Annotated in this window: 57 protein-coding genes and 1 tRNA gene (2 of these 58 only partly in view); 28 read left to right on the forward strand and 30 right to left on the reverse strand. The window is 59.9% G+C overall.

Features of this window, described 5'->3' with window-relative positions; genetic code table 11:
- Together POI8812_RS07570 and POI8812_RS07575 are read right to left on the reverse strand one after the other, a co-directional pair.
- Positions 1-360, reverse strand: the start of a protein-coding gene (locus POI8812_RS07570; RefSeq protein WP_108781949.1) for a nuclear transport factor 2 family protein. It extends 639 nt beyond the left edge of the window; the window shows 360 of its 999 coding nt (coding positions 1-360); the start codon lies at positions 358-360; its stop codon lies off the left edge, out of view.
- Positions 357-1,346 (reverse strand): nuclear transport factor 2 family protein, encoded by a 990-nt coding sequence (locus POI8812_RS07575; RefSeq protein ID WP_108781950.1) that lies wholly within the window; start codon positions 1,344-1,346, stop codon positions 357-359. The genes POI8812_RS07570 and POI8812_RS07575 overlap by 4 nt, the downstream gene beginning before the upstream one ends.
- A 96-nt stretch (positions 1,347-1,442) precedes the next feature.
- On the opposite strand from POI8812_RS07575, the gene POI8812_RS07580 reads away from it, so the two are divergent.
- The 12 genes from POI8812_RS07580 (at position 1,443) to POI8812_RS07635 (ending at position 12,886) form a co-directional block, all read left to right on the forward strand.
- A complete protein-coding gene (locus POI8812_RS07580; protein WP_108781951.1) occupies positions 1,443-2,492 on the forward strand; it encodes an ABC transporter ATP-binding protein in 1,050 nt (349 codons plus the stop codon).
- 112 nt (positions 2,493-2,604) lie between these two features.
- A complete protein-coding gene (locus POI8812_RS07585) occupies positions 2,605-3,816 on the forward strand; it encodes an ABC transporter substrate-binding protein (protein ID WP_108781952.1) in 1,212 nt (403 codons plus the stop codon).
- Between the two features lie 134 nt (positions 3,817-3,950).
- Positions 3,951-4,970, forward strand: a complete 1,020-nt coding sequence (locus POI8812_RS07590; protein ID WP_108781953.1) for a carbohydrate ABC transporter permease — start codon at positions 3,951-3,953, stop codon at positions 4,968-4,970.
- Positions 4,971-4,974: 4 nt separating this feature from the next.
- The gene (locus tag POI8812_RS07595; protein WP_108781954.1) at positions 4,975-6,135 is read left to right on the forward strand and encodes a carbohydrate ABC transporter permease; all 1,161 of its coding nucleotides are present in this window, start codon (positions 4,975-4,977) and stop codon (positions 6,133-6,135) included.
- A gap of 74 nt (positions 6,136-6,209) precedes the next feature.
- Entirely contained in the window at positions 6,210-6,734 is a 525-nt protein-coding gene (locus POI8812_RS07600; protein ID WP_108781955.1) for an ester cyclase, read from the forward strand.
- On the forward strand, positions 6,731-7,189 hold the full coding sequence (locus tag POI8812_RS07605; RefSeq protein ID WP_108781956.1) for a DUF6194 family protein: 459 nt from the start codon (positions 6,731-6,733) through the stop codon (positions 7,187-7,189). The genes POI8812_RS07600 and POI8812_RS07605 overlap by 4 nt, the downstream gene beginning before the upstream one ends.
- 27 nt (positions 7,190-7,216) lie before the next feature.
- On the forward strand, positions 7,217-8,527 hold the full coding sequence (gene hisD, locus POI8812_RS07610; RefSeq protein ID WP_108781957.1) for a histidinol dehydrogenase: 1,311 nt from the start codon (positions 7,217-7,219) through the stop codon (positions 8,525-8,527).
- A gap of 33 nt (positions 8,528-8,560) precedes the next feature.
- Positions 8,561-8,986 carry a VOC family protein gene (locus tag POI8812_RS07615; RefSeq protein ID WP_108781958.1) on the forward strand — a complete coding sequence of 142 codons (426 nt, stop codon included), beginning with the start codon at positions 8,561-8,563 and terminating at the stop codon, positions 8,984-8,986.
- Positions 8,979-10,028: an ester cyclase gene (locus tag POI8812_RS07620; protein WP_108781959.1), complete on the forward strand. Its 1,050-nt coding sequence runs from the start codon at positions 8,979-8,981 to the stop codon at positions 10,026-10,028. The genes POI8812_RS07615 and POI8812_RS07620 overlap by 8 nt, the downstream gene beginning before the upstream one ends.
- Positions 10,029-10,075: 47 nt before the next feature.
- On the forward strand, positions 10,076-10,840 hold the full coding sequence (locus POI8812_RS07625; RefSeq protein WP_108781960.1) for an SDR family NAD(P)-dependent oxidoreductase: 765 nt from the start codon (positions 10,076-10,078) through the stop codon (positions 10,838-10,840).
- A 67-nt stretch (positions 10,841-10,907) separates the two neighbouring features.
- Complete coding sequence (locus POI8812_RS07630; protein WP_108781961.1) at positions 10,908-11,918, forward strand: LacI family DNA-binding transcriptional regulator; 1,011 nt, start codon at positions 10,908-10,910, stop codon at positions 11,916-11,918.
- A gap of 2 nt (positions 11,919-11,920) precedes the next feature.
- Positions 11,921-12,886: a nuclear transport factor 2 family protein gene (locus tag POI8812_RS07635; RefSeq protein ID WP_108781962.1), complete on the forward strand. Its 966-nt coding sequence runs from the start codon at positions 11,921-11,923 to the stop codon at positions 12,884-12,886.
- A 61-nt stretch (positions 12,887-12,947) separates the two neighbouring features.
- Here the strand turns inward: POI8812_RS07635 and POI8812_RS07640 are convergent, their stop codons facing one another.
- From POI8812_RS07640 to POI8812_RS07650, 3 genes are read right to left on the reverse strand one after another with little or no spacing between them, the layout of a single operon-like run.
- Positions 12,948-13,583: a response regulator transcription factor gene (locus POI8812_RS07640; RefSeq protein ID WP_108781963.1), complete on the reverse strand. Its 636-nt coding sequence runs from the start codon at positions 13,581-13,583 to the stop codon at positions 12,948-12,950.
- Positions 13,580-14,983 (reverse strand): cache domain-containing protein, encoded by a 1,404-nt coding sequence (locus POI8812_RS07645; protein WP_245895308.1) that lies wholly within the window; start codon positions 14,981-14,983, stop codon positions 13,580-13,582. The genes POI8812_RS07640 and POI8812_RS07645 overlap by 4 nt, the downstream gene beginning before the upstream one ends.
- Before the next feature lie 52 nt (positions 14,984-15,035).
- On the reverse strand, positions 15,036-15,635 hold the full coding sequence (locus POI8812_RS07650) for a TetR/AcrR family transcriptional regulator (protein WP_108781964.1): 600 nt from the start codon (positions 15,633-15,635) through the stop codon (positions 15,036-15,038).
- Between the two features lie 59 nt (positions 15,636-15,694).
- Between POI8812_RS07650 and POI8812_RS07655 the strand changes: the two genes are divergently transcribed.
- Positions 15,695-16,279, forward strand: a complete 585-nt coding sequence (locus POI8812_RS07655; protein ID WP_108781965.1) for an NAD(P)H-dependent oxidoreductase — start codon at positions 15,695-15,697, stop codon at positions 16,277-16,279.
- Between the two features lie 39 nt (positions 16,280-16,318).
- Here POI8812_RS07655 and POI8812_RS07660 read toward each other — a convergent pair whose 3' ends face one another.
- On the reverse strand, positions 16,319-16,852 hold the full coding sequence (locus POI8812_RS07660; protein WP_108781966.1) for a dihydrofolate reductase family protein: 534 nt from the start codon (positions 16,850-16,852) through the stop codon (positions 16,319-16,321).
- Positions 16,853-17,164: 312 nt separating this feature from the next.
- Between POI8812_RS07660 and POI8812_RS07665 the strand changes: the two genes are divergently transcribed.
- The 3 genes from POI8812_RS07665 to POI8812_RS07675 all read left to right on the forward strand — a co-directional run bounded on the left by POI8812_RS07665 (position 17,165) and on the right by POI8812_RS07675 (position 21,649).
- Positions 17,165-18,247, forward strand: a complete 1,083-nt coding sequence (locus POI8812_RS07665) for a TRAP transporter substrate-binding protein (protein ID WP_108781967.1) — start codon at positions 17,165-17,167, stop codon at positions 18,245-18,247.
- Positions 18,248-18,379: 132 nt separating this feature from the next.
- Entirely contained in the window at positions 18,380-19,273 is an 894-nt protein-coding gene (locus tag POI8812_RS07670) for a TRAP transporter small permease subunit (RefSeq protein ID WP_108781968.1), read from the forward strand.
- 12 nt (positions 19,274-19,285) lie between these two features.
- Entirely contained in the window at positions 19,286-21,649 is a 2,364-nt protein-coding gene (locus POI8812_RS07675; RefSeq protein ID WP_108781969.1) for a TRAP transporter large permease, read from the forward strand.
- Between the two features lie 72 nt (positions 21,650-21,721).
- Here the strand turns inward: POI8812_RS07675 and POI8812_RS07680 are convergent, their stop codons facing one another.
- From POI8812_RS07680 to POI8812_RS07695, 4 genes are all read right to left on the reverse strand, one after another.
- On the reverse strand, positions 21,722-22,207 hold the full coding sequence (locus POI8812_RS07680; RefSeq protein WP_108781970.1) for a hypothetical protein: 486 nt from the start codon (positions 22,205-22,207) through the stop codon (positions 21,722-21,724).
- 110 nt (positions 22,208-22,317) lie between these two features.
- Positions 22,318-23,121, reverse strand: a complete 804-nt coding sequence (locus POI8812_RS07685; protein WP_108782512.1) for an arginyltransferase — start codon at positions 23,119-23,121, stop codon at positions 22,318-22,320.
- A gap of 71 nt (positions 23,122-23,192) precedes the next feature.
- Entirely contained in the window at positions 23,193-23,663 is a 471-nt protein-coding gene (locus tag POI8812_RS07690; RefSeq protein ID WP_162844947.1) for an RDD family protein, read from the reverse strand.
- 94 nt (positions 23,664-23,757) lie between these two features.
- Positions 23,758-24,183: a DUF2852 domain-containing protein gene (locus POI8812_RS07695; RefSeq protein WP_108781972.1), complete on the reverse strand. Its 426-nt coding sequence runs from the start codon at positions 24,181-24,183 to the stop codon at positions 23,758-23,760.
- A gap of 154 nt (positions 24,184-24,337) precedes the next feature.
- Here POI8812_RS07695 and POI8812_RS07700 point away from each other — a divergent pair, with 154 nt between their 5' ends.
- A complete protein-coding gene (locus POI8812_RS07700) occupies positions 24,338-26,134 on the forward strand; it encodes a putative bifunctional diguanylate cyclase/phosphodiesterase (protein ID WP_108781973.1) in 1,797 nt (598 codons plus the stop codon).
- Positions 26,135-26,142: 8 nt separating this feature from the next.
- Here the strand turns inward: POI8812_RS07700 and POI8812_RS07705 are convergent, their stop codons facing one another.
- The 12 genes from POI8812_RS07705 to POI8812_RS07760 form a co-directional block, all read right to left on the reverse strand.
- Entirely contained in the window at positions 26,143-26,769 is a 627-nt protein-coding gene (locus POI8812_RS07705) for a TetR/AcrR family transcriptional regulator (protein WP_108782513.1), read from the reverse strand.
- Between the two features lie 2 nt (positions 26,770-26,771).
- Entirely contained in the window at positions 26,772-27,644 is an 873-nt protein-coding gene (gene ppk2, locus POI8812_RS07710; protein ID WP_108782514.1) for a polyphosphate kinase 2, read from the reverse strand.
- On the reverse strand, positions 27,644-28,492 hold the full coding sequence (locus POI8812_RS07715; protein WP_108781974.1) for an alpha/beta fold hydrolase: 849 nt from the start codon (positions 28,490-28,492) through the stop codon (positions 27,644-27,646). Before POI8812_RS07715 ends, ppk2 begins: the two co-directional genes overlap by 1 nt.
- On the reverse strand, positions 28,480-29,385 hold the full coding sequence (metA, locus tag POI8812_RS07720) for a homoserine O-acetyltransferase MetA (RefSeq protein ID WP_108781975.1): 906 nt from the start codon (positions 29,383-29,385) through the stop codon (positions 28,480-28,482). The genes POI8812_RS07715 and metA overlap by 13 nt, the downstream gene beginning before the upstream one ends.
- A 57-nt stretch (positions 29,386-29,442) precedes the next feature.
- On the reverse strand, positions 29,443-30,303 hold the full coding sequence (locus POI8812_RS07725; protein WP_108781976.1) for an ATPase: 861 nt from the start codon (positions 30,301-30,303) through the stop codon (positions 29,443-29,445).
- 36 nt (positions 30,304-30,339) lie between these two features.
- Positions 30,340-31,260 (reverse strand): DMT family transporter, encoded by a 921-nt coding sequence (locus POI8812_RS07730; RefSeq protein WP_108781977.1) that lies wholly within the window; start codon positions 31,258-31,260, stop codon positions 30,340-30,342.
- 106 nt (positions 31,261-31,366) lie between these two features.
- On the reverse strand, positions 31,367-32,554 hold the full coding sequence (locus tag POI8812_RS07735; protein ID WP_108781978.1) for an OmpP1/FadL family transporter: 1,188 nt from the start codon (positions 32,552-32,554) through the stop codon (positions 31,367-31,369).
- Between the two features lie 204 nt (positions 32,555-32,758).
- On the reverse strand, positions 32,759-33,298 hold the full coding sequence (gene ppa / locus POI8812_RS07740) for an inorganic diphosphatase (RefSeq protein ID WP_108781979.1): 540 nt from the start codon (positions 33,296-33,298) through the stop codon (positions 32,759-32,761).
- Between the two features lie 86 nt (positions 33,299-33,384).
- Positions 33,385-34,251 (reverse strand): DMT family transporter, encoded by an 867-nt coding sequence (locus POI8812_RS07745; protein WP_108781980.1) that lies wholly within the window; start codon positions 34,249-34,251, stop codon positions 33,385-33,387.
- 88 nt (positions 34,252-34,339) lie between these two features.
- Complete coding sequence (locus tag POI8812_RS07750; protein WP_162844948.1) at positions 34,340-35,389, reverse strand: peptidoglycan-binding domain-containing protein; 1,050 nt, start codon at positions 35,387-35,389, stop codon at positions 34,340-34,342.
- A 130-nt stretch (positions 35,390-35,519) separates the two neighbouring features.
- A complete protein-coding gene (locus POI8812_RS17550; RefSeq protein ID WP_146186137.1) occupies positions 35,520-35,699 on the reverse strand; it encodes a hypothetical protein in 180 nt (59 codons plus the stop codon).
- 214 nt (positions 35,700-35,913) lie between these two features.
- A tRNA-Lys gene (locus POI8812_RS07760) sits at positions 35,914-35,989 on the reverse strand.
- Between the two features lie 152 nt (positions 35,990-36,141).
- Here POI8812_RS07760 and dapF point away from each other — a divergent pair.
- Positions 36,142-36,954, forward strand: a complete 813-nt coding sequence (dapF, locus tag POI8812_RS07765; protein WP_108781983.1) for a diaminopimelate epimerase — start codon at positions 36,142-36,144, stop codon at positions 36,952-36,954.
- The gene (gene mtaB / locus POI8812_RS07770; protein WP_108781984.1) at positions 36,951-38,210 is read left to right on the forward strand and encodes a tRNA (N(6)-L-threonylcarbamoyladenosine(37)-C(2))-methylthiotransferase MtaB; all 1,260 of its coding nucleotides are present in this window, start codon (positions 36,951-36,953) and stop codon (positions 38,208-38,210) included. The genes dapF and mtaB overlap by 4 nt, the downstream gene beginning before the upstream one ends.
- A 527-nt stretch (positions 38,211-38,737) precedes the next feature.
- Here the strand turns inward: mtaB and POI8812_RS07780 are convergent.
- Together POI8812_RS07780 and POI8812_RS07785 are read right to left on the reverse strand one after the other, a co-directional pair.
- Positions 38,738-41,032: a xanthine dehydrogenase family protein molybdopterin-binding subunit gene (locus POI8812_RS07780; RefSeq protein WP_108781986.1), complete on the reverse strand. Its 2,295-nt coding sequence runs from the start codon at positions 41,030-41,032 to the stop codon at positions 38,738-38,740.
- A 3-nt stretch (positions 41,033-41,035) separates the two neighbouring features.
- Complete coding sequence (locus POI8812_RS07785; RefSeq protein ID WP_108782515.1) at positions 41,036-41,485, reverse strand: (2Fe-2S)-binding protein; 450 nt, start codon at positions 41,483-41,485, stop codon at positions 41,036-41,038.
- A 119-nt stretch (positions 41,486-41,604) separates the two neighbouring features.
- Here POI8812_RS07785 and POI8812_RS07790 point away from each other — a divergent pair, with 119 nt between their 5' ends.
- The 4 genes from POI8812_RS07790 (at position 41,605) to POI8812_RS07805 (ending at position 43,895) form a co-directional block, all read left to right on the forward strand.
- The gene (locus tag POI8812_RS07790) at positions 41,605-42,276 is read left to right on the forward strand and encodes a TetR/AcrR family transcriptional regulator (protein ID WP_108781987.1); all 672 of its coding nucleotides are present in this window, start codon (positions 41,605-41,607) and stop codon (positions 42,274-42,276) included.
- Between the two features lie 125 nt (positions 42,277-42,401).
- Positions 42,402-43,019 carry an FMN-binding negative transcriptional regulator gene (locus POI8812_RS07795; RefSeq protein WP_108781988.1) on the forward strand — a complete coding sequence of 206 codons (618 nt, stop codon included), beginning with the start codon at positions 42,402-42,404 and terminating at the stop codon, positions 43,017-43,019.
- A 3-nt stretch (positions 43,020-43,022) separates the two neighbouring features.
- Positions 43,023-43,631, forward strand: coding sequence for a glutathione S-transferase (locus tag POI8812_RS07800; RefSeq protein WP_108781989.1), 609 nt, complete (start codon positions 43,023-43,025; stop codon positions 43,629-43,631).
- A gap of 51 nt (positions 43,632-43,682) precedes the next feature.
- Positions 43,683-43,895, forward strand: coding sequence for a hypothetical protein (locus POI8812_RS07805; protein ID WP_116203155.1), 213 nt, complete (start codon positions 43,683-43,685; stop codon positions 43,893-43,895).
- 128 nt (positions 43,896-44,023) lie between these two features.
- Here the strand turns inward: POI8812_RS07805 and POI8812_RS07810 are convergent, their stop codons facing one another.
- The 4 genes from POI8812_RS07810 to POI8812_RS07825 form a co-directional block, all read right to left on the reverse strand.
- Complete coding sequence (locus POI8812_RS07810) at positions 44,024-44,404, reverse strand: nuclear transport factor 2 family protein (RefSeq protein WP_108781991.1); 381 nt, start codon at positions 44,402-44,404, stop codon at positions 44,024-44,026.
- A gap of 9 nt (positions 44,405-44,413) precedes the next feature.
- On the reverse strand, positions 44,414-44,638 hold the full coding sequence (locus POI8812_RS07815) for a hypothetical protein (protein ID WP_146186138.1): 225 nt from the start codon (positions 44,636-44,638) through the stop codon (positions 44,414-44,416).
- A complete protein-coding gene (locus POI8812_RS07820; RefSeq protein WP_108781993.1) occupies positions 44,628-45,785 on the reverse strand; it encodes an aromatic ring-hydroxylating oxygenase subunit alpha in 1,158 nt (385 codons plus the stop codon). Before POI8812_RS07820 ends, POI8812_RS07815 begins: the two co-directional genes overlap by 11 nt.
- 130 nt (positions 45,786-45,915) lie before the next feature.
- Positions 45,916-46,491, reverse strand: a complete 576-nt coding sequence (locus tag POI8812_RS07825) for an SRPBCC family protein (protein ID WP_108781994.1) — start codon at positions 46,489-46,491, stop codon at positions 45,916-45,918.
- A 56-nt stretch (positions 46,492-46,547) separates the two neighbouring features.
- On the opposite strand from POI8812_RS07825, the gene POI8812_RS07830 reads away from it, so the two are divergent.
- From POI8812_RS07830 to POI8812_RS07845, 4 genes are all read left to right on the forward strand, one after another.
- Entirely contained in the window at positions 46,548-46,994 is a 447-nt protein-coding gene (locus POI8812_RS07830) for a MarR family winged helix-turn-helix transcriptional regulator (protein WP_108781995.1), read from the forward strand.
- A gap of 497 nt (positions 46,995-47,491) precedes the next feature.
- Positions 47,492-51,121 (forward strand): vitamin B12-dependent ribonucleotide reductase, encoded by a 3,630-nt coding sequence (locus tag POI8812_RS07835; protein ID WP_108781996.1) that lies wholly within the window; start codon positions 47,492-47,494, stop codon positions 51,119-51,121.
- A gap of 204 nt (positions 51,122-51,325) precedes the next feature.
- Entirely contained in the window at positions 51,326-51,682 is a 357-nt protein-coding gene (locus POI8812_RS07840) for a response regulator (RefSeq protein WP_162844949.1), read from the forward strand.
- On the forward strand, positions 51,672-52,718 hold the full coding sequence (locus POI8812_RS07845; RefSeq protein ID WP_108781998.1) for a sensor histidine kinase: 1,047 nt from the start codon (positions 51,672-51,674) through the stop codon (positions 52,716-52,718). Before POI8812_RS07840 ends, POI8812_RS07845 begins: the two co-directional genes overlap by 11 nt.
- On the opposite strand, the gene POI8812_RS07850 is transcribed toward POI8812_RS07845, so the two are convergent.
- On the reverse strand, positions 52,719-54,056 hold the full coding sequence (locus POI8812_RS07850) for an ATP-binding protein (protein ID WP_108781999.1): 1,338 nt from the start codon (positions 54,054-54,056) through the stop codon (positions 52,719-52,721).
- A gap of 41 nt (positions 54,057-54,097) precedes the next feature.
- Here POI8812_RS07850 and POI8812_RS07855 point away from each other — a divergent pair, with 41 nt between their 5' ends.
- Positions 54,098-54,985, forward strand: coding sequence for an MBL fold metallo-hydrolase (locus tag POI8812_RS07855; RefSeq protein WP_108782000.1), 888 nt, complete (start codon positions 54,098-54,100; stop codon positions 54,983-54,985).
- A gap of 33 nt (positions 54,986-55,018) precedes the next feature.
- Here the strand turns inward: POI8812_RS07855 and miaA are convergent, their stop codons facing one another.
- Positions 55,019-55,426, reverse strand: partial view of a tRNA (adenosine(37)-N6)-dimethylallyltransferase MiaA gene (gene miaA, locus POI8812_RS07860; RefSeq protein WP_108782001.1) — the final stretch only. It continues 519 nt past the right edge of the window; the window shows 408 of its 927 coding nt (coding positions 520-927); its start codon lies off the right edge, out of view; its stop codon occupies positions 55,019-55,021.

Below are 55,426 nucleotides of genomic sequence, written 5' to 3' on the forward strand. Positions count from 1 at the left end.
TTGGTGGACGTCACAGAATCTTAGGTCCACGGGAGCGGACGTGGCTGGGATCCCGAAAAGCGCCTTCTCAAACCGTCCACGATACGTACCCATCGTCGCGATCAGCAGCCGCCCCTCTCTATGTTGCGGCTGACGCGGATCAAATTTTGACCGCCCAAACGCGCAGACATGCGCGACCCGCTCCAACCCGTGGAGCGAGGCGGCCAATGTGGCGCGCAGGCCGGGCAATCCAGCATCAACTGAAAAGGGATCGGAGCATCGCAGCTCGGCACCAGCGCGGACCGACAGGTCACCACTGCCGTCAAAGAAATCGCGCAGTTGGTCGTGCCACGTCGACTTCAGCGCTGAGAGATCATTCATAGCGAGGCGCCCTCGGCAATCAGGTCGCGCCCCATCTGGCGGAACAGGTCGACATAGTCGAGCAACACCCAGTTCTCTGCGATTTGACCCTCCGCGCAACGATAAAAATCCATCACGCGCAGGGTAAGTTTCTCTCCATTGCCGGTCTGACCCAGATAGGTGCCCTGAAAGGTCATCGTCATCGACGGCCAGCCGGAAACGGCAGCATAGTTGCCTGAACCGATCCGCGCATAATGGTTACCGCCGAGCCTGTCGGGGAAAGCGGACAGAAACGCGATGCGGTGATCCCGGTCAAAGCCGGGATAGGTGTAGGTTGAGCCGATGCCGCCCGGTCCGTACCAGAACATGTCTTTCGCCCAGTAGCCGCCCTCACCTGTCTGGCCTGCCGACTGGAACGTCTCTGGATCGTAGGCGGTCAGATCGCCAAGCATCCCCTCAACCAGGTCGAGTGTTTGCTCTCCATTTGCCTTCGCAGGGAGAACACCGTCATGGGTCGCCGGTCCGGGCCAGATTTGCTGACTGCCCAAGGTGTCGGGCAGGGGGCACCTGCCGCATTGACGCATCAGATCGATGAGGTCCGGGATGAGTTTGCCCGACACAATGCGACCGTCTGGACCAACTTCCCAGAACTCACCCACGCGCAAAAAGATCAAGCGCCCGTTCGCGGGGATACCCCAAAGCGGTGCCTCAAAAGTGCCTGCAATATGCGTCACCGCGGCCAGCCATGGCTCCCCATTTCCGCGACGGTTGTCCGCATTGATGAAGATATCATCACGGCGCTGCGCCCCACCGATCGCTGCGCGCAATGGGACCAGGTATTTGTCGCGCACGGCGCTCAGGCCCTCCAGTCGATTTACGGGATGCGCGACATCCAGAACGACTGACTCGCTGAACAGCGCCGCAAGCTTTTGGTCGAGTGTTGCGGCGGGGCAAACAAGCAGGTCTGCAAGGCCAGAGCGGAGGCGTTTCGGGTCATAATCCATCATTTTGCCTTCGATTATGCATTCGTATGCAAAAAAACCTTGGCAGGAACGAAACTCTGTGTCTAGGCTGAAACAACCACAGTGACAGGATCAAGTGTTATGGCAGAAATCCGGCTCGAACATGTCTCGAAGCGCTGGGGGGCATTTGTTGGCGTTGATGACTTCAACCTGACGATTGCAGACCGTGAGTTTCTGGTTCTTCTGGGCCCGTCGGGCTGTGGGAAAACCACAACGATGCGCATGATCGCCGGGCTTGAGGACGCGACCGACGGCAAGATCCACATCGGCGACCGGGTCGTGAATGACCTTGATCCCAAGGACCGCGATGTCGCGATGGTGTTTCAGAGCTACGGCCTCTACCCGAATATGAACGTTTACGAGAATATTCGCTTCCCGTTGAAGGTGCGCAAAGTGCCAGAGAGTGAGCATGACGCACGGGTGATGCGGGCATCTGCAATGGTGGAGCTGGACGAGTTCCTGCACCGCAAGCCAGCGGAGTTGTCTGGCGGTCAGCGCCAGCGTGTGGCACTTGCACGGGCTATCGTGCGTGAGCCGACGGTCTTCCTGATGGACGAGCCGCTGTCCAACCTCGATGCAAAATTGCGGGTCTCGACGCGGGCACAAATTAAAAACCTTCAGCACGAATTGAAGGTCACGACCATTTACGTGACCCACGACCAGATCGAGGCAATGACGCTTGCCGACCGCGTGGTCGTGATGAACAAGGGGGTCGTGCAGCAGGTCGGAACGCCGACAGATATTTACGACAATCCCGCAAATACATTTGTCGCGAGCTTCATCGGCAGCCCGGCGATGAACCTGATGAGCGGAACGATGAGTGGCGGTGTGTTCACCGGCGACAATGTCAGCATCGCAGGCTTCGATGCGCCAGACGGTCCGATCACCCTTGGCTATCGTGCGGAGGATGCGACGGTTGCAGAGGCCGGGCAGGGCCAGATTACTGCGCCAATCTACACGCTCGAACTGCTGGGAGACGCGACGATGATCGCGGTTAAAGCAGGCGGGGCGCTTGTATCCGTGAAGGCGCATAAAGAGTTCCGGGCGGAGATCGGGGACATGGTCTCGATCAACATTCCGTCCAGCATTTGCCACCTTTTCGACGCCGAGAGCGGCGCTCGCATCGGGTGAGCCAACACCAACACGACCCGCGGAGCAAACCGCGGGCGTTGTCGGCTTTGCCGACGTCCAACTTCAGAAAGGTCGCATGAGGGTGCGACCCCCCAAACCGGGAGATATCAAGATGAAACTCAGAACCCTGGCCCTGGCCGCCGCAGTGTCCCTGATGGGCACAACCGCCTATGCGGATTGCGCATTCGAGAACACGCAGGAAGTCACCATGCTTTCTGCAGGCTTTGAAGCGTGGAAAGCTGTCACCGACGCGATGGCAGAGTGTGGCATGGTCGCAGCCGAGCTCGACCAGGAATTCCGTGAGAAGCAGCCCGAAGCCTTCGCAGCTGATCCGTCGCTCTACCAGCTTGGTGGCGTGTCTAACGGTACGCTGACGCCGCTGCTGAACGCGGGCACGATCCGTCCTCTTGATGATCTGGTCGAGCAGTACGGTCAGAACCTGAATCCGAACCAGCTTATCCGCGTAGACGGCCAGATCATGGCCATCGCGATGATGGTGAACACGCAGCACTTGATGTATCGCAACGACATCTTCGCAGATCTCGGCCTCGAAGTGCCGACATCCTATGACGAAGTGCTCGAAGTTGCTGCGGCCATTCAGGAAGCTGGTGTTGTAGATTATCCTCTGGGCGCCACCATGGCGGCGGGCTGGAACCTCGCGCAGGACTTCAACAACATGTTCCTGGGCTTCGGCGGCACCTTCGTTAACGACGACAACACGCCCAATATCAACACCGAAGCGGGCATGAACGCGCTTGAGATGATGGCCGCACTGACCGAGTACATGGATCCAGAGTACCTGACCTCTGACTCCACTTACGTGCAGCAGCAGTTCCAGCAGGGCAAGATCGCTATGGCGAACCTCTGGGCGTCCCGCGCCGGTGCCATGAATGATGAGGCGGAAAGCCAGGTTGTCGGCCTCGTGTCCGGTGCAGCTGCACCTGTCGCCATGGAAGGCGGCGCCCCGGCCACCACGATCTGGTGGGATGGAATCGTCGTTGCGGCCAACATCTCTGACGAGGAAGCCGAGAATGCCTTCCGTGTCGCGATGGAAGGTCTCGACACTGAAATGGTGACGTCCAACAACGATGCGGCGATCTGGCTGATCGAAGGCTTCGAGCCTGGCGCGCTGGCCGAGGGTGCAATCGCAACGGCAGTTGCAGGTCCGGCACCGTATCCGTCCACGACGCAAATGGGTCTGATGCACTCCGCAATCGGCAACAACGTTGCGGACTTCCTGACCGGAGCGGCGACAGCTGAAGCGACGCTCCAGGCGATCGAGGCGGATTACACGACCGCTGCTGAAGAAGCAGGTCTGCTCTAAGCCGCAGCAAAAGATCGGATCGGGGCAGTGATGCCCCGGTCCTTCCGCCCCATTTGCCGATGCGCGCCAAGCACTTGCCCGCCGCAAGGGTTTTGCCCGCACCGACCTGACCGCAGCTTTCGCTGGAGGACAACATGAAGTTCCGCACCTTCGCAGCCTTTGTCGGGCCGAGCCTGTTGTTAATGATGATCTTCATCGCGGCCCCACTGGTCAGCGTGCTGTGGCAAAGCTTCCACCTGACACAGAATGTGTTCGAGACCGTTGAGACGGAGCGCTGCACGCCGGGCTTTCCGAACGCGGTGTGTGAGACCATCACAGTTGACCGTCCAGTTCTGGATGAAAACGGGGAAATTCAGACGGTTACGTCCTTTGTTGGCTGGCAGAGCTATAGCCGTGTGCTTGACCCGGATGCGCTGGGGGCGGCCATTTCCTCAGGGGATTGGTGGAGCATCCTGAACATCGACTTCTGGGGCGCGCTCCGCTTCACGCTGACCTTTACGCTGGTCACTTTGCCCCTTGTGATCGGGGTAGGGCTGTTAATCGCGATCACCGTAAACAATGCGGTAAAGACCATTCGCGGGCCGGCCATCTTCATTTCGCTGCTGCCCTTCATCATCACACCCGTCATCGGCGCCTTGTCGATCCGTTGGTTGTTTGTTGGGGACGGTATTCTGACCGCTTTAATGGAAAGCTGGTCAGGCCAGGACATTGCGATGTTCGCGCAGGGCTGGACGATCGAGCTTTTGATGATGTTCTACCGCGTGTGGCACGTCGCGCCCTTTGCCTTCGTCATCTTCTATGCAGGTCTGCAGACGGTGAACATGGACACGCTGGAAAGCGCGATCATTGACGGAGCCAGCCGTTTTGAGCGCCTGCGCTATGTCATCGTTCCGCATCTGATGCCGCTGATCGTCTTTATCGCCCTGATCCACCTGATGGACAGCTACCGCGTATTTGAAGAGGTGATCGGCTTCCGGTCAGAAGCGCATCGCATTTCGCTCCAATGGCTGACGTTCGACTATTTGACACCGGATGACTCTGGCAACCGCTCGGTCAGCCGTGCCTCTGCCTCGTCCATGCTGACGATGGTCGGGATTGTCATCCTCCTTGTCCCCCTGCTGCGCCGCACGTGGCGCGATCACAAAGGGAGCTGATCTGATGAGCAGTATTCCACGCGCCATGCAGCAACCGCTGGGCTTGAAATTCGCCTCCTATGGCTTTCTCGCGTTCTGGTGCCTGATTGCGGCCTTCCCGATCTTCTGGGTCGCGGTGATGAGCGTGAAGACGCCAGTAGATGCCTTCGCCTCCAGCCCGCTCGACGTGGTTTTTGGGCCGCGCACCTTGGGCAATGGCGACGGGATGTCGGTGTTTTCGATCCTGCTTTTGCTGACTTTGCTTGTGCTGACCTACCGCGTTGGCGCCCGGCATCTTGGAAAATGGGTCGAGCAGTTCAGCCCGCCGGGCCTTGTCATCATCGGCTGGATCATCGGCAGCATCATCTTTGCGATTGGCGCGGCCTTCCTGATGTTCGGCATCTATCCGTTCGTTGTTGATCTGATCGATCCGATCCTCGGCCCGCTTGGTCGGCCGGTTCTGGGTTTGACGACAGAACATTATCAGGCGGTTTGGGTGGACAATGAGTTCTACACCAACTTCCTCAACTCGATGCTTGTGACCGCAGGTGTTGTCACGATCTCGCTGACGGTCGGAACGCTGGCGGGATACGGGCTGGCGCGATCAGGTTCGAACCTTGCGTTCTGGCTGCTGATCATGGCGCTGATCTTCCGCGCGCTGCCGCACTCGGTTCTCGTCACGGGATACCTGCCGGCTTTCATCAATTCTGCCGAGTTCCTGGAGCCGATCCTGGGCGAAAGCGCGCCAACCCTCTATGGTCAACCCTGGGCGGTCATCGTTGTGCTCGTGTCCATCAACCAGCCCTTCACGATCTGGATGCTGCGGTCCTTCTTCCAGAATATTCCGAGTGAGTTGGATGAGGCTGCGCGGGTCGATGGTTGTTCGCATTTTGGTGCGTTCCGCCGGGTGATCATGCCGGTCATGTGGCCGGGTGTGATCACCACGGGTCTGTTCAGCTTCTTGCTGGCGTATAACGACTACCTCGTCACGGCGCTGTTGCTCGACCAACAAAACCAGACGATGGTTCCGGCGATTACGGGCTATTTCAACCGAGAGACCACAACGACCGATCAGGTCGAGGCTGTGGCCGCCGCCGTCTCCATCATCGCGCCCTTGTTCCTGCTGGTTATGGTGTTCCAGCGCCAGATCGTAAGCGGGCTGACGGCGGGCGCTGTCAAAGGCTGATATTTGAACAGGGCAGCCCTTGCGGTTGCCCTTTTCCATGACATATTTGCATACGTATTCAAGGAGAGTGATTCATGAAGGGTAGTCGCCCCGAACAGGCGGTTCTGAGCCGCGATACGGACATGAGCAAGACCGATGAGACCCGCCGCGTCATAGAGGGTATGGTGGACGGCCTGAATGATCACCGCATTGCTGACATCGGTGAGTTTTTCTCTGAAACGTTTCGCTGGATGGGCAACACAGGGTGCGGAAACAAAAACGGTATCAGAGAGTTTCAGGACAATTGGCAAAAGCCGTTTCAGGCCGCCTTCTCCGACAAAAGCTGCATTGATGAGGCGCGACTTTACATGGGTGAGTGGGCGGCGGCATTCGGTCGGCAGGAAGCCACCCATTCAGGTAAGTTCATGGGCGTCGAACCGACCGGGAAGCGGGTGGAGATCCGCTATATGGACTTCTGGAAAGTCGTGGACGGAAAGATCGTCGATAACTGGGTGATGGTCGATTTTCCCCATGTTCTCTCGCAGCTCGGCGTTGATGTGTTCAATGGCGAAGGGTGGGAGTCCTTTGACCGCGGCGACAAGGTGCCGCCCACACCATGACGCCGAACCTGCTGATCGAAGCAATCCGTCGCCGTCATCCCGACCTCATCCTGACCGAAAGTTGGGGTGAGCAGGCGTTGTTCTTGAACCCGTTGGGGGCGTTGAAACGCGGCGTTTATGTCGCGACGATCAAGCAGAAGGACGGAGAAAATGATCGGGCCTCGCAGATTGATCGCCCCGGAATTTGGCGTCTCAACGTCGGGGTGCCGCCCAGTCGTTTCGAGGCAGAGTTTGGCCCGCGCCCAGCACGCCCGGCCAAGGGCGGTGTGATCGGCGGAGATTGGGATTTCACCGAGCTCAATCGTCTCACCCCTCACCCTGTTTACGGATGGATGGGATGGCTCGCCATTCTCAATCCCTCGGAATCCCGCTGGCCGCAGATCGCTGAATTGATCGACGCGGCCCACGCAAAAGCAACGATTGCCGCACGCAAGCGCGTCGCGGCGCTGACATAACGGCCACCGGGCCGAAGGAGAGACGCCATGACCATTCGCCACCTGAAGACCGCAAAATCCGAAGCAGACCGCGCCGAAGATGATGCCAAGGTCCGTTCTGCCGTTGAGGCAACGCTGAAAGATATTGAGACACGCGGCGACGCCGCCGTTCGTGATCTGTCTGAGAAGTTCGACAACTACTCCCCGCCGTCTTTCAAGCTGTCCGAGGGAGAGATCGAAGCGCTGATGAACAGTGTCTCGGATCGCGACATGGAAGACATCAAGTTCGCCCAGGAACAAGTCCGCGTCTTTGCCCAGCATCAGCGAGACTCGATGCTTGATATCGAGGTGGAAACGCGGCCCGGCGTGATCCTCGGCCACAAGAACATCCCGGTGCAGTCCGTCGGCTGCTATGTGCCCGGTGGTAAGTTCCCGATGGTTGCCTCGGCCCATATGAGTGTCGCGACGGCGAGCGTCGCGAAAGTGCCCCGCATCATCGCCGCGACACCGCCCTTCAAGGGCGCACCGAACCCGGCGGTCATCGCCGCGATGAAGCTCGGCGGCGCGCATGAGATTTACGTCATGGGTGGCATTCAGGCCGTGGGTGCCATGGCGATTGGGACGGAAACGATTGATCCCGTCCACATGCTCGTCGGCCCGGGCAACGCCTTCGTGGCGGAGGCCAAGCGCCAGCTCTATGGTCGTGTGGGTATCGACCTCTTCGCCGGTCCGACGGAGACGATGGTGATCGCGGATGAGACGGTGGATGGGGAGATGTGCGCGACCGACCTGCTGGGGCAGGCGGAGCATGGCTACAACTCCCCCGCCGTGCTGGTGACGAATTCCGAGAAGCTCGCCAAGGACACGCTTGCCGAGATTGACCGCATCCTGACCATCCTGCCCACTGCCGACACGGCTCAGGTCAGCTGGGAGGATTATGGCGAGGTCATCCTTTGTGACACCTATGACGAGATGCTGGAGGTCGCCAACGACATCGCGTCAGAGCATGTCCAGGTGATGACCGATCGCGATGATTGGTTCCTGGAGCACATGCACTCTTACGGGGCGCTGTTCCTCGGTCCGCGCACCAATGTCTCGAACGGGGACAAGGTTATCGGCACGAACCACACGCTGCCGACTAAGAAGGCAGGCCGCTACACCGGCGGTCTCTGGGTTGGCAAATTCATCAAAACCCATTCCTATCAGCGCATCACAACCGACGAGGCCGCCGCCGAGATCGGCGCATATGCATCGCGGCTTTGCATGCTTGAAGGCTTTGTCGGTCACGCTGAACAGGCCAATGTCCGCGTCCGCCGGTACGGTGGCCGGAACGTGCCGTACGGCGAAGGCGCTGACTAAGCGTCTTTCGCGGAAGATGAAGGAGAGCTCCTCTTGGACCAAAGAGTATCGCTGATCACGCTCGCTGCATCGGATTTGGAACGCTCAGCCACGTTCTATCAGGCGATGGGGTGGCGGCGGGTCGAAACGCCCGACGGCATGGTCGTGTTCGACCTGATCGGTCAGGTGCTTGGCCTTTATCCGCGGGAAAAACTTGCGGAGGAGTTTGGCGGTGACGCCGGGCGTTTCGGCGGGGGAATCGTGTTGAGCCACAATGTCCCGGTCAAAGAAGACGTCGCTGTCCTGATTGATCGGGCGCGGGCGGCTGGCGCTGACATTCTGACCGAGCCGGTGGACGTGTTCTGGGGCGGTCATCATGGCCATTTTGCCGATCCGGACGGCCACGTCTGGGAAATTGCCTTCAACCCGTTCTCGACTCTCGGTCCGAATGGGGAATTCAGATGGAACGGTTATGAGTGAATTTGAGACCGCACGCGCCTTGCTCGCGCCCCTGCGTGCAGCGGTTTATGACTACGAGGCCGATGCCCTTCAGAGTGTCTTAGATGAGATCATCGCACCTGACGCGCCGATCCGACTGGCCGCGCCATTGCCGGAAGGGCAGGGCGGTGGTGCTCTAGCAACCGTATTCGAGGGGTTGGCCCAAGCCCTGCCGGATTTTGAGCGGCGCGTCTGGATTGATGTTGCTGGCTATGACGATCACGGACACCTTTGGGTTGGGCATGGGGCGACCATCATCGGCACGTTCAAGCGTCCATGGCTCGACATTCCGCCCACGGGTCATGTGGTGCATATGCGCTGCCATGACTTCTTCCGTGTTGTTGACGGGCAGGTGGTCGAGATGCAGTCGCTCTGGGACATTCCAGAGGTGATGGAGCAGGCCGGAGCCTGGCCGCTCTCACCCTCTATGGGGCGCGAATTTCACGTGCAAGGGCCGGCCAGCTCTGACGGTCTTGGTCCTCACGGCCCAGATGGCGAGAAGAGCCGCGAGCTGATCAAGGACATGCTTGAGCACCTTAAGAAGCATCCCTCCCAAGGTGGCCCCGAGTTGATGGAGATGGAGCGTTTCTGGCATCCGAAAATGACTTGGTACGGGCCGTCTGGCATCGGAACGGCGCGTGGGATCCAGGGATTTCGCGATTGGCACCAGATCCCGTTCCTCAACGCAATGCCGGATCGGGGCCTCGACCGGCACAAGGTGACCTACCATTTCTTCGGTGAGGGTGACTACGCGGCCGTCACCGGCTGGCCCGACATGATCCAGTCGATCACGCATCCGGGTTGGCTGGGGATCGCGCCGAACGGAAAACAGGTGTTCATGAAGAGCCTCGACTTCTGGCGCGTGGAAAACGGCCTCATTCGTGAGAATTGGGTGTTGGTCGATCTGATTGATCTTTACACGCAGATCGGCGTTGACCCGCTGGCCCGGATGCAGGAGTTCAACAAGGCCCGGACCGGCTTCGATCCAGAGACCGGGCGCGCCCGGCCTGGTTTCTTCGACTAGATCGCGGTCGCGCGCCTCATGCAACACGCCCGTAAAGGTCCGCTCTGATGCAACTGCCCCAATCCCCCAGCTTTCGTCTCGACGGTCGCCGCGCACTGGTCGCGGGGGCATCTTCCGGCATCGGACTGGGCTGCGCGGTCGCGCTGGCGGAGGCGGGGGCCCGCGTGACCCTGGCTGCACGGCGGATTGAGCCGCTGCAAGAGGCGGTCGAGGCCCTTCGCGCGGCAGGGTTCGCGGCCGAGGCCGCACAACTCGACGTCACCGATCTGAGCGCGGTAAGCGACCTTTGCAACACGGCCGATCCTTTCGAAATCCTCGTGAATTCGGCAGGGCTCGCCCGCCACAGCCCTGCGACCGAAACATCGGAAGAAGATTTTGATGCGGTTGCGGACCTGAATATCAAGGCGGCCTATTTTCTGGCGCAATCTGTGGCGAAGGGGCTGATCGCAGCAGGCAAGCCCGGCTCAATCATCCAGATCAGCAGCCAGATGGCCCATGTCGGTGGCATCGACCGGGCGGTCTATGCGGCCACGAAACATGCCGTGGAGGGGATGACCAAGTCGATGGCCATTGAGTGGGGACCGCACAATATTCGTGTCAACACCATTTGCCCGACCTTTATCCGGACGCCGCTGACCGCGGTTACCTTCAACAATCCCCAGCGACTGAAATGGATCGAGGAGAAAATCAAGCTGCCGCGGATCGGAGAGGTCGAGGATATCATGGGACCGGTCACTTTCCTCGCTTCAGATGCCGCTGGAATGATCACCGGCACGTCGATTTTGGTGGATGGCGGATGGACTGCCGGATGATGATGCGAGGTCCATTTGACATATTGCCTGTGCTATCCTGCGCCTCTGATCAGCAGGGAGAGTGCATATGCCCCATGTGACCTCAACAGATGTTGCCCGCCACGCGGGTGTCAGCCAGTCCGCGGTGTCACGTGTGTTCACACCCGGCGCCAGCGTCTCGCCAGCCATGGCCGAGAAAGTGCGCAAGGCTGCGGATGAGTTGGGGTATCGCCCCAACAATCTTGCCCGGTCGCTGATCACCGGGAAGAGCCGGATCATTGGTCTGGTCGTCGCCTATCTCGACAACCAATTCTATCCCGACGCGATTGAGCGGTTGAGCCGTGCCTTGCAGGATCGCGGTTATCACATCCTGATGTTCATGGTCTCAAACGAGACCGAAGCCGTGGACAGTGTGATGGAGGATCTGCTGGCCTACCGGGTTGACGGCCTTGTCATGGCCTCGGTCGATGTCAGCAACCGGCTGGCCGCACGATGCGACGAGATTGACATTCCGGTCGTGCTCTTCAACCGCGGCCAGTCCGATGAGCGGCTATCGTCAGTGACATCGGCCAATGTGGCGGGCGGGCGGAAGGTCGCGGCGCATTTGGTCGCCTGCGGTCATAAGAAGATCGCGCATATTTCCGGCTGGCAGGGCGCGTCCACCGGCCGCGACCGCGCGCGGGGCTTTGCTGAAGGTCTGGCCGCAGCGGGGCACAGCCTGTTTGGGCAGATCGACGGGCTCTACACCCGTGAAGGGGCAGAGGAAGCGGCCTACAGCCTGTTCGGTGGCGCGGACCGCCCGGATGCCGTTTTTGTCGGCAATGATCACATGGCGTTCGCCGTGATGGATGTCCTGCGCTATGAGCTTGGCCTCCGCGTGCCCGATGATGTCTCGGTCGTTGGATATGATGATACGCCGCTGGCCAGCTGGGCGGCCTATGACCTGACGACGGTGCGGCAGCCGGTGAACCGGATGGTCGAGGCCACAGTTGAAACGCTGATCGCCCGGATAGAGCAGGGGGACAAAGCCCCGCGCCGGGTTGAGATCGGTGGCGACCTGATCAAGCGCGGCTCCTGCCGTGAAAACCCCAAGGACTGACAATGACCTATTCCAACCGCTGGGCGGATTTTCCTGACTATATTATCGCCATAACCAAGGAAATCTGGGAGGATCGCGGCATCGCGACCCTTGATGCGTATTATTCTGAGGACATCCCCGTCCGCTCGCCCGGCTCGCTGGTGGTTGGCAATGATCCGGTGAAAGCGGCGACGATGGCGACGCTGGCGGAATTTCCGGACCGGACGCTCTTCGGCGAAGACGTCATCTGGTGTGAAGGATCGAATGGCGGGCATCTCTCGTCCCACCGCATCGTGACGACTGCGACCCATTCGGGCGATGGCATGTACGGCAAGGCAACCGGGCGGAAGCTGAAATACCGGATCATCGCCGATTGCCATGCAAATGGTCAGACGATCAATGATGAATGGCTGATCCGCGATCAGGGTGCAGTTGTGCGTCAGATGGGATGGGATCCAAAGGATTTCGCCGCCGATCTGATCCTGCGTGAAGGTGGTCCGGAGGCCTGCGTAAAGCCGTTCACACCGGCGATTGATCGACCGGGGCCCTACACTGGAACAGGAAACGACAACGAATGGGGCGCGAAATACGCCGACATTCTCACCCGGATCATGAACACGGATTTCGCGGTCATTTCCCAGGAATATGACCGCGCTGTTCATCTGGAATATCCCGGTGGCGTCACCGGCCATTCCCATATCGATGCCGACCGTTTCTGGATGGGGCTGCGGGCCAGCTTTCCGACCGCCACGTTCAAGATCGAGCATCAGATCGGACGCGAGGATCCGATGATGCCGCCACGCGCCGCCCTGCGGTGGAGCCTTCACGGCACCCATTCCGGGTGGGGCGCGTTCGGCACGCCAACCGGCGCAGAGGTCTACATCATGGGGGCATGTCACGCGGAGTTCGGACCTTGGGGCCTGCGCCGCGAATATGCGCTGTTTGATGAAACAGCGATCTGGAAGCAAATTCTGCTCGCGGACGCCTGACCCATACACGTCCTGAAATTTGCGCGCCGGGGGCGCTAGTTCCAGCTGCCCCCGGTGTGCGTCAGTCTTCCAGACCCAACAGACCGCTTTCGAGCACATAGCGGGTCAAGCCCGCCGTCGTGTCGATGGAGAGCTTTCGCTTGATGTTCTTGCGATGGGTCTCGACCGTGCGAACAGAGATGTCGAGGTCGCGCGCCACTTCCTTGTTCGACAGGCCGCGCGCAAGGCGCAGCAGGACCATTTGTTCCCGACTTGTCAGTGGCTCCCGCGTGTCATCGCCTTCCGTAGTGACGGCCCCTTGAGTTCCGGTGCACAGATAGGTCCGACCGGCGTGTACTTCCTCAATCGCGTGCACGATCTCTTCGGTCGCGACATCTTTAAGCAGATAGCCCCGTGCGCCATGACCCAGCGCTGTCGAGATATATTCGGGATTGTCATGCATCGACAGGATGATGATGCGCGCCTCTGGATCTTGCTCCAACGTGCGTTCGGTGGCGGTCAGACCATTCATACCGGGCATATTGAGATCCATCAGCGTGACATCCGGGCGATATGAAGCAATCGCCTCCATCGCATCGGTGCCTTTCGTGACCGTGGCCACCACCTCGATCTGGGGATAGGTTTCCAGAACTGCACGCACGCCTTCGGTGACGAGTGGGTGGTCATCTGCCAGCAGGATGCGGATCGCGTCGCTCATGCCGATTTCCTTTCTTGCGTCGGGGCGCCGGAACGCAGATGGCGCGATGGCAGGTTTGCCTCGATCCGCGTGCCGTCCTTGGAGGAGAGCACCCTAAAGGTGCCGCCCAGATGTTCGATGCGTTCTGTCATATTTCGCAGGCCAAGGCCATTGCCCCGACCGGGCACAAATCCGACACCATTATCCGTGATTGTCAGCTTGATCCCCGTCCGGTGCGGTCGCACGTGAACGACGACTTCGCTGGCATGCGCATAGCGCTCGATATTGGTCAGCGCCTCTTGCGCGACGCGGTAGAGCGCGGTCTTGCCCTCGGCTGTCAGGGAGTTGCGCAAGGCGACCGTGTCGATCCGCGTGGGTACGCCCGTGCGTTCCTCAAATTCTTCACACAGCGTCTTGAGGGCAGGGGAAAGACCCAGATCATCAAGTGCTGCCGGACGCAGGTCGCGGCTGATGCGGCGGACCTCCTGAATGGCCATGTTCAGCCCGTCGGAGCTTTTGTCGAGCGTATTTCCCACATCATCGGCTCCGGTGATCAGCTTGCGGCGCGCCAGTTCCAGTCCGTACCGGATAGAGACGAGGATCTGACTGATCCCGTCATGCAGTTCTCGTGCGACGCGGGCCCGTTCCTCTTCCTGGGTGTCAACGATCCTTTGGGTCAGAATAGCGAGTGCGCCATCCGCCAGACGCCGTTCGCGCAAGTTGATGAACATGCCCGAGGCGAAGACCCCCAACAGAACGGCGAGTGTAATTGCTGCAATCCAATAAAAGGTCGAGCGGATCCGCTCCTCCAATGCCGCGCGGGCATTTGCAACCTCCGCCAGAACGTCATCAATAAAGATGCCCGTACCCACTGCCCACCGCCAATCCTGCAAACCGATGACGTAGGAGACCATTGGCGTTTCTTCCCCGGTAGAGGGTTTGGGCCAGAGATATTCGTGATAGCCCCCGCCGGATCGGGCGAGGTCGATCAGCGGTTGCACAACCGGCTGGCCCGTGCTGTCGGTCAGGTCGGCCCAATTGCGCGTAATCAGCTCTGTCTGGCGGGAACTGACCAAGTTTGTTCCGTCATACTGATAGACGAAAAAGTAACCGTCATTTCCATACGTCATCGCGGCCAGAATCTGCGCGGCTTCTGTCTTTGCCTGCTCATCATCAGGCCCGGCGGGGCCGTAGATGTGATAGATCGCATTGCGCGCAAGGCTCATGTAGTTGCGCAGTTCGGCTTCTTTTGTCTCGATCAGCGTTTCCTCAAGGAATGCGATCTCCTCCTCAGCAAGCTGACGCGATTGATAGGCGACGAGGGCGGCGATCGCCGCCACCGCCAACATGAGCGGCAATGTCGCCAGCAAAAAGATCTTTTGCCCGTAGTTCGGCCTGAGCCTTTTGCGCGTCTCGCTCACGTCACCTGTCCCCTGTTTGCCCCATGAAAGCGATTGCGCGGGGCAACGTCAATTACACCGGGGCCGCAGCAACAACCAGCCGGGCATGGGCTAGCTTGGTCATCTCTGCGATGTAGCGCTCGATTGGCCAGCCTTGCTCCTTGGTCAACACCTCCCACATGCGGATAGAGAGCAGGGCGAAGAGCAGGTCTGTCGCAAGGTCCGGCGTCAGGTCCGGGGTCAGACGATCCGCGCGTACTAATGCCTCAACGGCCGCTGCGCATCCTTCGCGCATGGCGTGCATTCGATCATCCCATGCCGCTGCGGCGTCGGGATCATCGTCATACATGGCCATCAACGCTTTGGCGTAGGGATAGACCGTCTCGATATAGCCGCCCCACGCGGCGATCCACGCGGACAGTCTGCGCGGCCCGGTGGCGCCTCGACTCTCGGCAAGGACAGCATCGGTATCCGCTGCGATATCCACGTGGCGAACAGTGGCAATCAGCAGATCAGCCCGGTTCTTGAAATGCAGGTAGAGCGCCTGACGACTGACGCCTGCCGCTTTGGCAATATCAGCCATTCTGATTTCAGGCGCGGCTTCACCACTGCCAAGGGCACGGCACGCGGCGTCCAGAATGCGAGAGCGGGTATCGAGAGCGGGACTTGACATCGTGTCAATCTAACTCCAGTTGACAGCATGTCAATTTACACCGTGTCAGGGAACATCAAATGACCCGTCGCATCTTCATCTGGATCGCACATCCTCGCGCAAATTCTCTGAACCACGCCCTTGCAGAACGATATGCCTCGGCCGCCCGCGAGGCTGGCGCCGACGTCAGGGTTCAGGACCTTTCGGCGATGCGGTTTTCGCAAGATTTCACGGGGTATGTTTCTGGGCATGCGCCGTTGGAGCCGGATCTTCTTGCGTGGCAGGACAACCTGAAATGGGCCGATCACGTGTTGTGGGTTCACCCCTATTGGTGGGCGGGAATGCCATCGAAGGCGCGGGCAGTGTTGGAGCGCGCCCTCTCACCGGGCTTTGCATACAAGTATCGCAAGACTGGAATGCTCTGGGACAAGCACCTGACCGGGCGCACGGGAGATGTGATCGTCACAGGTGATACGCCGCCAATTTTGGATACGTTGCTCTATGGCCGACCTGGGCGCCGCGCTGTGCGCAACCAGATGCTCGATTTTGTCGGCATCAAACCGCGAAAGATCGTGCAGTTTGGCGCCGTGCGCGGCGCCCCTGAGCGTAAAATCACCCGGTGGCTCGACCGCGCTGCTCATCTGGGCAGGACAGCCGCTGCCTGATCGTCGGTAGGGTGGGAGGGGCGTACCCCTCCCATTTTTTCATTCGCGCAGCATGAACGTTTCGGTCACAACACCAGTGTCATGAGCAATGCGATCCGTCGGGCAGAGCGAGAGTGGCCGCTTCAAACCTGTGAAAAGCGGTATCCCGCTGCCCAGCACGACAGGCGCCCACTTGACGATCAGCCTGTCGATCAGACCTGCATTGGCCAATTGCCCCGCAAGTTGCCCGCCGCCGCATAGGTAGATCGGTCCGCCCTCGGCTTCCTTTAGCGCCTGAACGGCATCGGGAACGGATTGATCAATCAGGCGCACCTCCGCATCTGCGCCAAAGGATAGGGTCGTGCTGGCGATGTGGTGATCCATGTGCGGATAGGCTCGTTTGCCAGGTTCGAGGCCGAAAGCGTAGCCGAACGTGTAGGTCGCGCGGCCCATCACGACGGTCGAGTATTGAGCAAGGCGATCCATGTAGGCATCGACATGGTCGCCGTCATGCGGGAAGGCGGAGACGTCGCCGGTTGTGGACGCGATGAAGCCGTCGCGGCTGGCCGCAACATCATAAGTAAGGGTTCGCATAAAATGCTCCCGTGAAGTCAGGTATCAAGGTTCGCGCGATTGTCGCGCGGTCTAAGTCGGTTCCGGATTACCGGTGACGCTTGATCACTGATGCACACTCCACATTGGTTGCACGTAAACCAATGCCACAAATAAGCCGGCTACGCCAGTCGCGTGAGATCCCGGTTTTGGTTCGCTCAGCAAACCAATTTGAAAGAAATTAACCGATCTGCGGGGTAGTGGGTATTTGAATGACGTCACGTCCCGCCTAGGGTCGGCCTCGTTATCGATCCGCCCATCCGGAATCAGGGTGGGCGCCATTGGGAGGTAAATATGGATCGTCGTTCCTTTCTGAAGAACTCCGCCATGGGCGGCACCGCAGCAGCTGCTGCAACTCTGGCCGCTCCGGCCTATGCGCAGGGTCGCCGCACCCTGACGCTCGTCACCACCTGGGGCCGTGGCCTCGCAGGTGTGCACGATTCCGCACAATACTGTGCAGACATGATCACGCAGGCCACTGACGGCGCGCTGACCATCGACCTGAAAGCCGCTGGCGAGCTCGTCGGTGCGTTCGAAGTGTTCGACGCGGTCTCCTCTGGTCAGGCGGACATGTATCACGGTGCAGACTACTACTTCGTTGGTCAGCACCCGGGCTTCGCGTTCTTCACCGCTGTGCCGTTCGGCATGACCGCTCAGGAACTCCAGAACTGGTACTACTGGATGGGCGGAAAAGAGCTTCACCACGAGCTGGGTGAAATCTTCAACCTCAAGTCCTTCCTCGCGGGTAACACCGGCGCACAGGCAGGCGGCTGGTTCAAGAACGAGATCAACGGTCCGGAAGACTTCAACGGTCTGAAGTTCCGTATGCCGGGCCTTGGCGGCCAGGCGCTGGGGCGCCTTGGCGCGTCCGTTCAGAACATCCCCGGTGCAGAAGTGTATCAGGCGCTGTCCTCCGGTGCGATCGACGGCACCGAGTGGATCGGCCCCTGGGCGGACGAGAAGGCCGGCTTCCAGGAAATCACGCAGATCTACTACACCTCTGGCTTCCACGAGCCGGGCGCGGGTCTGTCCCTGGCAACCAACCTCGACGTCTGGAACGAACTGTCCGACGCACACAAGGCTGTCATCGAGAACGTGTCCGCGGCGGCGCACTCGATCAACCTGTCCCAGTTCATGGCAGAGAACGGCTCCGCGCTTGAGCGTCTGCAGTCCTCCGGCGTGACCGTCCGTGAATTCCCGGATTCCGTCTGGGATGCGTTCGGTGAAGCGGCTCAGGAAGTTCTGGCAGAGAACATGGATGATGAGCTCTATGCCCGCATCCACGACTCCGCGATGGACTCCATGCGCAAGTCTTCCGGCTGGATCGCACGTTCCTCCGGTGTCTACACCGCACAGCGTGACCGTGTTCTGGGCTAATCGCCTGACATGACACATCTGGGTCGGCCTTCTTTGGAGGGGGCCGACCCATTTACGAATACGCCGCAGGCTGCGTGGCCGTCCCCTTGGCCGAACCCTGTTTTACGGTTTTGAAAGGCTTGGGTGGCGAGCATGGACGCAATCGCGTGGTTTTTCGGAAATCTCTGGGCAGGATTTTCCGGTATTTTCATCGCCCTCGCTAACCCCGCAGCATGGCTCGATTGGTCCGAAGGGGCCAACGTCATGCGTTTCATTTTCTTCGGTGCAAGTACCGAGCTGTTCTTCGCCGTTACCTCGGTCTTTGTGATCCTGACGGTGGTCGGGATCTTTGTCCGCCCGGTGCTCTGGGGCACGGTGCGTGTGATTGAGGGTATGCAGAATTCCATCGGCCGGTTTTTTGCCTGGGCGGGCCTCCTGATGGTGCTTCAGCAGGTTCTGATCGTTTTCCTGCAGCGGATCTTCCGCTCGGCAGAGATCACCATTTCGCCGTTTGGCATCCCGTTCACCCGCGACATCTCCTGGTATTCTGAGGAGCTTAAGCTCTACAACGCGATGATCGTGGCATTGTGTGTTGGCTACACCTTTGTGCAGGGCGGTCACGTCCGTGTCGATCTTTTCTATGCCGGTATGAAGTTCCGCACGAAAAAGGTCGTCGATATGATCGGGTCGCTGCTCTTCGTGATGCCGTTGACCGTCATCGTCTGGCTGTTCGGCTGGTTCTTCATGTGGCGCAACATGATCCGTCCGCCCGTCGCCGTGACCGACACGTTCGACCGGCTCCAGACCAAGGCGCGCGCGATCCGTTGGGACATTGAGACCATCGGCTTTTCGCCAAACGGCTTTGACGCCTACATCCTGTTCAAAGTCCTCATCCTCGCCTTTGCAGGTCTGATGTTCCTGATGGCCTGGGCGTTCTTCATGCGCTCCCTCGCGGAGTTCATCGAAGGGCCGGAGAGCGAGAACAAGTACCTCGATAAAGACACGCTCGACGACGAGATCGCCGAAGCGGCAGCAGAAATCCATTAAGGATCAAGAACCATGATTTTCGGTTTGGACGGGGTCGAAGTCGGCCTGATCATCACCTTCGCCTGCCTCTTTGGCGCGATCATGTCGGGCTATCCTGTGGCCTTCGCTATCGGCGGGGCAGGGGTCATCGCATTTGGTATTCTGGCCGCACTCTCTGATGCTGGCATCCTGCTGCACGCAGCAGTTGATGATCGCTCCGCAGAATATGCAGCCCTGCTGGCCGAGGGGGTGGCGCGAGGCGACATTTCGCTCTTCCGCTATCCTGACTTGCCAACCTACGAGGCTCCGATCTTCCCGCAAGGGTGGGAGCACGCTTTTGACCGCACGATCGCGCTGATCACCAACCGGATGAACGAGCGGGTCTTTGCAGGTCCCTCCATCGAGACGCTGCTGGCCGTGGCCATGTTCGTTCTGATGGGGATCACGCTTGAGCGCTCGAAGATTGCGAACGACCTGCTGACCTCCATGGCGCGGGTGTTTGGCCCACTGCCAGGTGGCCTTGCCGTCTCTATCGTTGTTGTGGGTGCATTCCTCGCGGCCTCTACCGGCATCGTCGGCGCGACGGTCGTGACGATGGGTCTGCTCGCGCTGCCGACCATGTTGCGCAACGGGTACTCACCCGAGCTTTCAACCGGCGTCATCGCTGCATCGGGCACGTTGGGTCAGATCATTCCGCCTTCCATCGTCATCGTTTTGTTGGGAACGCTGGCCGGTGACCTCTACTCAACCGCACAGGAAGAATTCGCGACAGAGCTTCAGTGCCCCGATGCGCTGACCTATCTGGGTGAGCCGGCGGTTCTGTCGGTGGGGACGCTGTTCCAGGCGGCATTGCTGCCGGGTATCTTCCTTGCCTTCCTCTATGGCGCCTATGCGTTTGGCTTTGCACTTGTGTTCCCGCACAAGGCGCCTGCGGTCGATCTCGGCACCAAGTCTGACACGGCGATGGTTGGTCCTTATCACAACCTCACGTGGTTCCTGGGCGCACCCGTTGCGATCATCCTGTTCGCCATTGGTCTGAACGGTGTCGGCCTTGCGGGATCTCAGCACATTCAGATCTCCTCGATTGCAGAGCAGGGCGAACAGGCGGAATTGCGCACCAATGTCGGTGAAGCCTGTCAGATCGCTATGATCGAGCGTCATGGTCAGGAGATGTGGGACCGGGCCGTCGCACAGCAGGCAGAGATCAACGCCGCAGGCGGCAATCTCAGCCAGGATGAGCGTGAGTTGACCGAAGAGCAGGTCGAAGAGCTTCGTCTGGCAGCGGTTGAGAACGCGGCTCCCATCTCCTCCACTGTTCTTATCGCTTGGGTTCTGGCGGCACTGACCTTTGTGCTGGCACTGGGCGTCGCACCACGTGAAAGCAAAACACCGATCCTGATCGGTGCAGCGGGGATCGTGCTGGGACTGGTTCTGGACATCGCGTTCCTGTCGCCGCTCGCATCGCCAGGAGTGTACTTCCTGGTCCTGGCGGTGCCCTATGCGATGGTGCTTTACGGGCTGAAGCATGCCTTCGTGCGGTTGGGTAAGAACGAGCTTCTGCGTGTCGTCTTCCCGCCGCTGGTCCTGATCGTGGCCGTGCTTGGGTCCATTCTGGGCGGCATTACTAACCCGACGCCGGCAGCAGCACTTGGTGCGGCAGGTGCGATCATGCTCGCGGCCTATCGCAAGCTGGAAGAAGATCCAGAGAAGTCGGCCAAGCCGATCCTCTGGGGAACGCTCGCCATGGCCTTGATGCTGATCCTGGGCACCACTTTCGATCTGCGCATTGGCATCTCGGAAGTGACGTTCGAGAATGGCGTCGCCTACTTCTTTGCGATCATTGCGTTCTTCATCTCCATGACCTCGCTGCTCTATGCGTGCTGGGTGCTCTTTGCGAAGAACGTTCTGACGCCGGTCGTGCGGGAGAGTGCGAAGGTTACGGCGATGGTCTTTGCGATCCTGATCGGCTCGCAGATGCTGAACCTCGTGCTGATCTCTTTTGGTGGAGAGCACTATATTCAGGACTTCCTGAAAGCCTTTGACAGTGAGTACAAGGTCTTCCTGATCGTCATGCTGGTGCTGTTCATCCTCGGCTTCGTGCTCGATTTCCTTGAGATCATCTACATCGTTGTGCCGATTGTTGGCCCAGTGATCTATGGTGGCACGCTTGATCCGGCCTGGGTGACCATCATGATCGCGGTGAACCTGCAGACCTCCTTCCTGACCCCGCCCTTTGGCTTTGCGCTCTTCTACCTGCGGGGTGTTGCGCCGCCATCGATTACGACCGGGCACATCTATCGGGGTGTGATCCCCTTCGTGCTCATCCAGGTTGTCGGCCTTGGCCTGCTGTGGATGTTCCCCGGGATCGTCACGCTGGTGCCGGACTTGTTGAGCTAAAGCTCAGCAATCCCTGAAATGCAAAACCCGCCGGACTGATCCGGCGGGTTTCTCCGTTTGAAGTGGCCGATTTCAGCCAGCGTTGTCTTCAATCTCGACAAGTTGGAGGAACTCGGACTGCTCCATCGTCAGGACGACTTGCCCATTCACGATGTCTGCGTCTTCGCCCGTCAATTCCAGCATAGATGCGTCGGCATCACCACGGACCAGAACGACAACACTGGCAAGCGTTCCGTCATCGTCCCGGACAAGCGTGTCGATCTCACCAATTTCGGTGCCATCGGCCAACAGGACAGGGCCCTCAATCTCGGTGGCGGCATCGGCAGTAAGGATTTTCACCTCTGCATCGGCTTCAGCGATCGCGACTGTCGGCTTGGTGAAACTGTTAACTTTGTCCTCGACGAGGATCATGGCATCAGCATCTGCCATAACCTGCGGCTCTGGCTTGTCGATCTCAAGGTCCACCTGCGGCAGCACCTGTACGCTCGTCTGCGCGAAAGCAGCCGTGTGCAAAAGTGCGGCGGCGGAGGTGATGGCAAGAACGGTCACAAATTTCATCTCAATACCCTTTCAAATACGCAATTCAGCGGCGAAATACCGGCCGCTCTGAGGGGGTAACGCCTCAGATTTGAATTCGTTTCGAAGGAGGAGAGAGGGGCTGTGCCCTATCAGTGCTCGGGCAGAACAATCGCGGCCACTTGATCCTGAATCGGATCTCTGTCGAGCGGATGGTCCCGTGCCGCGGTGGGATCGTCGCTGTCCAGATCGCGCCATGCGCCCCCGGCATAGACCTCAAGCGGCTTGAATTTCGCCTTATAGTCCATCTTCTCGGACCCGCGCACCCAATAGCCCAAATAGACATAGGGCAAGCCAGCCTCCCGTGCGATGCGGATGTGGTCGAGGATCAGGTAGCTGCCCAGTGAGCGGCGCGCTGCATCCGGCTCGAAGAAGGAATAGACCATGGAGACGCCATCTTCGAGAACGTCGGTCAGGCATGTCGCCGTCAGACGTCCGGTCTGATCGGTATATTCTACCACGCGGCTGCGCACGGGTGTCTCTTCGATCATCGCGGCAAATTCGAACATGTCCATGTCGGCCATGCCGCCATCCGCATGACGGTCATCCAGATACCGTCGGAACAGATCGTATTGCTCTTCTGTGGCCCAGGGGGAAGTGCCCGACCGGCTCAAATCCTCGTTCCGTTTCATGACGCGGCGCTGGCTGCGCGTCGGCTTGAAATCGGCGACCCGGATGCGGGCGGATAGGCAGGCATTACAATCCGCGCAGGACGGTCGGTAGAGGACGTTTTGGGACCGGCGAAATCCCTGGCGCGACAGGGCGTCGTTGAAACTTTGCGCGTCCGCGCCTTGCAAGGCCGTGAACAACTTACGCTCAACCCTGCCCGGCAGGTACGGGCAGGGCTGGGGTGCCGTCACATAGAATTGCGGCATGTTTTGCGTCAGGTGGCGCATGCGCGGCATCCGTTCATTTAGGGGGTCTTGCGAGAAGTCTCCCTAAAGGGTGGGTCACCGCGCCCGGTCTGTCAATCGGCAGGTCTGTTAATTGCCGTCGATCCAAGCGGAATATCATGCAGCGCCTGACCGCGTGCCGTCCCGATCATCAGGATGATAGAAAGGACATGGCTTAGAATGAAGCCGACCGAGACATAGAACAGCGCGGTGTGAACGATTGCCTGCCCGAAGCCGAACTTCTGCCCGAACCCGTCGCGCAGCTCAATGCCCATGGCGCGCATGCCCCAGGTTGCGGACCTGCCGGTGAGGGTCAGGACGCGGTATGTGAAGTCAACCACGACCCAGAGTGGCAATACCCACCAGGCCAGCGTCAGCGTCACAATACCCGCCACAAGCCAAAGGATGAAGATGAAGGCGAAGTCGAGAATCCACGCCATGAAGCGCTTGAACACCACGCCATCGTAGAATTGCGGATCGCGGGCCGGGTCCGGCAGACCGGCATGGGCGCGGTAATTCGGGTTATAGGCACGGCTGGCGGTCATGGGGGCGGTCCTCATTATTCTGGGTGTCGTCTTGATATTGGGGGAGGGAGGCGGCCCCGCAACCATGGGGGGCCGTTCCGTTTTCGGTTTGAAATCAGCGCGCGGGCTGATCCTCGGCCATTTCGGCCTCATCCGCGGTCACATCCGCCTTGGGCGCGCTGCGACGCTCATTCATGAACTGGTCGAACTCTGCCTTATCTCGTGCGTTACGCAGGTTGTCCATGAACTGGTGGAACGCGGCCTGCTCTTCCTCAAGGCGACGGATCGTGTCGTCGCGATAGGCGTCGAAGGCGGCATTGCCAGAGCTTGCCGGGCCATAACGACGGGCCATACGGCGGTTGGAACGGCGGGCGCAGGAAGTACCAGACATACGTTTACTCCAGATCATGTAGAACAGCAGGGCCAGCCCGATGGGCCAGAAGAAGATGAATCCCAGCACCATGGCTGCGATCCATGCGCCTTTGCCACGCTCGTCGAGCCAGGTTTCGGCATTGTTCAGATAGGCGGTGGCGGTGCTCATCAGGGGTCCTTTCAGATGTAAATGTTATTCACATTAACATATCTGGGAGACCACTCTCCACCCTTCAAGTGTTTCTCTCAAAAAATCTTCAGCATTTGTGATGATAAGGTTCTAGTAAGGGTTTCTGGCTCAGATAGGGGGAGGAGGGGACCCTATGCCCGTTGGTATTCCAGACCTGCACTCCCCCGAGCCGGGTATTCGCCAGTTGCTGGATCAGACGGCCTGTCCGATCTTTATCAAGCGGATCAACCAGACATTTACCTATGCAAACGCAGCCTTCCGCGCGCTCTATCCCGGATGCAAGATCGTGGGCCGCAACGGACAGGCGTTGTTTGGTGCGCAGCGAGCCGCGGCCTATTTGCGGGAGGATCGCACCTGTCTGGCTGAGGGGCAGTTGCTGACGGAATGGCGCGCGCCCGATCGGCGAAAATTCCTCGTGCACAAGGTGCCTCTTCAAAATCCGTCAGGTTCGGCCCTGATCGGGGCGACCATGTTTGATATTACGAATTTCCGCGATCAGGCCGCCGACGCATTGGAGGAGATGAAACTGCTCAAGGCGGAATCTGATGCAAAGGCGCTGCTGCTGGCCGAGGCCGCTGACAAAATCGAATATGTCAGCTTGCATGATGCACATACCGGGCTGGCCAATCGCCGTTACTTTGAACGCCGGTTGAAAGAGGCGTCGGCGGGCAGCGACAGCATCGCAGTGATCACCATCGATCTTGATCTGTTCAAACAGATCAATGACACGGCAGGGCATTTTGCGGGCGATCACGTCCTGCAACATGTTGCCTGCACAATCAGCCGTGCGTCCCGATTGGGGGATTTCGTGGCCCGGGTCGGTGGCGATGAATTCACTATCCTGTGTGATCATGACGGACGGGCGGGTCCGATCCTTGATGTGGCGGCACAGATACAGGCCGAACTTGACCAACCAGTCACTTTTCGCGGCCATTCGCTGCGCGTGGGGGCGAGTATCGGCATCGCCGTGCCAGAGGATGCAGGGCGGGACCCCGACGCGCTGCTCGTGGCCGCAGACCTTGCGCTCTACAGGGCGAAGGCGCAGGGGCGTGGGCAAGTTGTCCTTTTCGAGCCGCGCATGCAGATCGAGGCCCGCAGGCATGAGCGCCGCGCCGCCGCGTTTGAAAACGCGCTCAGCAAGGGTGAGATGCGGGCACACTACCAAGCACAGATCCGGGTCAGCACGGCCCGGCTCGTTGGGGTGGAGGCATTGGCCCGCTGGTATCATCCAAGCGACGGGGTACTTACCCCGGGATCCTTCCTCGACATTGCAGAAAAGACTGGGCGCCTGGCAGAGCTGGATGCCGCCATCCTGAAAGATGCAGGTCGGGTCTTTGCCAAACTCCATCAAGCCCGTACGGATGTGCCAAAGCTCAGCGCCAATATCTCCGCCGAAGGTTTGACACGCGAGGGATTGCTCGACGACATCGACGCCCTTGGCCTTCCGCGTGGCGCGCTCAGCATCGAACTGATCGAAACGATCCTGTTCGACGGGGCAGAGGCGGAATGGCGTCAGCCGATAGATGCGTTGAAAGCCCGCGGGGTCGGGGTTGAGATCGACGATTTCGGCACAGGGCGCGCCTCGATTGTCAGCCTGTCATCGGTAGCGCCAGATGTTATGAAGCTGGACCGGCAATTCGTGACCGATCTGCCCGACAGCGCCGAGGCCAGACAGATCGTTGCGGCGATGATTGATATCGGGCGTACGCTGGGTATCGAGGTGTTGGCCGAAGGGGTCGAGACCGCCGCGCAGGCCCGGATCCTGACGGAACTCGGCTGCGATCTGCTGCAAGGCTGGCTGTTCGGGCAGCCCGTGTCTGAGGAGGAACTGGTGGACCTGATTGAAAAGCCATCGGGTCACTGGCGCGATTTGCTGGGCGATGCGCTCCAGGCCGTGCCGCGGACCGCATCCATTCCCCTTGCTGGCTAGATTAATCGTCAGGGGCGGGGGATCACGCCCAGACCGCGCAGGTAAATGCCGATCCCGGATTCCAACATCTCTTCGGGGGAGAAGGGCGCCCGCCGTCCGGGGGCCCCGCGCGCAAACAGTTCGACAACACCGTGGCTCATCGCCCAGATGTGCCGGCTGACAAGGCTTGCAGGCGGTCGGTCCGCCTCTGGCAGATGGGCCGTCATATCACTCGCCGCCCGCTCCAACACGCCGAAGGCCCGATCTGACGCTTGTGCAAGGGCGGGGTTGGCCGTCACGGACACGCCACTCTCGAACATCGCGATGTAGTGGCCCGGCTGGGTGCGGGCGAAATAGAGATACGCGCGGCCCACCGTCTCAAACGCCGCCAGTGCACTGGGTGCCCCGTCATCATGGGCATGCTCCAACAGATCGGCAAAAATTTCAAAGCCCTGAAGTGCCATCTCCTCGATGACATCTTCGCGCCCCTTGAAGTGCCGATAGGGCGCGGCGGCGGAGACACCGGCAAGCCGCGCCGCCTCGGCAAGGGTAAACCCATTCGGGCCCTTTTCCTCGATCAGCGACAACGCTGCGTCGACGAGGGCCTGTCTGAGATTGCCATGGTGATAGCCTTTGCGACCCTTGGTTTCAGGCACGATCAGACGTCCAATCCCAAAATTCCGGGCCCGCCGCAAACCGCATCGTCCCGCGCCAAAACTTCATCACGGCGACCCTCATAGGGCACGGAGCTTAGGATATGCCGGATCGCGGCCAGTCGCGCCCTTTTCTTGTCATCGGATCGGATGACCGTCCAGGGCGCGTGGTCGAGGTGGGATCGTTCCAGCGTCTCGGCAATCGCGTCTGAATAGGCGTCCCAGCGCGACAGGCCTTTCACATCGATGCCCGAAAGTTTCCATTGTTTGAGCGGATCGCGTTCCCGTTTCAGGAAGCGGCGCAACTGCTCAGCGCGGCCAACATTCAGCCAAAGCTTGCTGAGGTGAATGCCGTCCCCCACCAGCAGTCGCTCAAAATCAGGTAACTGTCCGAAGAACTGTTCCCGTTCCTCGGGTGTGCAGAAGCCGAAAACATGTTCCACAACGCCGCGATTGTACCAGCTGCGATCAAAGAGGGTGATCTGACCGTCCGTCGGCAGGTGCTTGATATATCTTTGGAAATACCATTGCCCTGCTTCTGTCGGGGTGGGTTTTGACAATGCGACGATCCGTGCGACGCGCGGGTTCAGGTTTTCGCGCACACGCTTGATCGTGCCACCTTTCCCAGCCGCATCGCGCCCTTCGAAAACAACGACCACCCGTGCGCCCGTTTCCCGCACCCAGTCCTGCATCTTGACCAGTTCGATCTGAAGCGCCTCCATTTGCGCTTCATAGACATCCTTGGGCAGGACCATGTCATAGGGATAATCGGGGTTGAGGATGTCCTTTTTGCCCGCATCCTCGATCGCCTTGCGGACGGATTTCGGAGCCTCGTCCTCAAAATAGGCGGTGATCTGTCCAATCAGGTCCTTGTCCATCATGCCTCCCTCAGCCGCTCCAACGCGGCAAACATGTCGTCCTGTCTGCTATGATGGGGCATATGCCCGGTGTTTTCGAGGACTTGCAGTCGTCCATTTGGCAAAACCGGTGCAAGCCGCCGCGAATGTATGTCGAGCGGGACTGTCCCGTCGTGGTCACCATGCAGGATTTCCACCGGTAGCGCCAATCCGCCATACCGCTCAGCCATGCGAATGATATAGGGCTTCAGCCGGTTGATGTCCGCGATGTTTGCCCGGACGGTCGCATATCGCGTCGCCAGCTCCGCGCAAAGGCCACGACGATAATTCTGGGGCGGCTGATCTGGATGGAACACATTGCGAATGCTCTGGTCTATCAGCCTATCCGATGCCAACCGCGGATAAGCCCAGGCAACCAGCGCGCCGATCCAAGGCAAATCTCCAATTTCGTAGAGCCGTCCGACGGTGCCTGGCCAGGGGTGGGAAGGGGCCGCCATCAGGCACAATCCCTTCACAGTGTCTGGCGCATCAAGTGCCCAGGCGAGCGCGACAGTCCCGCCAAAAGAATGGCCCAGCAGCACGGGGTTCTTGACCCCCAGCGGTGTCAGCGCCGCGCGCAGCAGTGCAGCCTGTCGATGTGGATTGTGCATGCCCGGCGCGCGGGTCGTGAACCCTGCGCCGGGCCTGTCAAACAGCGTTACCCGCCAACGTTTGGCCAGCCTGTCAAGCTGTCCCATATCCCAGTCACGCAGATTTCCGCTTGCACCGTGCAAGGCAACCAGATCAGGGCCGGTTCCGACCTGACGATAGTGCAGCCGGGTCTTGCCAACGGTCAGAAACTGGCCTGTCGGCTCTGTCAGGCAACCCAATGGAAGTCCGTGGTCTGATAAATCTGGTTGATCCAGTTGCCATAAAGCAGATGCGCGTGAGAGCGCCACCGGTTCTCTGGCACCTGGGTCGGATCATCATCGGGGTAATAGTTCATGGGCACATTGATCTCTTTGCCCGCAGCGACGTCCCGATCATATTCCTTCTTCAGCGTGCCGCTGTCATATTCAAGGTGATTGAACATGTAGAGCGCGCGATGCGCCTCATCCTCGATCAGACAGGGTCCGGCCTCGTCAGATGTGATCAGCAGCTTTAGCGGTTTGCCCTCCAGATCATCGGCACGCACCTCGGTCCAGCGGCTGACGGGAACCACGAGATTGTCCGAAAACCCCCGCAGATAGGGCGAGGTTTCGTCGAGGACCTGGTGGCGATAAGCCCCGAACCGTTTCGCATCGAGGGCGTGTTTGGGCACATCATGCAAATGGTTCAGCATGGCTTGCGCCCCCCAACAGACGGCAAGGGTGGAATGCACATGGGTCTGCGTCCAAGCAAAGATGCGCTCAAGCTCATCCCAATAGCTGACCTCTGCAAAGGGCAGCAATTCGATGGGCGCACCAGTGATGATGAGGCCGTCAAACTTGCGGTCCTTCACCTCTTCGAAGGTCTTGTAGAACGCCTCCATATGCTCCGGCGCGGTGTGACGTGACTGATGCTCGCTCATGCGGATCAGGGTGAACTCGATCTGCAGCGGAGTTGCCCCGATCAGGCGCGCGAATTGCGTCTCCGTCTCAATCTTCATCGGCATCAGGTTGAGAAGTGCGATCTGAAGCGGACGGATGTCCTGCCGCATGGCCCGGTCGTCGCCAATCACCATGACCCCTTCGGACCGCAGCACTTTATGGGCGGGCAGGTCTCGAGGGATCTTGATGGGCATTGGTCTTCTCCGATCTTTGGAGGGTGAGACGTAGGCGGTCAGCGCATCACACGCAAGTCACGACGCGGGGAGCGCGGCCGCAACGAGTTCGACAAAGTCCTCGGCTTTCCGCACCGTTGCGACGTCAGCGGCCTCCAATGTGATGCCCATGCGTCCGGCCATTGCGGCATATCGGCCCTGACGGCGTTCGATCAGGCGACGGAAGGACCACCGGATGAAGGCGTCCGGATCGACCTTTTCGGGGGCATCACCGGTCTCTGCCAGCCAATCGGACCAATTGGTTTCGAGCTCTGACGGTTGATAATACATCGGCTTGGGCTGCCGATCGAAGCGGCGGCACAGCTCATCGACGTGGTCGTCAGTGCCTTTGATCCAGATTGGCAAAGTCGCGTTGTCGAGCGCGTCCAGAACGGGATCAAGCGCCGCTGCCGGATCGACCACCTCACAGATCGAGCCGCCGGTATCGCAGACGAAATGCGGATAGCCGTAGATATCCTGCGCCCGTTTCGCGAAGGCGACCGTATCGATCAGCGCCGCAATCTCCGCCCTGCGGTGCTGCTCTTGTCGCGCGTGATAGTCTGCGATGGGAATACCGCCCTTATCGACGTCGCCGGGCTTGCCGAGATAGGTGGATAGCGGATCAAGATTTTCGAATGTGATGTTTGATCCGATATAGATCGAATCTGATTTCAGAAGCTCGGCAAGGAAAGGAACCTTCATCGCTTCGCGCTTGAAATTGTCGACGATATGCTCGCCCATATACCGGGTGCCGATGCGGTAATCGACGCTGTAATGAAACCAGTTCCCAGTGCCGCGCAGCAAATCGCTGACATAGGTTTTGCCAAGACCGGACATGCCATAGATCGACACGCTCTTATGCGCGGCATCCGTCCATTCGCGGGCAGTGGGGTAAAGCATGTCGCGCCGTCCTTCGCTTGCAGGCCTGCAAGAGAGTTATCTGCTGGGCGACCGCTTGAAAAGGGCACGACCAAGGCGCCCGTCGATGACCAGAAGCCCGAGTGCGATTAGAGCAAAACCGGGCAGGGCAGAGGGCGGCAACGTCTCCCCCAAAAAGGTCGCCCCTAGAGCGATTGCAACCGGAGGGATCAGCAGCGTGACAAGCATGAGGTTGGACGATCCCGCCACCGCCAGAATCCGGTAGTAAAGCAGGTAAGCGCCAGCCGTCGCGATCAGCGCATAATATCCGATAGCGGCCCACGTGTTGAAATTGAGCTTCAACGAAGGCAGGCCTTCATAGACCAAAACGACAGGCAACATGATCAGGGTTGAGGCCAGCAGCATCCCCGCCGCGGCAACAACCGGGCTAAGTCCCTGCAACATATACCGGGCCCAGACCCCTGCGAATGCATAGGAAACCGTACCGCCGATCACGGCAAGCTGTGCGGCAGAGCGGATGTCAAAGCTCTTGAGCGCACTCCATCCAATGACGGTCACCACACCGGCGAAGCCGAGCGCTGTGCCAACGGCCTTGGCGCGGGTAAGCTGTTCATCTCGCAAAAGGGCTGCGGCGATCACAACTCCGAACAATGCGGTGGAGGCGTTCAGGATCGACACAAGGCCGGTTTCAATTTCCGTCTGGCCCCAGGCCATCAGGGTGAAGGGAATGATATTGTTGAGAAGCCCCATCCCCATGAAGCCAATCCATATTTTGAGGGAACGTGGCACGCTGTGCCCTTGCGCCAACGCGATCACCCAAAGCGCCAGTGCGGCCCAGCCAACACGGTGCAGCACGCTTTGCAACACACTGACTTCACGCAAGGCAATGGCAATGGAGAAGAAGGAACCGCCCCAGATCAGCGCCAACAGTATCAGTTGGGCCCAGGCTGCATTCGTCATGGTGCGTTGTTCGGTCATAAAGGCACCCTATGACCGTGGTCCTTGCGCCACCACCCGGATCATGCGGCACAACAGCAAAAGGCCCACCAATAGCGGGCCTTTCACTGTCCCAGAAGTGCTCAGCTTAAAGCTGGAAGCCTATCCGAAGACCAAACGACAGTGAATCGTTGTCCCGGAATGTGCCAGTTGATGTCGTAGAAAGGTCGCCTAGGTCGGTGTAGTTGATGCCACCGGTAATGCGCATGTTGTCGAGAGTGTACGTTGCACCAAGCGTGTAACCGATCCGACCATTCACCGGGGAAAGAGCAGATGCAGTCGTCGTTGGGCCTTCTTCCTCATATGATACCGAGAAGGCCGCAGACCAGTTCTCGTTGAAGCGACGACCAATCCCGAGCTGGTAAGACCATGCATCTTCGCTGAACGAAGCCAGCGCACGGCCGGTTGCCGCGCGGTAAGCTGGCGGATCCAATGTGAAGTCTGAATACTCTGCCCAACGGATCCGTCCGAACAAAAGAGTGTCGGCTGCAATTCCAGTCTGAAAGTCTAGATTGAAAGCTTGCGGAAAATCTGTAGTCACAGTGGTGGTTCGGCTGAGTACAGATGGCGTTGCTGGTGCAGCTTGGTTAAAGAATGTCAATGTCTCCGTAGTTGTGTTTTCATGCTCTACTTCTGAGTGGTATGTTAGCGCAACACGCATCGCGATTTCAGGGCGTTCATAAGCAATACCTGCTACATACCCATACCCGGTATCAGAAGACGCATTCACCGTGTAGTCGGAGATCGCCGCCTGTGCGAGCGGGATAGCAGCAGCTGCACCAGCGGCACGAAGGCGCGCCGCAACAACGGCCTCAAAGGATTCTTCAGGAATGAAGGCTTCAGATTCTACACGTTGTATCTTTAGTCCACCATATACGGAGAACCCCGATTGCATTTCCATGCGAAGCAACGCTGTAACTGCCTCAGAATTAAGATCAGAACTCAGCCCTTGGTAGAGTGAGGTGTTGAGCGGATATCCGGTGTCCGAGCCGTAGGGCTCATCGAGGATGAGAGCGTAGCTCAGTCCGCCTTTCAAATCATCACGGAATGCGGCACCGAATGTCACGTAGTCCGACGGCCCATCTCCGGTTGCTGTGCCGGTTGGATCCGTTCCGTTGACAGATGGGTTCACATCGCCGACGGAGAACTCGAGGTAGCGACCTTCTTCAAATATGATATTTGTCGGTTGGCCAGAGCGGTCGAGGCCGCCTGCGATAGCTGTGGTGCCCGAAAGCGTCAGGATCGTCGCCCCTTTGAGCAGTGTACTCTTTTTCATGGATCGTCCCCCATAGAGTGTGGATACCGGCGTTTGTGTCGCCGTGTTCGTGGAATTCGCCCTTTATCTTGGCCAGTGCTGAGTCAAACGGTCAATTCGAACGCCACGTCAGCCCTTGGGGGACCGCAACTATGTTGCGCGGGGAACACAAAAATGCCGCCCGGGCGCGAACCCGGACGGCAATTGATCGAATTTCAAAAATGATCAGGCTTTGTTCATTGCATCCAGGGACTCTTGCAGGATGGCCTCGGCCTCTGCCTTGTCGCCCCAGCCGATGACCTTGACCCACTTGCCAGCCTCAAGATCCTTGTAGTGCTCGAAGAAGTGCTTGATGCGCTCACGCGTCTTCTCGGCCACATCGTTGAGGTCCTGAATGCCAGCCTGGAAGGGATCGACCTTCTCAACGGGGACGGCGATCAGCTTGTCATCCATGCCGCCATCATCTTCCATCTTCAGCACACCAACCGGGCGGCAACGAATGACGGTGCCCGGCTGCAGCGGGAAGTCGGTCAGAACCAGAACGTCGGTCGGGTCCCCATCTGCGTGCAGCGTGTTCGGCACGAAGCCATAGTTGCACGGATAGAACATCGGAGTGTTGACGATCCGGTCGACGAAAACGGCACCGGAGTCCTTGTCGATCTCGTACTTGACTGGCGCGCCCCCTGCGGCACCGCCGGTGATCTCGATCACCACATTGATGTCATGGGGCGGGTTCTTGCCGGCGGGGATCTTGTCGATGTTCATCTGAGGCTCCTGTGATGCGGGGCGTGTTTCGCGCACCGCCTAGCATGGGCGCGAACCCATCGACAAGACCCGCGCTGCCCAGCCGTCTAACGGCCTTGCGCCATCGCACGAATGTTCATCACATTGGCCACCACGATCAGTGCGCCGCCGCCCAGAATGGCGAGTGCGAATGGCTCGGCATAAAGCGCCCAGCCAACGACGGCGACCAGGGGCAGGCGGGCGAAGTCGAGCGGTGCGACCACACTGGCTGGCGCACAGCGCAACGCCTGGGTGATGCAGAAATGGGCGAGCAACCCGGTGATCGACACCAAAAGGACGTAAGGTGCCATGGCCAGCGAGGGGACCGCAATCGACAGATCCCACCCCGCGCAGATCAGGGAGAACAACGCCTGCATGACCGTTAGCCAGAACAGGATCGATGCGGTGCTTTCGGTCTGGCTCAACTTCTTTGTCGCGATAAATGAAATGGCAAACCCAATTGCGCAAAGTGCCGCCGCCACGACACCCGGCGACAGGTCCAGCCCATCTGGCCGGGCGACGATCAACACGCCGATGAAACCCAGCAGGACGGCGAACATTCGATAGCGCGTTAGTCTTTCACCCAGAAACAACGCGGCCGCAATCGCGACCCAAAGCGGCGTGGTGAATTCGAGGGCGACGACCTGCGCCAATGGAATGCTGGCCACGGCAAAGAACCACAGATTCTGACCGCTGAAATGACCGATGTTGCGAAAGGCATGCAGGCCCATGCGATGGGCGCGGATCGTACCAAGTTGTCCGACTGCGGCCGACACCGCCACTACAATCCCGATCCCGATCAGCGAGCGATACAGCATCAATTCAAATGTATCGAGCTCCGCCGCAATCTCGCGCCCAGCCACCGCCATGGCCGTGAACGAGCATGTTGCGAGCAACATCCACGCGACGGCTTTGAGATATGCGGATCCCTGCATCGGGGCCTCCTCGAAGGGTTTTGTGGGCAAGCAAAAAGGGCGCTTCCAGATGAAAGCGCCCTTGGTCAAAAATCAAAGCGCGATCGCGTCAGGAAACAATCCCGAGGTTCTGGAGGCCGATAAGCGTGATTGCTGGCGTGTCATAGCCAAGGTCGAGCTGATAGGCCCGGACCGCGCGCATCGTGCGATTGCCAATGATGCCGTCAACCGCACCATTGTAATAGCCGCGCTCGGCCAAACCACGCTGCAACGCCCGCACGACCGTGGCCGTCTGCGCGGTATCGCAGAGCACTGTTACCCATTCGCTGGAGGCGGGCAGAACCTCAACCTGATCTTCCACGGTGCGGAACGTCGCGGGCACGGGGGTGCGTTCGATCCGCTCAGCCGTTGCAATCACGGTTCGCTCTACATCACGTGTCACGGCCGGTACAACGACTTCAACGGTGCGGGCAGGTTCCACGACGATGCGGCGCGGGACTTCTCGCGTCACTGCGGGGATGGTTTCAATGCGCGTTGTCTCTGGCCGCACCAGCTCTTCGCGTGTGACGGTTTCGAATTCTGGCGGAAACTCGATAAGTGCCTCAATCGTGCCGTCGCTGAGCGTACGGTTGCCGATCACGGTCCCACCCTGAGAGCTCGTGCCTGTGGCCAATATGCGCCCGGTAACCACCCAGGACCGATAAGACGGACGCACCGGCACGCTCTCTGTGACAGTGGTGAACTCCGCCGGGACGGTGATCGTCCGCTCGCGCGCGGGCTCGATCACCACCGTTTCCATCACAGTTTCATAGACCGCTGGGATTGTCTCGACCCGGGTATAGGCTTCCTCAATCACCACCGGAACCGTTTCGGTGCGATAGGTGGGCGGTATGACACTGATCGTTTCCGTGGCCGGGCGATCAACCACTTGGCGCGACACGGTGTCAAAGCGCGCCGGGCGCGTTGCCTGAGCATAGCATTGGCCGGGGATTGCATTTGGCGGGCCGGCGGTCAGGTCAACAGGGGCGGGAACCGGCGCAACGGGTGTGGCAGGTTCGGTGATCACAACCGGTTCGGGCAGCGACCGCTCAACACTCTGTACGCAGCCTGACAAGAGAACCGCGACGGTTCCTATCGTGAAAGTGGTGCCGAATTTCATTGCTATGCCCGTCCTGTTCTTAGCGCTCTGCCTTTCTTGTGAAGGCATTTTCTGGGTCGAAACGCGCGTCCTGTCTGTCCTGCACAAAGTGATACGCGAGGAATTGCGATCTCACAACTGTTGCGTGCGCTCAGGGTCGCTGTTCTACGCCGTCAATAATTGCGATGTTTTGCGTGCGCCCGTTCAGGTCGACCACGGTGATGAACTGTTCGTCAGACACTTCATCTTCGATTGGAAGAACAACATCGACATTGCATCCACTGATGACGAAGGCGGTGCCGAGAAGGGCGAGTGTTGTTGCTAAACGCATCCGGCGCTCCTGCAAGACAAGATGTAAGATCATTTCGCGAGACACTGCCACAGCTGCGGTCCCGGGCCAATTCGGCGTCGCAAGCCAAAGTGCGAATTCGCACATATAGTTGCATCCGCGCGACGCTATCCGCCCCACGGCGATACCTAGGGGTGCCTGGCACAAGTGCAGGTTGTTCAAGCCGGTTTGGCCTTGATCTGTCTTTGGAAAATAGTGGTGAGCCCTGCAGGATTCGAACCTGCGACCCACTGATTAAAAGTCAGTTGCTCTACCAACTGAGCTAAGGGCCCGTCCACGGAGCGCTACCTACAAACAGGGGCCGGGGGGGTCAAGCGGTGTTGCGCAAAAAATCCCAATCTTTTCGTCTGGTCATCCCGGCCATGCGTTCCGCGCAACGCGACCTGCCTTCCCAACTGGGGGGGAAGGTCGTATATCGCGCACCATGAATACTGCGAGCAAACCACCGCTGACCTTTCGCAAGATGCATGGGCTCGGCAATGACTTCGTCATAATCGACGGGCGCAACAATGCGCCGATCCCGTCGGTCGAAGAGGTGCGCGCCATCGGTGACCGTCATCGCGGGGTCGGGTTCGACCAACTTGTGGTGCTGCACGAGTCGGATGAGGCAGATTTTGACGTAGTGTTTTACAACTCCGACGGGTCGACCTCAGGGGCATGTGGAAACGCTTCGCGCTGCATTGCCGACCTCGCCATGGCCGAAAGTGGGCGGGACTCCGCGCTGCTGCGCACCGAGGGCGGGTTGTTGCGGGCAGAGCGCGCCGGACAACTTATCCGGGTCAATATGGGACCACCGGTTTTGTCCTGGCGGGATGTGCCGCTTGCACGCGACGTGGATCTGAACGCCTTGCCGCTGGATGGCACCCCATCGGCGGTTGGTATGGGTAACCCGCATTGCGTGTTCTTTGTCGAGGATGCGGAGGCCGTCGATATTGCAGTTGAGGGCGCGCGGTTCGAACATGATCCGCTGTTTCCTGAACGTACAAATGTGGAATTTGTTCAATCTCTTACGGATGGTTCTTTGCGTCAAAGAACATGGGAGCGCGGCGCAGGAGAAACGCTGGCATGTGGGTCGGGCGCCTGCGCTGTGGCTGTGGCCGCGCATCGCCGCGGGCTGACCGGGCGCGATGTCACGATCCACCTTGATGGTGGCGATCTGCATCTGGATTGGCGCAATGACGGTGTTTGGATGACTGGCGGCATTTCCTATGCATTCACCGGGGTTTGGCCCCGATGAGCGCGCCGGTTTTCACGAATTTCGGCTGCCGTCTGAACGCCTATGAAACCGAGGCGATGAAGGAGTTGGCAGAGCAAGCGGGGCTGAAAAACGCCGTTGTCATAAACACTTGCGCTGTCACCGCCGAAGCCGTGCGCAAATCGCAACAGGCCATCCGGCGTCTGAAACGCGACAACCCGGAGGCGGAAGTGATCGTTACGGGCTGTGCTGCTCAGACGGAACCGGAGACGTTTGCAAGCATGGATGAGGTTGGCCGCGTCGTCGGAAACCTTGAGAAGATGCAGGCCGACACGTGGAACTCTATAGCCCAAGGTCCCGATTTCATTGGGGAAACGGAGCGTGTCATCGTCGACGATATCATGGCCGCGACGGAGACTGCGGGTCACCTCATTGACGGGTTCGGGACGCGCTCCCGCGCCTATGTGCAGGTGCAGAACGGCTGCGATCATCGGTGTACGTTTTGCATTATCCCGTTCGGTCGCGGCAACTCGCGATCCGTGCCAGCGGGCGTTGTTGTTGAGCAAATTCAAAGGCTTGCCGATAAGGGCTATAATGAAGTTGTACTGACCGGAGTGGACTTGACGAGTTGGGGTGCTGATCTGCCATCGGAACCCAAGTTGGGTGATCTGGTGCGGCGTATCTTGAAATTATGTCCTGATCTCAACCGGTTGCGGATCAGCTCCATCGACTCCATCGAGGCGGATCCGGCGCTGATCGAAGCGATTGCGACCGAGCCGCGCCTGATGCCGCACCTGCATCTGAGCCTGCAAGCAGGCGACAATATGATCCTTAAGCGTATGAAAAGACGTCATAATCGGGATGATGCCATTCGGTTCTGCGAGGATATGCGCACGGCCCGTCCTGATATTGTCTATGGTGCTGATATCATTGCGGGATTTCCGACAGAGACCGATGCGATGTTCGAGAACTCGTTGAAATTGGTCGAGGAATGTGGGCTGACATGGTTGCACGTTTTCCCTTATTCGCCACGTCAGGGCACCCCGGCGGCGCGGATGCCGCAGGTTGAGAAAAGCGTTATTAAACAACGCGCTGCGCAGCTTCGTGCGGCGGGGGAGGTTGCCGTTGGCGCGCATCTGCGCGGGCAGGTTGGCAGAACCCATCGCGTTCTGATGGAAGCCGCAGATATGGGGCGGACCGAAGGGTTCACCGAGGTCCGTTTCGCGACGCCTCAGCCTGTTGGTGAGATCGTGACAGCGACCATTACCGGGCAATCTGGAAAAGAGTTAACGGCCTGATGGTGATGTGCACAGAGCGTGCACAACCCGTACACAACCTGTGCACCAAAGGTTCCATCGTATTTTAGGCGTTAACCTTAACGATCCGTGAGCGATTGGCTGGTGTGGGCACCGTGATTGCGTGGTTTCTGCCTCTGCCTCTGCCTCTGCCTCTGCCTCTGCCTCTGCCTCTGCCTCTGCCTCTGCCTCTGCCTCTGCCTTGGCTTCGGGTTCTGGTTGGTATCCCGGTTTGAAGCCTCCAACCAAAAACGGGTGACCAACCGCATCACTCAAAGCGCCCGCGCAACGGATCCTGTTGTGCCGCGCCGGTTCTCCTACAAAGGGCGGCGCTTGCGCATCGATTGGATCAGCTCATCTCCGTGGCCGAGTGATCTGCGCCTAAGCCGTCATCCAGCACGTGAGGCATGGGTGAATCGCGTGGTTCAGGCCGGCACTGAAAACGCGGTATCGGCTTCCACGCGGTCGGTGCGTTGTTCTTGAGCGGTCCCGGCTCAGGGGCCGGGACGTGTTCAATCCCTTACACCGACCTAGACGCCGAGGAACCGGACGTCGCGCGACAGGGGCATCTGGCGCAGGCGCTGTCCTGTGGCGGCGTAGATCGCGTTGGCGAGTGCTGGAACAGCCGGGGGTGTGCCAACCTCGCCCGCGCCGCCGATATGGGGTGATGTTTGGAGAAGTTCGATCTCGAATTCCGGGCATTGCTCCATATTCATGAAGCTGTAGTCCCAAAAGTTCTGCTGAACGACTTGCCCATCTTCGAAATTGATCTCTTCACCCAAAGCGGCGGAGAAGCCATAGATTGCGCCGCCGATCACCTGATCGCGGAACAGGCGCGGGTCCATCACGGTGCCGGGATCGGCTGCGGCCCAGACCTTCTCGATCCGGATATCGTCTGTGGCATCGACCTGAACAACCATTGCGATCCACGTGCCGAAGCAGAGCGATTGCGCAAGGCCACGGCCTTTGCCCTGAGGCACAGAGCCGCGCCAGCCTGACATTTCGGCCACCTTGTTCAGGACACCGCGTGCCGGATCGAGGCGGTCATCGCCCTCCATCACTGCGAGGCGATAGGCGAGGGGGTCCATCCCGGCGGCCTCGGCCTGCTCGTCCATGAAGCCCTCGTGGAAGAAACAGTTGTAAGAGTGACCAACGGACCGCCAGAACCCGACCGGAATCGACAGGTCTGCCGCATGGCCTGAAACCCGAAAATTGTCATAATTTACAGGCTGGTTATAGGCCCCATCGGTCAGCGTCTTGTCTGGTCCGGCGGCGGAGAGGTTGGGATAGGTGCGCGCGATCACGCTGGGGATGATGGAGGGAGCTGCGACCTTCATCTCAACCGCATCTGCGCGCGCGCCCTCTGGCACCACGGCGCGCATCCGCGCCATGGCGGCGGGGCGGTAGGTGTCGTGGGTTGTATCTTCCTCTCGCGTCCAGGTGACCTTGATCGGCTTGCCGTCCGTCTGCATGGCGAGCGCCGTCGCATAGAGCGGGAAATCAACCTCGCCGCGACGTCCGAAACCGCCACCCAGGAAGACGGTGTTCACAGTCACGTTGTCTTTATCGAGCCCGGCGAGGGCGGCACAACGGCTTTGCACGATGCCGGGGGCCTGTGTTCCGGCCCAGATCGTCAGGCCCTCTTCTGTCAGCTGCGCCGTGGCATTCATCGGCTCCATCGTGGCGTGGGCCAGATAGGGCACGGAGTATTCCGCCTCGATGATGGTGCCCTGCGGATCGGCAAAGGCTGCATCAACATCGCCGCGGTCCATGAGTGACTGGGTTCCTTCAGCCTCGATCGCGGCGACGAGACGGTTCGTGATGCCCGCATCATCGGCCGGGTAGGGCGCATCGCCCCATTCGACCTGCAACGCTTCGGCGCCTTTGAAGGCCGCCCAGGTGTTGGTGGCAATGATGCCAAAGCCTTTGCCGGTCGTGGTCTCGATCTCAACGATGTCGAGCACGCCGGGCACTGCGCGGGCTGCTGTGTCGTCGAAGGACACGGCCGCAGCGCCAAAGCGGGGGCTGATTTTGACCGTGCCGTAGAGCATGTCGGGCAGTTGCACGTCGATGCCGTAGATCGGTGCGCCGGTGACCTTTTCGGCAATGTCTGTGCGCATCTGGCGTTTGCCGAGGACAGCCCAATCGCGGCGGGATTTGAGGGCCGGGATTTCCTCAACCTCTACTTCGGCAGCTTCAAGGACCAGTTCGCCATATGTCGCTGACTGTTCACCGGCGGCATAGATCACGCTGCCATTTTCGGTTTGCAGCACGTCGGGTGAGACCGACCAGCGGTTGGCGGCTGCGGTGACGAGGGCTGCGCGGGCTTCGGCCCCGGCCTCGCGCATCTTGTCAAAACCATCAATGACAGAGGAGGAGCCGCCAGTGACCTGAAGGCCCAGAACCTTACCCATCGAGGCCATCAGAGAGCGTTGCGCATCGGCACCAAGACCGCTGTGGAAGGCAGGCGGGAAAGCGCCTTCTTCCATCATGCCTGCATTGTAATAGGCGGCTGCGGTCGGGCCATGCTCTGTCGTGATGGACGAGAGCGGCACGTCAAGCTCTTCGGCGACCATCGCAGCGAGGGTTGTGTGGATACCCTGACCCATCTCTGCGCGGGGGGTAATGACGGTGATGGTGCCGTCGGTTGCGATTTTGACAAAGGGGTTGAAGACGCCTTCGCCCTCTCCTGCGACAAGCGGGTTGTCGTGGTCGCGGTTCACCAGATAGGCGCCGAAGGCGACGCCGCCGACGGCGACGGCCCCGGCTGTCAGGAAGGTGCGGCGGACGATCTTGCCGAACAGGCTCTTTTTCTTGCGCGCCATCACTTATGCTCCCTGACCGGAGGCCGTTTTGATCGCGGCCTTGATGCGTGGATAGGTGCCGCAGCGGCACAGGTTCGTCATGGCAAGGTCGATATCCTCATCCGTGGGCTCTGGCACTGCGCCGAGCAGGGCGACCGCGGCGAGGATTTGACCGGACTGGCAATACCCGCATTGCGGGACCTGATGCTCGATCCATGCCTCTTGCACGCGGTGGAGCGTGTCGCCGTTGCTGATCCCCTCGATCGTTGTGATCTCACCTTCGACCCCATCAACCGGGTAAGAGCAGGAGCGGACGGGCTGACCGTCGACCAGAACCGTACAGGCGCCGCACGCAGCGACGCCGCAGCCGAATTTCGGGCCCTTGATGTCGAGAATGTCGCGGAGCACCCAGAGCAAAGGTGTGTCAGGTTCCGCGTCGAAAGTTCGGATCTCTCCATTGATTCGCAGCTGCATCGCGTCCACTCCCATCATCGTTTGAAAAGAAGGTAGGAAGGGCGGCTTTGGTCGTCAATAAGAGACCTACGTTCCGTTACGGCTTGTGCCTTTCCTTCGCACGCCCTAGATTATGGGGCATGAACCAAACCTTTCAACGCGCCCGCTCTCCTGAGCACAAAGAAGCCCGCCGGACCGCCATTCTTGAGGCGGCCTCTGTCGTGCTGGAACGAGACGGATTTCACGAAACATCGCTGAATGCCATCGCGCAGGAAGCGGGCGTCGTGAAATCTGGCCTCTACCGCTATTTCGAGAGCCGCGAGGAAATCCTGCTGGAGCTTGCGCTGACCGACGTGACAGAGGTGGTCACGTCGTTGCGCGAGTCGATCACCGGGCCGATGAGCGTGGATGAGCTTGCCGCCCATATGGCGCAGGGTTTTTTGAGCCGCCCGCGGCTGTGCCTTTTGATTAGCCGCATGTCGACCGTGCTGGAGCATAATATCACCGCCGATACGTTGCGCGGCGTGAAGCGCCGTCTGAACGATTGCTCCCAAGTTGCGGGAGAGGCGTTGTGCGTGGCGCGACCGGACTGGACCCCGCAAGAGGCCTATAGCGGCGTGATGATGCTGCACACCCATGTGTCCGGTGTTTATCCGATGGCGCATCCGCCCGCCCATCTGGCCGAAGTGATGAGCGAGCCGGAGTTCGAGGCGACCAGCCCGAGATTTGAGGACATCGTACCACGTGCCGCCCTTGCCATTTTCAGGGGCATCGACTCGATGGTACAGGATCGGCTCGCCGCTCAGGGTTGATCTGCGCGGCGAGTTTGTCCTTCGCCCGCGTGCATTGCTAGAGCGGCCTGCGCGCGTGGCGATACAATCGCGACGTTGATTTGATCGTCGGGCAGGGAGAGTGTGCGGGCAAGGAGGGTCTTGCCATGCATCCAAATCCGAATTTTCGCCACGTCTCGCGCGCAAGAAACCTCACGTTCGCACGGGAGCGGGGATTTGGCACATTGAGCGTCGCGGTGGAGGGGGAGGTCGTCTCGTCCCATATTCCCTTTCGCGTGGATGAGAGCGGAACCTGGGTGGAGATGCATTTGGCGCGCTCGAACCCGATCCTGCGTCATCCGAGCCGGGCGGTTCTGATGGTGACGGGGCCGGATGCCTATATCTCCCCCGATTGGTATGGCGTTGTCGATCAGGTGCCGACCTGGAACTATGTCGCTGTGCATTTGCGCGGTGCCTTGAGCGTTTTGCCTGCCACCGCGCTGCGCCCGCATCTGGAGCGTGTCTCCGAGCATTTTGAGGCGACGCTCGATAAACCGGCGTGGACGCTGGGCAAGATGACGCCGGATGTGCTGACGCGGATGGAGCGGATGATTGTGCCGGTGCGTTTAGAGATCGAAGATGTTCAGGGCACATGGAAGCTGGGCCAGAACAAAGATGACGATGTGCGACACGCGGCGGCGGCAGCTGTGGGCGGATCGCATGGAATGGAGCAGGTGGAACTGGGCGCGCTGATGTCCTCGCCACCGCCGCAAGAGAGGATTTGACCGATGAAACTCTATGACAGTACGACATCGCCCTATTGCCGCAAGGTGAACATCCTGATCGAGGAGGCGGATAAGGCAGACGCGGTTGAGCTTGCCTATGTGAAGGGGACGCCGATGAACCCGGGCACGCTGCCAGTCGGATCCAATCCATTGGGCAAGATCCCCTGTCTGGTTCGGGAAACTGGCCCGGCGCTGTTCGACAGCCGTGTGATCTGCGCTTATCTCGACGCGGAATGGCAGTTGGAGTTGTATCCTGAGGGCGCGCGCGGATGGGATGTGCGCACTTTGGAGGCGCTGTCCGATGGCATTCTCGATGCCTCAATCCTTATTGTCTACGAGGGGCGCACCCGGCCAGAGGACAAGCAGTTTGACGGCTGGATTGACGCGCAGCGGGCGAAGGTTGAGCGGGCGCTGGATGCGTTGGAGGCGCTCTGGCTCAGCCACCTCGCCGGACCGTTCGACATGGGACATATCGCTGTGGCTGCGGCAGTTGGATATATTGATTTTCGCGGGGTGGTGCCCGGTTGGCGGGACAGTCGGCCCGGCCTTGCGGCATGGGCTGCGGAGATTGCGGAGCGGCCGAGCATTGCGGCCACTGTTCCGCACGAGTGATCTTGTTGGGCCGAAGCGTTCGTATTGATCCCGAGACACGGGGGAGTTGATATGAGCGCAACGGACCGAATGGCTGAGCAATTGGCCGCCGCAAGGACGGCGGTTGATGCCGAATTTGGCGAGGGATATGCGGCCGCGCATCCAGAATTGGTCGCGGCCTGCGTGCAATCGGCGGCCATTCATACGGCGGTCATCATCGGCAAGCAGGCCAGCGAAGAAACCAACAAGACATTGCTGCAACTCAAACCCAGACTGTTTGGGTGAGACCCGGCCAAGAATGCTCCAGTGAATCGCTTGGGGGGCGAATGCGCGGCCCCGCCAAGGGTTGGGGCAGACAGATAGCGGTACAGTCGGGGCGCTGTGTTGGCCGTCGAACGAAGACCGGCCGGAGTTCAGAACGGTTTCGTCTCGACCAGATGTGCGCGCCACGCTGGCGGGTCGAACGGGTCGGGCCAGTATTCCGTTTGCCGCAGGATCAGGCCCTTGCCGGTCTCATGGAAGGTCACAGCCCGGGCATGTTGGGTTCCGTCCGATATGGCGACGTCCGAAACGACCGTAGGCCCGTCGGCCACCAATCGCTGCACGTCGAACGTCCAAATCCCGTGGGCGGGGTAGTGTGTGTTGAGTGCCGCGAAATTTGCCCGACCGCGTGTGATCTCCCCTGATTGGGGCCAGTATCCCTCGAAATCTTCGGCGAGCCAGCGGGCCGCGGCGGCGAAATCATTTGTGGCCATCGCGTCCCAGAAGGCGCGGACAATCTCGGTGGGGGTCATACGAGGCTCCTACAGACCACCGAGGTCCGTAAGCTGTTGTTCAAGCTTGCAGATACGGGCCTCGTCACCGTGCACGAGCGCATAGATCCAGGCATGGGTCAACTGGAAGCGCTGCTCTTGCATTGTCGGCATATGGGGCAGGGCCTCTTCATGCAATGCGCTGAGACGGGCCGCATCGGGCCCGCCATGCAGGGCGTGAAGCTCTGCGTCGATCTGAGCGGGATCACGCGCCAAGGCGGGCGGCCACCCAATCATGGAAGAGGTGGGTGGGGCTGTCCATCACTGATGAGAACACGCCGCCGTCGAATTTCGGGGCATGTCGGCCCTTTTGCATGCCCTCGACCACGAAGATGTCCTCGACGAAGACCTCTTTCCACATCTTGGCGTTGCTCGCTCGCAGCGCGGCGAATGCCTCTCCGGTCGCGGCCTCCGCGCTGGTATAATAGAGTTCCACATGCTCGATCGTGCGGTTGTGGGCCACAGGCTCTAGCAGGATGGCGAAGAAATGGTCACGGTGGATGCCGACCATGACATTGGGAAACAGGCTGACATATTCAGCGGCCTTATCCCATTTCTCGGGCAGTTCGTCGAAATCAGGGAACGCCTTATTCTGTGACAGCTGGGGATTGTAGACGAGCGTGCCCTGGCCGGAAAACTCGCCCGGATGCTCGATATGATAGTGATCCTCCAGCCGGGAATAGCTGTTCAGGCCGGGATGAACCCATGGCAGGTGGTAGCTTTCGCAATAATTCTCGATCGCGAGTTTCCAGTTGCAGTTGACCTCCAACGTGAACGAGGACGCGGGGCCGCCGTGGTGGATTGTGCGACCTTCGAAATCTGACCAGCGGGCGCGCAGGGGCGCTATCCAATCGTCGAACGCGGCGGCGTTGCCGGAGACATTTACGAAGACCATGTCCATCCAGATGCCGGTGCGCACAGGGGTGAGGCCGGTCGTCGCCGGATCGACCGCTTCGTGGGTGTTGATGCCCGGCCCGCCGACATGGGGTGTCGCGCGCAAGCGACCGTCGAGGCTGTAGCACCATGAGTGATAGGGGCAGCGGATGACGCCGCCGAAATTGCGGGCTTCTTCGACAAGGATCATGCCGCGGTGCCGACAGACATTTTCGAAGACGTTCAACGCGCCGTCTTTGTCACGCACAAGCAGAAGAGGCGCGCCCAAAAAGGTGATGGGTTTTGCGTCACCGGGATTGGGGACGTCCTTGCCGAAGCCGATACAGGCCCAGCCGCCGTGGAAGATGTGGCGACGCTCCAGATCCAGTGCATCCTCGGAGGTGTAGAGGGCCGAGGGCAGGCCATGGGCCTGCGCCACCGGCTGGCGAACGGCGGCAAGGTCAGCGGCGAGTGAGGCAAGGTCGAGCATGGCGTCCTCCTTTGGTCCTGGTGATCCGTCAACTTTGAGGGCGACCGGCGGGGGCGTCGAAAGGAAACACGACACGTGGTGTCGCAATCAATGCATTGGGCGGTGCGGATGGACCGCACCGCCCCGCGGGTCATTGTTCGGACAGCGCCGCCCGCATCCCGTCAATGCCGGATTGAAGATAGGCCCGGACGGCAGGCACCTGCCGGTTTACGAAGAAGCGGGTCAGCGCGTTGCGTGGCTTGAGCGCATAGGTCCATTCCAAACGGGTGGTGCTCTCATCCACCTCTACAAAACGCTGGGTGCCGATGATTTGCTCCACCCCGCGCCCAACATCGTTTGTGAAAACCCAGATTTGGTAGCGGAAGAGGGCGGGTTCGTTTTCAAGGATGCGCTCGATCACATAGTGCCCGTCGGCGAGGGCGACGCGGCGCACGGTGCCGGGTTCCGGCCATGTGCCGGACAGAATTTCAAGACCAATGACGGGTGCGATGTCGTCGGACGGCTCGAAGAAAGCGGTGATCGGGTTCTCTTCCATGAAGGTGCGCAAGTCGGCGCGGGACAGGGGGTAGGTTTCGACCAGGTCGATCTCGATCAAGCCCTCTGTCGCGGGGGCGGGCGGCGGTGTAGGCTCCGGCGGTGTGGCCGGGGGCGCGGTGGGCGCGCAGGCTGCGAGAATGAGAAAGGCGGACAGGATGAGAGGGCGCATTGCGGTGGTCTCCATTTTTGTACGAACTTCGGACTAAATGGGAAGAGGCAGGTTCGGTGTCAACAGACCGGTCGGACAAGAATGCGCGGTTGGCGGCAGCGATCAGCGGGATCATTGGTGCCTTGCTCGTGGCAGGACGAAAGGGCGCGCCTGCGGAAGGGCTGCTTCCTTTCAATCCACTCTATTTTCATATGCTGCGCTTTTTGGCGCGCGAGGGTGATCAGCGCCCCACGGTACTTTTGAAGGCACTGGGGGCGCCGAAGACAACGATTTCAAGTGCGACGTCCGCATTGGAGAAGCGGGGCCTGATCGAACGCCGCGCTGATCCCGATGACGGCCGGGCGCGGTTATTGCACCTGACGGACGCAGGACAGGAGGTGGTCGCGGCGATTGAACGGCAAGACCTGCGCAACGCGACGGCAATGCTGGAGGCGTTGGATGAAGAGAGTGTCGATGGGTTTGTCGAAGCCATCGAGCAAGTCAGCGCCCATATCAGTGGCTGAGCGAATCTGATTTGCATATCCGAACCCAGAGCCGCAGCAGAATCGTGCGACATGTTGAACACTACATGTGGTAGGTGACGTGACGTGCACGTCGGTTACGCGGGCGCGCAATCTGTGTGCAGGTGCGAAGCACGATCCTTAGGGCAACATTAGATAATTTGGGTAAGTTGTCGCGAAATATGGCTAAATCTGGGCGAGTTAAAGTTTTGGACGAATTTGTCCCGACTCAAAGGTTAATACCAGCGCTTGTGGGGCTTTGAGATTTCAACCCGCAATATCTAGATTTCGGCGTAAATTTTCCGTTGACGGAAGTGTGAGTTCAGCGCCATGTTGTGCCCCGAAGACAGGCGGACACAAGATGCGGCGCAGGCATCACCAACCGGCTGATCAGGGCAGATAATACAACATTACTTGGGGGCATCGCGTAAGCGGCCTGACACCGTATTTAGCGGTCGGCCTTTTGCGTGCTTGTTCAAAGCGGACGAGGAAGTAACGCTATGAAAATCGAACGCCGGTTCACCACAGCCAATGAAGACGCCTACGCCTCTTTGGAATTCCGCACCACGTCGAGCGAGATCAGAAACCCGGATGGTTCTATCGTGTTCGCGCTGGAAAATGTTGAGGTTCCAGCGACGTGGTCGCAGGTCGCCTCGGATGTTCTTGCCCAGAAGTATTTCCGCAAGGCGGGTGTGCCAGCGCGGCTGAAGCGCGTGAAAGAAAAGGGCGTTCCGTCTTTCCTGTGGCGTTCGGTTGCAGACGAGTCCGCACTCAAGAAGCTGCCCGAGGATCAGCGGATCGGCGGTGAGACGACGGCAAAGCAAGTCTTTGACCGTCTTGCAGGCGCCTGGACCTATTGGGGTTGGAAAGGTGGTTACTTCACCACTGAGGCTGATGCGCAGACCTTCTATGATGAGATGCGCTACATGCTTGCTGCCCAAATGTCGGCGCCAAACTCGCCGCAGTGGTTCAACACCGGCCTGCACTGGGCCTATGGCATCGACGGGCCGTCGCAGGGTCACTTCTATGTCGATTTCGAGACGGGCAAGCTGACCCGCTCGGCTTCTTCATATGAGCACCCGCAGCCCCATGCCTGCTTCATCCAGTCCGTCTCCGACGATCTGGTGAACGAGGGCGGGATCATGGATCTGTGGACCCGTGAGGCGCGTCTGTTCAAGTACGGCTCCGGCACGGGGACTAACTTCTCATCCCTGCGCGCCGCCAATGAGCCGCTGGGCGGCGGTGGCAAGTCGTCGGGCCTGATGTCCTTCCTCAAGATCGGTGATCGCGCGGCGGGGGCGATCAAATCGGGTGGCACGACGCGTCGGGCGGCCAAGATGGTGATCTGCGACATGGATCACCCCGACATTGAAGAATTCATCAATTGGAAGGTGAAGGAAGAGCAGAAGGTCGCCTCCCTCGTCGCCGGCTCCAAGATGCATGAGCAGAAGCTCAACGAGATCTTCGCGGCCATCCGCGCGTGGGACGGGAAAGAGGGCGATGCCTTTGATCCCAAGAAGAATGACAGCCTGAAAGCTGCCATCAAGGGCGCAAAGAAAGTTGCAATCCCAGAGACTTACGTCAAGCGCGTGCTCGATTATGCGGCGCAGGGCTATGCCTCTATCGAATTCCCGACCTATGACACCGATTGGGACTCCGAAGCCTACAACACGGTTGCGGGCCAGAATTCCAACAACTCCGTGCGTGTCACCGACGGTTTCCTTGAGGCCGTGAAGAATGACGCGGATTGGGAGTTGATCCGACGCACCGACGGCGCGGTGGCAAAAACGGTCTCTGCGCGCGAGCTGTGGGATCAGATCGGTCACGCGGCGTGGGCCTGCGCCGATCCCGGCATCCAGTTCCACGATACCATCAATTCCTGGCACACGTGCCCGGAGGATGGCGAGATCCGCGGCTCCAACCCATGCTCGGAATACATGTTCCTCGACGACACGGCGTGTAACCTCGCCTCGATGAACCTGCTGACCTTCCTGCATGATGGTGAGTTTGACGTGGAGGGCTATGTCCACGCGACCCGTCTGTGGACGGTCGTTCTGGAAGTGTCTGTTCTGATGGCACAATTCCCGTCAGAGGCGATTGCCAAGCGGTCTTACGAGTTCCGTACGCTCGGTCTGGGTTATGCCAACATTGGCGGCCTCTTGATGAACATGGGCTATTCCTATGACAGCGATGAGGGCCGTGCGCTGTGTGGCGCGTTGACCGCTATCCTGACGGGTGTGAGCTATGCGACCTCGGCCGAGATGGCGGGTGAGCAGGGGGCCTTCCCGGGCTATTCCAAGAATGCCGAGCACATGCTGCGCGTCATCCGCAACCACCGCCGTGCGGCATATGGAGAGACGTCTGGCTATGAAGGCCTCGCCGTCGCCCCGGTCCCGCTCGACCATGAGAACTGCCCAGATGGACGGCTCATCAACATGGCGCATGCCGCGTGGGATGAGGCGCTGGCCGAGGGTGAGAAGAACGGTTTCCGCAACGCACAGGTTTCTGTGATCGCGCCCACCGGTACGATTGGCCTCGTCATGGATTGTGACACGACGGGCATTGAGCCGGACTTCGCGCTGGTGAAGTTCAAGAAGCTGGCCGGTGGCGGTTACTTCAAGATCATCAACCAGTCGGTGCCTGCGGCGCTGACCAAGCAGGGCTACGGCCCCGCGCAGATTGAGGAGATCGTCTCCTACGCGGTCGGCCACGGCTCCATCGGCAATGCGCCAGCGATCAACCATACCTCACTGATCGGCCACGGCTTCGGCGAAGAGGAGATCGCGAAGGTTGAGGCCGCACTTGCCACCGCGTTCGACATTCGCTTCGTCTTCAACCAGTGGACATTGGGCGCGGATTTCTGCACCGGCACCCTGGGCATTCCTGAAGCGAAACTGAGCGATCCGTCCTTCGATCTGCTCAAGCATCTGGGCTTTTCAAAGGCGCAGATCGAAGCGGCCAACAACCACGTTTGTGGCACGATGACGCTGGAGAGTGCGCCGCATCTGAAGGAAGAGCATTACGGCATCTTCGATTGCGCCAACCCGTGCGGCAAGATCGGCAAGCGTTACCTGTCGGTCGATAGTCACATCACCATGATGGCGGCCGCGCAGAGCTTCATTTCGGGTGCGATCTCCAAGACGATCAACATGCCCAATGATGCGAATATCGAAGACTGTCTGGCGGCCTACGAGCTGTCCCACTCGCTGGGTGTGAAGGCCAACGCGCTCTACCGTGACGGCTCCAAGCTGTCCCAGCCACTCTCCGCAGCACTGGTGGATGAGGACGAGGATGATTTGGAAGAGGCGCTGATCGACGCCCCGGCGGGTGAGAAGGCCACGATCCTTGCGGAGAAGATCGTAGAGAAGATCGTGGTGCAGGAAATCGCCAAGGGCCGTGAGAAACTGCCTGAGCGCCGGAAGGGCTATACCCAGAAGGCCATCGTCGGCGGGCACAAGGTCTATCTGCGCACAGGCGAGTATCAGGATGGCTCGCTGGGCGAGATCTTCATCGACATGCACAAGGAAGGGGCCGCTTTCCGCGCGATGATGAACAATTTCGCCATCGCCGTGTCGGTCGGCCTGCAATATGGGGTACCGCTTGAAGAGTTCGTTGAGGCGTTCACCTTCACCCGCTTCGAGCCTGCGGGCATGGTGCAGGGCAACGACTCGATCAAGAATGCGACGTCGATCCTCGACTACATCTTCCGCGAGCTGGCGGTCAGCTACCTTGATCGGACCGATCTTGCCCATGTGAAGCCGCAGGGCGAAGCCTTTGCTGATCTGGGTCGCGGTGTGGAAGAGGGCGTGTCCAACGTTAAGGGTACGGATGAGGATACGGCGGCCAGCTCGATCGAGATGATCCGCCAGATCTCCTCCACCGGCTATCTGCGCAAGCGTCTGCCGCAGGAACTGACAGTGCTGTCCGGCGGCCTGGCCGATACGGTCGCTACCCCGGCGCAACAGCCGCAGGCCTCGACCGCCATTGCCACGGCGATGGATGCGCGGACCAAGGCCAAGATGCAGGGTTATGAGGGCGATCCGTGCGGTGAGTGCGGCAACTTTACCCTGGTGCGCAACGGCACTTGCATGAAGTGCAACACCTGCGGCGGCACGTCGGGTTGCAGCTAAGGAATTGGGGGCGGCCTTCGGGTCGCCCCTTCCGTATCAGGCCGCAGGGAGAAACCGGGCAGTTCAATCACCGTTAAGAGCCTGAATACGACGACTTGGAGGGGAAAATCCGCTTGGATTTTTCCCTCTCTTTTTATGCGATTAACATTTCTGAAAGGTGCGGTATGGTTGCTAGGGTACATGCAGAACCTAAGGTCCAACCTCATGCCCAATGCCCTTGCGGGACAAACAATCCTTCTGGCCGAGGATGAGCCGTTGATCGCGCTCAACCTTGAGATGGTGCTTGAGGAAGAGGGCGCGACCGTGATCGCCGTCACCCATATCGGACGGACGGATCACGTTGATCCGGGCAAAATCTCCGGCGCAATTCTCGATGTGCAACTCGCCGATGGGGAGGTCTATGACCTAGCCGATCGTCTGTATGCCGAGGGTGTGCCAATCGTCTTTCATTCCGGCCATGCGGAGCGGACAGATTTGTTGACCCGCTATCCGGGCGCGCGCGCGCTGACAAAAGCCGCCGATGAAGACCTGCTCGTGAAGGAACTGACCCATGCATGCTGATACGTCCCTGACCACTGCGCCGCCTGTGATGGATGCAAAGGCTGAGGTCAGCGATGCTGTGCGCGCGCAACTGGCCTTGCGCGCGGGAAAGATGGCCAGTTTCGATTGGCACATGGATACCGGGATCGTGGAAAGCGAGGCAAAGCTGCGGGAGCTTTACGGGATGCCCTTGGTCGGGCAGCAGACCGTGGATGATTTCTTTGCCATCATTCATCCTGAGGATATTCCCCATGTGGATGCCGCGATCACCCGTGCGATCGAACAGGACGTGGATTATCAGGCGGAATGGCGTGTGATCCACCCGGACGGAAAGATCCGGTGGCTGGGTGGACAGGGACGGATCACGGCGCGCGATGCGGATGGAACACCGCAACGCATGCTGGGCCTGAATTGGGACATCACCGACCGGAAGGCGCAGGAAGAACAACTCGCCCTGATGGCGCGGGAGATGAACCACCGGGTGAAGAACATCTTCGCGATGATTGCAGCGCTCATCCGAATGGCAAAGTCGCGCACCCACGATGTGGCCTCCTTTGCCGATGTGCTGCGCAGTCAGGTTTTTGCCCTGTCCGACGCCCATGCGTTGACGATGGAATATTCCTCGTCTCAGGGCACAGCACAGGCCATTCCGGCGCGTAGAATAGTGGAGGCCGCGGTGGCCGCATGGAACCGCGAGGGCGGCGTTACAGAGATTGTGATCGACGTGTCCGATCAGGTCACGCTTGATGCGCGCCAGACCTCGGCCCTTGCCATGATGCTGTATGAGCTGGCGACCAATGCGGCGAAATACGGCGCGTTGGCGCAAGATGGCGGGACGCTCGATATCTCGCTGCTGCGTGAGCCGGGGGACCGGGCGCGGCTGATCTGGAGGGAGGTGTTGGCAAACCGGACCCTTGATCCGGGAGCGATTGCTGCGGCCCAGGATGGCGGGTTTGGATCGGTTCTGCTGCGCCAATCGGCGCTGGCCTTGGACGGATCCCTTCAACAGGACACCCGCCTGCAAGGTGTTGAGGTTACGCTCGATTTTCCGATCTGATCAGCGCGGAATGCGCAAGGTCGCCATCAGACCGCCCATCTGTGGGCTTTCGCTCAATGTCAGTGTGCCGCCATGGCTGCGCGCAACATCCGCCGCGATGGAAAGGCCCAGTCCGACGGATCCACCGCTATCCTGATTTCGCGCGACATCGAGCCGGGTGAAGGGCTTTAACGCCGTTTCGCGATCAGCCTCGGGAATGCCGACGCCGTCATCTTCTACCGTAAATGTCAGAGTCAGGCGGTCGAGGGCGACGCTGACCCGTACGGTGTCGCCGTAGCGCGCCGCGTTGGAGATCAGGTTGGCCAACGCGCGGCCGATTGCCGTCTGGCGCAGCTGTACCTCCGGCTCATCCGGGGTGGAGCTTTGCACGGTCAGGCTGATCGAGGTTCCGGCGCGCCGCGTGTTGGTGACTTGCGTGCGCGCAAGCTCGATCGGGTCGGTCAGGCGGGTGGGTTCTGCGCCCTCACCGCGCGCAAAGGCCAGAAAACCGTCGAGCATCCGCTCCATCTCCTGCACATCATGGGCGAGCTCCTCCATCTCGGGGCTCGGATCGGCGAGAGAGATGGCAAGGCGCATGCGTGTAAGCGGCGTGCGCAGGTCGTGGCTGACCCCGGACAGCATAGACGTGCGCTGCCCGATCTGCCGCTCAATCCTTGTGCGCATGGCAAGGAAGGCGTTGCCCGCGCGGCGCACCTCTTCGGCGCCGCGCGGCTTGAATTTCACGGATCGGCCTTTGCCGAATGCCTCAGACGCGTGGGCCAATTCGCGGATCGGGCGGATCTGATTGCGCAAGAAGAGTGTTGAAATTGTTGCAAAAATAGCTGCTGCAAAGACGATCCAAAGGACGAGCTGGTGTGGGTTGCTGGCAATGACCCGGCGGCGGGGGATGAGGGCGGACACGACCCCGGCGGGGGTTGCAACCTCGACCAGTACGATTTTGTCGATGGCGGTCATGTCGACGAACATCGGGCGGTCGATGCTGTCCTGCAAGGTTTCCACAAGGGCGCGACCGGAGATGTCAAAGCTGCGCAACTCTGCCCCCGGCTCAACCGTGCCGTCTTCGTCCAGAAAGATCGTCAGGCCGAGAAGCGCACTGATGGTTTCCATCTGCCGTTGCCGGGCGTCTTCATCCGGTTCGCGGGTGATGATCTGGATCGCGTAGTTCAGCTCTGCCCCGACCGACTGTGTCATCTGCGCGGTCACACCTTCGACGTGGCGATTGATAAAAACGGCGGCCGTGACGATCTGAATGCCGACCACAGGCACGAACAGGATGAGCAAGGCGCGGCCCAAAAGGTTGCGCGGCGTGTATTTTTTGAGCCAAGAAAAGTCCAACATGCCCCTAGCGGTATTGGTGCGGGGGCAGGAGGGCAAGTGCGATGATGACACGGGTGGCAGACGGCGTGCGCCGGATCACGGCACCGAATGGCGGGCCGATGACCTATACGGGCACGCAATCCTACCTGATCGGTGATGGGGGCGATCTTGTTCTGATCGACCCGGGACCGGAATTGGCAGAGCACCGGGCTGCTATTGAGGGGGCGCTGGCGACAGGTGAGCAGATCGCGGCCATCCTCGTGACCCATGCGCATCTCGATCACTCACCGCTGGCGCGCAGCCTTTCCGCAGATCTGGGTGTGCCCGTGCACGCTTACGGACCTGCCGGGGCGGGGCGCTCAGATCAGATGCAGGCTTTGGCCGATAGTGGTGCGCATCTGGGCGGGGGCGAAGGCGTCGATACGGCTTTTGCCCCGGATGTCATGCTGGCGGATGGGGAGCTGTTCACCATGGGTGGCACGCGGCTGAGAGTGCTTCATACCCCCGGTCACATGAGCGATCATCTGTGCTTCGCGCTGGAGGGGAGCGACCTGTTGTTCTCTGGCGATCATGTGATGGGATGGGCGACAACACTTGTGTCCCCGCCGGACGGAGATCTGACCGCCTTCATGGCATCGCTTCAAAAGGTTCAGGGGCAAGGGTTTGCCCGTTTCCTGCCCGGTCATGGCGCGCCGGTGGAGGACCCGGACACGCTGGTTGCGCGGCAAATTGCGCACAGGCGGGGGCGGGAGGTGCAGATCCTTGACGCTTTGCAGGCGCGCCCGCGCCGGATTGATCAGATCGTGCCGGAGATTTACGCCGATGTGAATCCCGCGCTGCATCCGGCGGCAGCGCGCAACGTGTTGGCCCATCTGCTCGACCTGGTGGCGCGCGGCCTTGTCACGACCAATGAGCCGCTGCGGGCGGACGGAGTGTTTGAGAGGGCCTAGCCTTCGGCGAGGATATTTTCGCCAAGAAGAAGTTCAGCGCGGGACCTGGGCGCAGAGCGCCTCAACCGGCTCAGCCGGGTCCAGTGCCGTCCATGCGGACATGCGACTGCGAAACCACGTGCGCTGCCGCTTTGCATATTGGCGCGTCGCCGTAATCGTCCGTTCTGCGGCCGTTTCGAGCGTCATTTCACCCTTGAGGTAGGCGATCAGCTCTGGTGCGCCCAAGGCGCGGGACGAGGGACGGCCCGGCGTCGAGCCGGTCCGGTTGGCCGCGGCTTCTTCCAGCGCGCCTTCCGCCAGCATCAGGTCAAAGCGACGGGCGATCCTGTCGTTGAGCCAATTGACATCGGGACGCAGCAGGATTGGCACCGTTCGCTCTAGCGGCAGATCGGGTGCCGGCGTCTCGTCCTGCCAGTCTGCAAGGGGGCGACCGGTTGTGCG

The sequence above is a fragment of the Pontivivens insulae genome (assembly GCF_900302495.1).
In the GTDB taxonomy this organism is placed as follows: domain Bacteria; phylum Pseudomonadota; class Alphaproteobacteria; order Rhodobacterales; family Rhodobacteraceae; genus Pontivivens; species Pontivivens insulae.

What these genes read in the sequence shown, in the direction of transcription:
- POI8812_RS07780 (WP_108781986.1), bottom strand. Translation starts at nt 41,032, where the DNA reads ATGGCGCGCAAGAAAAAGAGCCTGTTCGGCAAGATCGTCCGCCGCACC.
- POI8812_RS07675 (WP_108781969.1), top strand. Translation starts at nt 19,286, where the DNA reads ATGATTTTCGGTTTGGACGGGGTCGAAGTCGGCCTGATCATCACCTTC.
- POI8812_RS07590 (WP_108781953.1), top strand. Translation starts at nt 3,951, where the DNA reads ATGAAGTTCCGCACCTTCGCAGCCTTTGTCGGGCCGAGCCTGTTGTTA.
- dapF (WP_108781983.1), top strand. Translation starts at nt 36,142, where the DNA reads ATGAATACTGCGAGCAAACCACCGCTGACCTTTCGCAAGATGCATGGG.
- POI8812_RS07640 (WP_108781963.1), bottom strand. Translation starts at nt 13,583, where the DNA reads ATGAGCGACGCGATCCGCATCCTGCTGGCAGATGACCACCCACTCGTC.
- POI8812_RS07630 (WP_108781961.1), top strand. Translation starts at nt 10,908, where the DNA reads ATGCCCCATGTGACCTCAACAGATGTTGCCCGCCACGCGGGTGTCAGC.
- POI8812_RS07805 (WP_116203155.1), top strand. Translation starts at nt 43,683, where the DNA reads ATGAGCGCAACGGACCGAATGGCTGAGCAATTGGCCGCCGCAAGGACG.
- POI8812_RS07825 (WP_108781994.1), bottom strand. Translation starts at nt 46,491, where the DNA reads ATGCGCCCTCTCATCCTGTCCGCCTTTCTCATTCTCGCAGCCTGCGCG.
- POI8812_RS07665 (WP_108781967.1), top strand. Translation starts at nt 17,165, where the DNA reads ATGGATCGTCGTTCCTTTCTGAAGAACTCCGCCATGGGCGGCACCGCA.
- ppk2 (WP_108782514.1), bottom strand. Translation starts at nt 27,644, where the DNA reads ATGGACAAGGACCTGATTGGACAGATCACCGCCTATTTTGAGGACGAG.
- POI8812_RS07655 (WP_108781965.1), top strand. Translation starts at nt 15,695, where the DNA reads ATGACCCGTCGCATCTTCATCTGGATCGCACATCCTCGCGCAAATTCT.
- POI8812_RS07745 (WP_108781980.1), bottom strand. Translation starts at nt 34,251, where the DNA reads ATGCAGGGATCCGCATATCTCAAAGCCGTCGCGTGGATGTTGCTCGCA.
- POI8812_RS07690 (WP_162844947.1), bottom strand. Translation starts at nt 23,663, where the DNA reads ATGACCGCCAGCCGTGCCTATAACCCGAATTACCGCGCCCATGCCGGT.
- POI8812_RS07635 (WP_108781962.1), top strand. Translation starts at nt 11,921, where the DNA reads ATGACCTATTCCAACCGCTGGGCGGATTTTCCTGACTATATTATCGCC.
- POI8812_RS07750 (WP_162844948.1), bottom strand. Translation starts at nt 35,389, where the DNA reads ATGAAATTCGGCACCACTTTCACGATAGGAACCGTCGCGGTTCTCTTG.
- POI8812_RS07580 (WP_108781951.1), top strand. Translation starts at nt 1,443, where the DNA reads ATGGCAGAAATCCGGCTCGAACATGTCTCGAAGCGCTGGGGGGCATTT.
- POI8812_RS07785 (WP_108782515.1), bottom strand. Translation starts at nt 41,485, where the DNA reads ATGCAGCTGCGAATCAATGGAGAGATCCGAACTTTCGACGCGGAACCT.
- POI8812_RS07700 (WP_108781973.1), top strand. Translation starts at nt 24,338, where the DNA reads ATGCCCGTTGGTATTCCAGACCTGCACTCCCCCGAGCCGGGTATTCGC.
- POI8812_RS07850 (WP_108781999.1), bottom strand. Translation starts at nt 54,056, where the DNA reads ATGTTGGACTTTTCTTGGCTCAAAAAATACACGCCGCGCAACCTTTTG.
- POI8812_RS07695 (WP_108781972.1), bottom strand. Translation starts at nt 24,183, where the DNA reads ATGAGCACCGCCACCGCCTATCTGAACAATGCCGAAACCTGGCTCGAC.
- POI8812_RS07575 (WP_108781950.1), bottom strand. Translation starts at nt 1,346, where the DNA reads ATGATGGATTATGACCCGAAACGCCTCCGCTCTGGCCTTGCAGACCTG.
- POI8812_RS07790 (WP_108781987.1), top strand. Translation starts at nt 41,605, where the DNA reads ATGAACCAAACCTTTCAACGCGCCCGCTCTCCTGAGCACAAAGAAGCC.
- POI8812_RS07840 (WP_162844949.1), top strand. Translation starts at nt 51,326, where the DNA reads ATGCCCAATGCCCTTGCGGGACAAACAATCCTTCTGGCCGAGGATGAG.
- POI8812_RS07725 (WP_108781976.1), bottom strand. Translation starts at nt 30,303, where the DNA reads ATGCTTTACCCCACTGCCCGCGAATGGACGGATGCCGCGCATAAGAGC.
- POI8812_RS07730 (WP_108781977.1), bottom strand. Translation starts at nt 31,260, where the DNA reads ATGACCGAACAACGCACCATGACGAATGCAGCCTGGGCCCAACTGATA.
- ppa (WP_108781979.1), bottom strand. Translation starts at nt 33,298, where the DNA reads ATGAACATCGACAAGATCCCCGCCGGCAAGAACCCGCCCCATGACATC.
- POI8812_RS07820 (WP_108781993.1), bottom strand. Translation starts at nt 45,785, where the DNA reads ATGCTCGACCTTGCCTCACTCGCCGCTGACCTTGCCGCCGTTCGCCAG.
- POI8812_RS07795 (WP_108781988.1), top strand. Translation starts at nt 42,402, where the DNA reads ATGCATCCAAATCCGAATTTTCGCCACGTCTCGCGCGCAAGAAACCTC.
- POI8812_RS07600 (WP_108781955.1), top strand. Translation starts at nt 6,210, where the DNA reads ATGAAGGGTAGTCGCCCCGAACAGGCGGTTCTGAGCCGCGATACGGAC.
- POI8812_RS07620 (WP_108781959.1), top strand. Translation starts at nt 8,979, where the DNA reads ATGAGTGAATTTGAGACCGCACGCGCCTTGCTCGCGCCCCTGCGTGCA.
- POI8812_RS07735 (WP_108781978.1), bottom strand. Translation starts at nt 32,554, where the DNA reads ATGAAAAAGAGTACACTGCTCAAAGGGGCGACGATCCTGACGCTTTCG.
- POI8812_RS07625 (WP_108781960.1), top strand. Translation starts at nt 10,076, where the DNA reads ATGCAACTGCCCCAATCCCCCAGCTTTCGTCTCGACGGTCGCCGCGCA.
- POI8812_RS07680 (WP_108781970.1), bottom strand. Translation starts at nt 22,207, where the DNA reads ATGAAATTTGTGACCGTTCTTGCCATCACCTCCGCCGCCGCACTTTTG.
- POI8812_RS07685 (WP_108782512.1), bottom strand. Translation starts at nt 23,121, where the DNA reads ATGCGCCACCTGACGCAAAACATGCCGCAATTCTATGTGACGGCACCC.
- mtaB (WP_108781984.1), top strand. Translation starts at nt 36,951, where the DNA reads ATGAGCGCGCCGGTTTTCACGAATTTCGGCTGCCGTCTGAACGCCTAT.
- metA (WP_108781975.1), bottom strand. Translation starts at nt 29,385, where the DNA reads ATGCCCATCAAGATCCCTCGAGACCTGCCCGCCCATAAAGTGCTGCGG.
- POI8812_RS07585 (WP_108781952.1), top strand. Translation starts at nt 2,605, where the DNA reads ATGAAACTCAGAACCCTGGCCCTGGCCGCCGCAGTGTCCCTGATGGGC.
- hisD (WP_108781957.1), top strand. Translation starts at nt 7,217, where the DNA reads ATGACCATTCGCCACCTGAAGACCGCAAAATCCGAAGCAGACCGCGCC.
- POI8812_RS07835 (WP_108781996.1), top strand. Translation starts at nt 47,492, where the DNA reads ATGAAAATCGAACGCCGGTTCACCACAGCCAATGAAGACGCCTACGCC.
- POI8812_RS07670 (WP_108781968.1), top strand. Translation starts at nt 18,380, where the DNA reads ATGGACGCAATCGCGTGGTTTTTCGGAAATCTCTGGGCAGGATTTTCC.
- POI8812_RS07660 (WP_108781966.1), bottom strand. Translation starts at nt 16,852, where the DNA reads ATGCGAACCCTTACTTATGATGTTGCGGCCAGCCGCGACGGCTTCATC.
- POI8812_RS17550 (WP_146186137.1), bottom strand. Translation starts at nt 35,699, where the DNA reads ATGCGTTTAGCAACAACACTCGCCCTTCTCGGCACCGCCTTCGTCATC.
- POI8812_RS07605 (WP_108781956.1), top strand. Translation starts at nt 6,731, where the DNA reads ATGACGCCGAACCTGCTGATCGAAGCAATCCGTCGCCGTCATCCCGAC.
- POI8812_RS07855 (WP_108782000.1), top strand. Translation starts at nt 54,098, where the DNA reads ATGATGACACGGGTGGCAGACGGCGTGCGCCGGATCACGGCACCGAAT.
- POI8812_RS07800 (WP_108781989.1), top strand. Translation starts at nt 43,023, where the DNA reads ATGAAACTCTATGACAGTACGACATCGCCCTATTGCCGCAAGGTGAAC.
- POI8812_RS07595 (WP_108781954.1), top strand. Translation starts at nt 4,975, where the DNA reads ATGAGCAGTATTCCACGCGCCATGCAGCAACCGCTGGGCTTGAAATTC.
- POI8812_RS07650 (WP_108781964.1), bottom strand. Translation starts at nt 15,635, where the DNA reads ATGTCAAGTCCCGCTCTCGATACCCGCTCTCGCATTCTGGACGCCGCG.
- POI8812_RS07810 (WP_108781991.1), bottom strand. Translation starts at nt 44,404, where the DNA reads ATGACCCCCACCGAGATTGTCCGCGCCTTCTGGGACGCGATGGCCACA.
- POI8812_RS07845 (WP_108781998.1), top strand. Translation starts at nt 51,672, where the DNA reads ATGCATGCTGATACGTCCCTGACCACTGCGCCGCCTGTGATGGATGCA.